Here is a 40,557-nt window from a genome sequence, read left to right as displayed (position 1 = left end):
CGAAGGCGTCCGGTCAGGCGCAACCGATGGCGCCCGATCCACCGCTTTCGCGAGCAAGCTCGCTCCCACAAGGGCACTGCAATGTTGGTGGTGAACCTGCATCAATCGTTGTCTGGCATGTGACGAGCGCAGCTGCGCGCCTTAGTATGGCGCTTTAATTTGCAGACAAGGCCCCTCCATGACGATCGAAATCCGCCCGGCGACCCCCAGCGATGCGCCGCAAATCCTCGCCTTTATCACCGAACTGGCAGATTTCGAAAAGGCCCGTCACGAAGTCATCGCCAGCGTCGCCGACATCGAGCGCAGCCTGTTCGGCGAAGGCGCCACCGCCCACGGCCTGATCTGCCTGCGCGACGGCTCGCCGATCGGCTTCGCGGTGTTCTTCTTCAGTTATTCAACGTGGCTGGGCAGCAATTGCCTGTACCTCGAAGACCTCTATATCACCCCCGAACAACGAGGCGGCGGCGCCGGCAAAACCCTGCTGCGCCACCTGGCGAAAATCGCCTGCGCCAACGACTGCGGCCGCTTCGAATGGAGCGTGCTGGAATGGAACACCCCAGCCATCGAATTCTACAAGTCGCTCGGTGCGCAACCGCAGGAGGAATGGGTGCGGTATCGCATGGATGGCAAGGTGTTGCGCGAATTTGCCGAGGGCTGAGCACAATGATGGCGATCTACTGCTGATTCAGTTGTCGCCACCGCTCTAGTCCGGCATTCTTTGCGCCATTTTTGCGCGCTCACGGACGACACCTGCAATGCATCTGGCAAAATTTCTCCGCGCCTGTGGAGCCCTCGCTGCGTCAATGAGTGACCAGCTATGAGTGGACTGCAGGCGTCCATGCGTCTGTATGGTCTGGTGAAAACCACCGGCTCTTCTGACGACCCGAATCGACAGGCTGTCGAAATTCTCTGCATGGCCCAGCGCACTGGCGGCCTGGCTATACGGGCTTTCGTGTCGCGGCTCGACGCCGAGTTGATGTCGCGCAGCGCCGGCCTCGGCGAATACCGTGTGGTAGCGCTGAGAACCTTTGATCCCACAGCGATTATCGACGCCCATCAAGGCTGGCTGATGCTGCACGTCAGTTGCGGCTTCGTCGCTCTCGCCGGTCATTCTCTGTTGAAAAACGGTGCGTTGATCCCGATGGGCTGGCACGTCTACTCCGAAGTAGGGCGCTGGACCTCCAGGCATCATCTGGACCTTGGCGTGGAAATGGGCGACTTGCTGCAATCGACTTTCGAGCGCAATCACCTGCGTAACTACAACGCCTGGCTCAACGAACTTGATGATGCAACGCCTGCCGAGTTGAGTTGGCAAGCCAACGAAGCCTGGCGTGCCATACAAACCGCGACAGCACCTGAAAGCCGTGAGCATTGTCATGCTCTGTTCGACCCGGTCGACAATCGCTGGCGCTTTGCCGCGACCGACATCGACATCTATCAGCCATCCCCGGCACCCCTTAAGCAAGGAGCTTTGAATTGAGTGGTAAACCCGCAGCTCGCGTCACCGACCCAACCGCCTGCCCACTGCCAGGTCACGGCACCAACCCGATTGTCTCCGGCTCGCCGAACGTATTCTTCGACGGCCTCGCTGCTGCACGCATGACCGATAAATCAGCGTGTGGCAGCCCTATCACCGGAGCGGTCTCCGGCACTGTTTTCATTAACGGCCTGAATGCCGCGATGCTCGATAGCACTGGTGGGCATGGCAATGTCGTGATCGGTGGCTCGGGCACGGTGATCATCGGCCAAAGTGGGGGAGGGGCCGCATTTAGCGGGCTGTTGCCGATGCCGGTGCATTTCAACGACCGGATGCAAGTAATCAATGAGATCACAGGAGAGCCCATGCCGAATCATCCCTACGCGATTCAACGCGGTGATGGACGCGTCGAACACGGCGTTACCGATGGCAAGGGTTTCACTCACACGGTGAGCTCGCACCTGCCTGAATCCATCAAATTGTTCGTAGAGTAAGAAGCTATGGCCGCTGAAAATTCGCAATTGAAAGGCTGTCAAAGACTGGTCGTGACACACGAATTAACATGTAAAACCGACGGGACCGTAAAGCAGGCTACGGTTAGCCCGAAAAAAATTGTTTTATTTTTCGTCGGAGGGGCGGGAGACAAGGAGAGTTATTACGGAACGGGACCGAACAATAATGTGGCTGAGGCACTGAAAATATTCATCAAGAATATGGACGCTGAAGGCCTTTGCCCTGATACCTACGACGCACACCACATCGGTTATAACGCCTTCACCAGTGATGAGGGACTTAATGCAAATGTGTTGGCGAAAATTCCCGATCTGACCACTCCGGTCTACATTATCGGGCATAGCCTGGGAGGCTGGAATGGAGCTCACTTGTCTAAAGTGCTGGCAGACAGAGGCTATCGAATCCCGGTATTGGTTACGCTGGACCCCGTCGGAGAGGGTCAGATCGTATGGGGCATATCAAATATTTATCAAAAAGAGCCTACTCCCAAGGCTGAATATTGGGTGAATGTAAGAGCGGATGCCAAAGACTGGAATTTTTCTGATCTCGTGGCGGATTTTGGAGAGCAGTGGGACATGACAAGCGGCCCGAATATGAACGGCCGGGTAGATGTGAACCATGCCGATGCCTGGGCTATCTACATTGCCGTATTAGGTGGCGGAGTGTCAGCGAGGGATATTCTGATGCAGTCAGTGATACAGCACTTCAAAGGGAGGAAATGTGCGTAAATCTTTACTGATTTCAATGTTTTTGGTATGTGCGTCATGCGCCGTCAGTCATGGGCGGCCGATTGCACATATTGAATATATGAATGTGGAGCGCTATCTCAATCGAAATGTTTACCCAGTCACGTTCTCTTCTGATGTCGACGTGGAGCAATTATTCAAATCGAAAATAAGCCAATCTCTGCTCTGTTCCTTCGACCAGAAAACAGATTTCTCAATGCCGCAAGATCTGAAGGAATATGGCGAGGGCTGGGTTGAGCCGGTTAAGTCAGGGGACGGACTGGTATTCAAAGCGGATCTGATGTTTTACAAGGTTAAGGATTCAACAAGTTATACGCTAATGAGCAGCAATGAATTAAAGGCCTTGCTGGCTCGGCAACAGTCGCTAGCTTGTAAAGTCCGAATCAACTCTTACTCCTACAAGGTCTATTTATCGGAGGTCATGAAGATTCCAGTTAAAGATCTCATGAGAGAAGTCAATAAATACTGAGTCGGGGGCGCTCGATGAGTCACGTGAGAGTTTCGGTTCCCTAGGTCATCGACCGATGCTCTAACGCAACTGAGCCATCCACCCATCAAGTCCAAAGCGGGGCGATTTCTCGTCCCAAAATATGGGATCGATATTTATATATTGAGATTTCCCGTCCCTCGGGTTTATAGTCCATCGCACTCACTGCCAAAAACAAAACAGGTGAAGCGATGCAGGCGCAATTGATCGCGCTCGATTGGGGGACGACCTCATTACGTGCTTACAAACTCGCGGCGGACGGTGTGGTGCTGGAGCAGCGTGCGCTGTCGTCCGGGATCATGCAGTTGCCCAAGACCCCGCGAATCATCCACGGCCGTGAATGCGCCGATGGTTTTGAACTGGCCTTCGACGAAGCCTGTGGTGACTGGCTCGATGCGCAGCCGGATCTGCCGGTAATCGCTTGCGGCATGGTCGGCAGTGCACAGGGCTGGCGCGAGGCGGCTTACTGCGAGACGCCGGCCGACGTCGCCCATCTCGGAAATTCCCTACAAACTGTTCTCAGCCTGCGCGGCACGCCGGTGCATATTGTCCCTGGCGTAATCCAGCGCTCGCGACTTCCCAACGTGATGCGTGGCGAAGAAACCCAAGTCCTCGGCGTGCTGCAAAGTCTACCGGCCGAGGCGGGTAACGATCTGCTGATCGGCCTGCCCGGCAGCCACTCGAAATGGGTGGAAGTGGTCGATGGCCGCATCACTCATTTCGACACCTTCATGACCGGCGAAGTGTTTGCCGTGCTCAGCGAGCACAGCATCCTCGGTCGTACCCAACAACCGAGCGCGACCTTCGATGCGCAGGCGTTTGATCGCGGCGTGCAGATCGCGCTTTCGGCGGATGCCGAGCTCGGTGTGCTGTCGACCTTGTTCAGCGCCCGTACCCTCGGTCTTACCGGCGAACTGAGCCCGACTGCTCAAGCGGATTATCTCTCCGGCCTGATGATCGGCCATGAGCTGGCCGCACTCGCCAATGTGCAGTGGCGCCGGCGCAATCAAGCGAATCTTCCATCGATCGTGCTCATCGGCAACGCGCAATTGTGCACGCGATATCGCCGTGCCCTCAATGCCTGCGGCTTTGCTCAGGTGACGCTGGCCGAGCAGGCCACCGAGCGTGGCCTGTGGCAACTGGCGCGCGCCGCCGGACTCATAGATTTCTCATCCCGTTAACTTTGACTGGAGGCCTGACATGCTCAAGCAAGCACTGGCACAAAACGGTCTGATCGCGATTCTGCGTGGCCTGCAACCGCAGGAAGCGGCGGCTGTCGGTGAAGTCCTGTATTCCGCCGGATTTCGCGTCATCGAAGTACCGCTCAATTCCCCATCGCCGTACGAAAGTATCCGCATCCTGCGTGATGCGCTGCCCGCCGATTGCCTGATCGGTGCCGGCACGGTGCTCAGCCCCGAGCAGGTCGAGCAGGTCAAAGCGGCTGGCGGCCAAGTGATCGTCATGCCGCACAGCGATGCCAAGGTGTTGCGCGCGGCGAAAGCGGCGGGGCTGTTCCTGTCGCCGGGCGTGGCCACGCCGACCGAAGCCTTCGCCGCATTGGCCGAGGGCGCGGACATTCTCAAGCTGTTTCCGGCCGAGCAAATGAGCCCGGCGGTCGTCAAGGCCTGGCTCGCGGTGTTGCCAGCCGGCACGGTGCTGGCGCCGGTCGGCGGCATTACGCCGGACAACATGCAGGCCTTTATCGACGCCGGTGTGAAAGGTTTCGGTCTCGGTTCCGGCCTGTTCAAACCGGGCATGACGCCCGAGCAGGTGGCGGTCAATGCCAAGGCCTACGTGGCTGCCTGGAAAGCCCTGCGTTAAGAATTTTTGGGCGCTGTGTGCGCTGCATCTAATAAAAGCTGCATTTACAAAAGAGAGCAGAGATGAAAATCACCAAACTCACGACCTTCATCGTTCCGCCGCGGTGGTGCTTCCTCAAGGTCGAAACCGACGAGGGCGTGACCGGTTGGGGCGAGCCTGTGGTTGAAGGGCGCGCCCATACCGTAGCTGCTGCGGTGGAAGAATTGTCCGACTACCTGATCGGCAAAGACCCACGCAATATTGAAGACATCTGGACCGTGCTCTATCGCGGCGGCTTCTACCGTGGCGGCGCGATTCACATGAGCGCGCTGGCCGGTATCGACCAAGCGCTGTGGGACATCAAGGGCAAGGCCCTCGGCGTGTCGGTCAGCGATCTGCTCGGTGGCCAGGTGCGCGACAAGATTCGTGTCTATTCGTGGATCGGCGGCGACCGTCCGGCCGACACCGCGCGTGCGGCGAAAGAAGCGGTGAGCCGTGGTTTCACGGCGGTGAAAATGAACGGCACCGAAGAACTGCAGTTCCTCGACACCTTCGAGAAAGTCGACCTCGCCCTGGCCAACGTTGCCGCCGTACGTGATGCGGTGGGGCCGAACGTCGGTATCGGCGTCGACTTCCACGGCCGCGTGCACAAGCCGATGGCCAAGGTGCTGATGAAGGAGCTCGACCCGTACAAACTGATGTTCATCGAAGAACCGGTGCTCAGCGAAAACTACGAAGCGCTGAAAGAACTGGCGCCGCTGACCAGCACGCCGATTGCCCTCGGCGAGCGGCTGTTCTCGCGTTGGGACTTTAAACGGGTGTTGAGCGAAGGCTACGTCGACATTATCCAGCCGGATGCTTCCCACGCTGGCGGCATCACCGAAACCCGCAAGATCGCCAACATGGCCGAAGCCTACGACGTCGCGCTGGCGCTGCATTGCCCGCTGGGACCGATCGCCCTGGCGGCGTGTTTGCAACTCGACGCGGCTTGTTACAACGCGTTTATCCAGGAGCAGAGCCTGGGCATCCATTACAACGAGAGCAACGACTTGCTCGACTATGTGAAGGATCCGCGCGTCTTCGACTACGACCAAGGCTTCGTCAAGATCCCGAACGGCCCGGGGCTGGGCATCGAGATCAACGAGGAATACGTGATCGAGCGTGCCGCCGTCGGCCACCGCTGGCGCAACCCGATCTGGCGTCATGCCGATGGCAGCTTTGCCGAGTGGTGAGTCTCTGACTCGCTAGCATCAGATCGTTCCCACGCTCTGCGTGGGAATGCCTCAATGGACGCTCTGCGTCCGCTGCTGGGACGCGGAGCGTCCCGGGCTGCATTCCCACGCGGAGCGTGGGAACGATCAGTTCTCCGAGGGAGAGGAGATCTGCGTCATGACCTCAACAAACATAAAAAGAGGCATCTCTCATGCAAACGCACACCCTCTCCGGGCAGGCGTCTTTAGTCACGCCTAGCCGCAAGCGATTTTTCATCATGGTGTTGCTGTTCATCACCGTGGTCATCAATTACCTCGACCGCAGCAACCTGTCGATTGCCGCGCCGGCGCTGACCAGTGAGCTGGGCATCGATCCGGTTCACGTCGGTCTGATCTTCTCCGCCTTCGGCTGGACTTACGCTGCCATGCAGATCCCCGGCGGCTGGCTGGTCGATCGCGTGCCGCCGCGCATCCTTTACAGCGTCGCGCTGCTGCTGTGGTCGGTGGCCACGGTGATGCTCGGTTTCGTCAGCAGCTTCATCGCGCTGTTTGTGCTGCGCATGGCCGTCGGTGCGCTGGAGGCGCCCGCCTATCCGATCAACAGCCGCGTGGTCACCACCTGGTTTCCTGAGCGCGAGCGCGCCACGGCGATCGGTTTCTACACCTCCGGACAGTTTGTCGGCCTGGCCTTCCTGACCCCGGTGCTGGCGTGGCTGCAACATGCATTCGGCTGGCACATGGTGTTCGTCGCCACCGGTGCGGTGGGCATTCTCTGGGCAATGATCTGGTACGCGGTGTATCGCGAGCCGCGCGATTTCAAAGGCACCAATCAGGCGGAAATCGACCTGATCCGCGAAGGCGGCGGGCTGGTCGATATCCAGGCCGAGGCGGCCAAGGTCAAAGCCAAATTCAGTTGGACCGATCTGGGCATCGTCCTCAGCAAGCGCAAGTTGTGGGGCATCTACCTCGGCCAGTTCTGCCTGAACTCGACGCTGTGGTTCTTCCTCACCTGGTTTCCGACCTATCTGGTGAAATATCGCGGCATGGACTTCATCAAGTCCGGTCTGCTCGCATCGCTGCCATTTCTTGCCGCGTTCGTCGGCGTGTTGTGCTCGGGATTCTTTTCCGACTTCCTGATCCGGCGCGGCTACACCGTGGGCTTCGCGCGCAAACTGCCGATCATTGGCGGGCTGCTGATTTCGACTTCGATCATCGGCGCCAACTTTGTCGAGTCGACGCCGCTGGTGATTGCCTTCCTCGCCCTGGCATTTTTTGGCAACGGTCTGGCGTCGATCACCTGGTCACTGGTGTCGACGCTGGCACCGGCGCGGTTGCTCGGTCTGACCGGTGGCGTGTTCAACTTCATCGGCAACCTGTCGGCGATTGCTACGCCGATTGTGATCGGCTTCCTCGCCAGCGGCGATTCGTTCGCGCCGGCGATCACCTACATCGCCGTGCTCGCGCTGGTCGGTGCCTTGTCCTACGTGCTGCTGGTGGGCAAGGTCGAGCGTATCGAGTTGTAGTGCTCTGCGTCGGGCGACCATAATGCCGCCCGTTCCTTCGCTCAACGGTAAAAGGCTGGATATGCAGGAAGACGCCCCGGAAAAAACCAAGGACGCCGCGCCCACCGGCACCCAGACGCTGCTGCGCGGCCTCGGTGTAGTGCAGGCGGTGGCCAGTGGCGCGCGTGATCTCAAGGAGATTGCCCGGCTGATCGGCACCACGCGCAGCACTACCCATCGTCTGGCCAGCTGTCTGGTCGACGAGCGTTATCTGCGCGTGGTGCCGCAAATCGGTTATCTGCTCGGGCCGAAACTGATCGAACTGGGCTTTCAGGCCCGCGAAGAGTTGCCGCTGGTGACGTTGGCCGGGCCGTATCTGGATGAGTTGTCGGCGCTGACCGGCGATACCGTGCACCTCGGAATCCGCGAAGGCGACGAAGTGCTGTATCTATTGAAGAACCCCGGACGCAACGGGCCGGAAATGCGCTCGCGGGTCGGCCATCGCATGCCGCTGGTGCGCACCGGGATCGGCAAGGCCTTGATGCTCGATGATTCGCCGCAGGATTGGCGGCGGCTGTACGACATCAGCCTGCCGGCGGGGGGCAAAAGTCAGTTCTGGCCGCAGCATCCCCAGCAGTCGTGGGAACAGCTTGAGCAGCGCATGGGCGAATACGTCGCCGGTGGCTACGCGTTCGATCTGGAAGACAACGAACCGTCGATCCGCTGCGTGGCGGCGCCGATTCGTGATGCGAGCAAGGGCATCGTCGCGGCAATCAGTATCGCCAGCACCGTGCCGTACATGCCGCTGGAAAAAATGGCCGAGTTGATTCCCCTGCTGAAAGGGGTCACAACCCGGCTGTCGGCGGAGCTGGGCTTGAAGGTGTAAGCCGTGAAGGTTTAAGCCTTCAGCGTCGCCATGTCGATGACGAAGCGGTACTTCACATCACCGGCAATCATCCGCGCGTAGGCTTCGTTGATCTGGCGGATGTCGAGCATTTCGATGTCGCAGGTGATGTTGTGCTCGGCGCAGAAATCCAGCACTTCTTGGGTCTCGGCGATACCGCCGATCAAGGAACCGGCCAGCACGCGGCGGCTCATCACCAGTTTGCCGGCGTGAACGGGCGGGTTCACCGGCTCGATCAGGCCGACCAGAATGTGCACGCCGTCGAAACGCAGGGTGTCGAGGTACGGGTTCAAATCGTGTTGCACCGGAATGGTGTCGAGCAGGAAGTCGAAGTAGCCGGCCGCGGCCTTCATCTGCTCGGCATCGGTGGAGACGATGACGTGATCAGCGCCCTGACGGCGACCTTCTTCAGCCTTGCTCGCCGAGCGGGTGAACAGCGTGACTTCGGCGCCCATGGCCTTGGCGAACTTGATGCCCATGTGGCCGAGGCCGCCCATGCCAAGAATCCCGACCTTGTCACCGGCCTTGACGCCGTAGTGCTTCAGCGGCGAGTAAGTGGTGATACCGGCGCAGAGAATCGGTGCGGCGCTGGCCAGAGCGAGTTTCTCGGGGATGCGCACAACGAAGTGTTCGCTGACCACGATGCTGTCGGAATAACCGCCCATGGTATTGCTGCCATCGACCCGGTCCGGGGTGGCGTAAGTCATGGTCGGGCCTTCCAGGCAATATTGCTCGAGGTTCGCCTGGCAGGCTTCACAGCTGCGGCAGGAGTCGACCATGCAGCCGACGCCGACCAGATCGCCTACCTTGTGACGGGTGACATTCGCACCGACAGCGGTGACTTTTCCGACGATCTCATGGCCGGGCATCAGCGGATAAACGGCGATGCCCCATTCGTTGCGTGCCTGATGGATGTCGGAATGGCAGACGCCGCAATAGAGAATTTCGATCGCCACGTCGTCGGCGCGCGGGCTGCGGCGTTCGAATTTCATCGGGGCGAGGGGAGTGGTGGCCGATTGGGCGGCATAGCCGATGGCGGTGTACATGGGGTTACCTCGCAAAAACAGTGACAAGTGAGGCGGTGAATTCTGGCCGTCAGGCGCGGGTACGGCCATGACGATTTCTCCGGGTCTCATGCCTAATCCTCCGGCATGCGGGTTTCGGCGATCGCATTGGCCAGCGGATCTGCGATGATGTTTTCATCCCCTTTTCCGTGAATTTTACGAAGACCTATTCGATGCAGTTGACCCGTCATCTTGATGCCAATGCCCGGCTGGTTTCGCTGATCGAGCCACTGGCGCTGCGCGATGGCTACAGCCAGACCGGCCTGCCCGGTGTGCAGATTTTGCGCGCCAGTTGCGACGTCGCCCGTGGTCCGCATATCTACGAGCCGAGCCTGATGATCATCGCCCAGGGCAGCAAACTGGCGTTCCTCGGCCCACGGACCATGGAATATGGCGCCGGGCATTACCTGATCCAGGCGCTGCCGGTGCCGTTCGAATGCGAAACCTTTGCCTTGCCCGATGCGCCATTGCTCGGTGTGTCGGTGGCGATCGATCGTGTCCTGCTCGGCGAACTGGTGCTGGCCATGGGGCTGGCGCCGGGTCGGCATATTCCGGCGCAGACGCCGGAGTCGATGACCTCGGTGGTACTCGACGATGGCATGCGCGGTTGTGTCGAACGGCTGCTCAGCTGTCTGCACGATCCGCTGGAATGCCAGATTCTCGGCCCGGCGCGGGTTCGCGAATTATTGTTCGTCGCGCTGCGCGGGCCGCAAGCGGATGTGTTGCGAGCGTTGGTCGAGCAACAAGGGCAATTTGCCCGGGTGGCGGCGTCGATCAGCCATCTGCATGCGCATTACACCGAGCCGCTCAATGTCGAGACACTGGCCGGTTGCGCGAACATGAGCGTGTCGACGTTTCATGAGCATTTCAAACGCAGCACATTGTTGTCGCCGGTCCAGTATCTGAAGCGTTTGCGCTTGTTGAAGGCGCAGACGCTGCTGGTGGCGGAGGGGCTGGGTGTCGCGCAGGTGGCGCATCGGGTGGGGTATCAGAGCACGTCGCAATTCAGTCGCGAATACAAGCGCTACTTCGAACGCAGCCCGGGGGATGAGCGCGCTGCCTGATCCGCTGAAGATCCCCTGTAGGAGTGAGCCTGCTCGCTCCCACAGTTGTTTTGTAGTGTCAGAGGAATTTTGGGCAACAAAAAGGCCCCCATTTCGGGAGCCTTGTGTTCAGCGTTTCGACTTACATGTTCGGGTAAGTCGGGCCGCCGGCGCCTTCCGGCGCGACCCAGGTGATGTTCTGCGCAGGGTCCTTGATGTCACAGGTCTTGCAGTGCACGCAGTTCTGGGCGTTGATCTGGAAGCGCTTCTCGCCGTCTTCCTTGGTGATCACTTCGTATACGCCGGCCGGGCAGTAGCGCTGCGCCGGTTCGTCGTACAGCGGCAGGTTTTTGCTGATCGGGATGCTCGGATCGGTCAGCTTCAAGTGGCACGGCTGCTCTTCTTCGTGGTTGGTGCCGGAGATGAACACCGAGCTGAGTTTGTCGAAACTCAGTTTGCCGTCAGGTTTCGGGTAGTCGATCTTCTTGCAGTCGGCCGCGAGCTTGAGGCAGGCGTAATCCGGCTTGGTGTCGCGCAGGGTGAATGGCAGTTTGCCGCCGAAGATGTTCTGGTCCAGCCAGTTGAAACCACCGCCGATGATCGCGCCGTACTTGTGAATCGCCGGGCCGAAGTTACGGCTGGCGAACAGTTCTTCGTGCAGCCAGCTGTTCTTGAATGCGTCGACGTAAGTGGTCAGTTCGACGGTGCAATCCTGCTCGGCGAACAGCGCATCTGCCACCGATTCCGCCGCGAGCATGCCGGACTTCATCGCGGTGTGGCTGCCTTTGATCTTGGCGAAGTTCAGGGTGCCGAGGTCGCAACCGATCAGCGCGCCGCCCTTGAAGACCATTTTCGGCAGCGAGTTCAGGCCGCCCTTGGCGATGGCGCGAGCGCCGTAGCTGACGCGCTTGCCGCCTTCCAGATATTGCTTGAGCACCGGGTGATGCTTGAGGCGCTGGAACTCATCGAACGGCGATAGGTAAGTGTTGCTGTAGGACAGGTCGACGATCAGACCGACTACCACCTGATTGTTTTCCAGGTGATAGAGGAACGAGCCGCCGGTGTTCTCGGTGCCCATGATGTCCAGCGGCCAACCGGCGGTGTGCACCACCAGGCCCGGCTGATGCTTGGCCGGGTCGATTTCCCAGATTTCTTTCAGGCCGATGCCGTAGTGCTGAACGTCCGCATCGCTGTCGAGGTTGTAGCGTTTGATCAGTTGCTTGCCGATGTGGCCACGGCAGCCTTCGGCGAACAGCGTGTATTTGCCACGCAGTTCCATGCCAGGGGTGTACAGGCCTTCTTTCGGATGGCCTTCGCGGTCGACGCCCAGATCACCGGTGATGATCCCGCGCACTACGCCGTTTTCATCGATCAGCGCTTCCTGAGCGGCGAAGCCCGGGTAGATTTCCACACCGAGGTTTTCCGCCTGCTGAGCCAGCCAGCGGCACAGGTTGCCCAGGGAGATGATGTAGTTGCCTTCGTTGTGCATGGTCTTGGGCACAAAGAAGTCAGGAATCTTCTGCGCGCTGTCAGCGTTTTTCAGCACGAAAATGTCATCGCGTGTGACGGGCGTGTTCAGCGGCGCGCCGAGCTCTTTCCAGTCCGGGAACAGTTCGTTCAGGGCGCGGGGTTCGAATACCGCACCGGAAAGGATGTGTGCACCGACTTCGGAGCCTTTTTCGACCACGCAGACGCTGATTTCCTTACCGGCGTCAGCGGCCTTCTGCTTCAAGCGGCAGGCGGCGGACAGACCAGCGGGGCCGGCACCGACGATGACGACGTCGAATTCCATGTATTCGCGTTCCACAGGCTATCTCCTACTCAAGGCTCAACAGTTTTTTTTCTAATATGGAGGTTTGATCTCGCATCCGTATTGCCTTTACGTTAACGTCAAAGGGAATATTGGCGAATCCACCTTTCTCTCTAGGCGGCGCATTATATCTACACCACTCCGAGCGTCCAATACAAACGTTTGTTTGAATCGCCTCCAGCCCTGATAAATCAAAGAAGCGCGGCTTATGACAGGGCATTTTGGCGTATTGACCAGAATGGGCGTTCCGGTCAAGATACGGGCGGTTTTGCGCTCGCCGTAGGCAGACTGGCGGTTTCAAGAGCACCTCTAAAGACAGGGCACAGGCAGTAGACGGTGATGCGCAGCGCAAGTCCGGCGCGCAGTTTACACAGCGTGAGAATGAATGACCTGGCAGTCACCCCTGACGAACGGTCACCTCCCTTCGCGAAGTGAATCACCTCACATTCAAGCCGGCGTTTTTAGAGGTGCCCTTGTCGCCCGATGAGCATCATCCGCCAGGTTCGCCTAGGCGACTTTCTTTTCACCGGAGAGTAACGAGGAATCCATGAAGGTTCTTGTAGCTGTCAAACGCGTTGTGGATTACAACGTCAAGGTCCGCGTCAAGGCGGACAATTCCGGCGTCGACCTCGCCAACGTCAAGATGTCGATGAACCCATTCTGCGAAATCGCCGTGGAAGAAGCCGTACGCCTGAAAGAGAAGGGCGTTGCGACTGAAATCGTTGTCGTCTCCATCGGCCCGACCACCGCTCAGGAGCAGCTGCGTACCGCACTGGCTCTGGGTGCCGATCGCGCCATCCTCGTCGAATCCGCTGAAGACCTGACCTCGCTGGCCGTGGCCAAGCTGCTCAAGGCTGTTGTCGACAAGGAACAGCCGCAGCTGGTGATTCTTGGCAAACAGGCGATCGACAGCGACAACAACCAGACCGGCCAGATGCTCGCGGCACTGAGCGGCTACGGTCAGGGCACCTTCGCTTCGAAAGTCGAAGTCTCCGGCGACAGCGTTGCCGTGACCCGCGAAATCGACGGCGGCGCGCAGACCGTTTCGCTGAAACTGCCAGCCATCGTCACCACCGACCTGCGTTTGAACGAGCCGCGCTACGCGTCCCTGCCAAACATCATGAAAGCCAAGAAGAAGCCTCTCGAAGTGCTGACTCCGGACGCTTTGGGCGTTTCCACCGCCTCCACCAACAAGACACTGAAAGTTGAAGCGCCGGCTGCACGCAGCGCAGGCATCAAGGTCAAGTCGGTGGCTGAACTGGTTGAAAAACTCAAGAACGAAGCGAAGGTAATCTAAATGACTATCTTGGTTATTGCTGAACACGACAACAAAGTGCTGGCCCCGGCCACACTGAACACCGTGGCCGCTGCTGCCAAAATCGGCGGCGACATCCACGTTCTGGTAGCAGGTCAGGGCGCAGGCCCGGTGGCCGAAGCCGCAGCGAAAATCGCTGGCGTGAGCAAAGTCCTCAACGCTGACAATGCCGCCTACGCGCATCAGTTGCCGGAAAACGTTGCTCCGCTGGTTGCAGAGCTGGGCGCTGGCTACAGCCACATCCTCGCTGCCGCCACTTCCAATGGCAAAAACATCCTGCCGCGCGTTGCTGCTGCGCTGGACGTTGACCAGATCTCCGAGATCATCTCGGTCGAAAGCGCTGACACTTTCAAGCGCCCGATCTACGCCGGTAACGCCATCGCTACCGTGCAATCGACTGCTGCGATCAAAGTGATCACCGTGCGTGCCACCGGTTTCGATCCGGTTGCTGCTGAAGGTGGTTCGGCTGCCGTTGAAGCCGTTGGCGCTGCCCACGACGCTGGTACCTCGAGCTTCGTCAGCGAAGAGCTGGCCAAGTCCGACCGTCCTGAGCTGACCGCTGCCAAGATCGTCGTTTCCGGCGGTCGCGGCATGCAGAACGGTGACAACTTCAAACACCTGTACGCGCTGGCCGACAAGCTCGGCGCTGCTGTTGGCGCTTCGCGCGCTGCGGTTGACGCAGGTTTCGTACCGAACGACATGCAGGTCGGTCAGACCGGCAAGATCGTTGCGCCACAGCTGTACATCGCCGTCGGTATCTCCGGCGCGATCCAGCATCTGGCCGGCATGAAAGACTCCAAGGTGATCGTTGCGATCAACAAGGACGAAGAAGCGCCGATCTTCCAGGTGGCCGATTACGGTCTCGTGGCGGATCTGTTCGAAGCAGTACCTGAGCTGGAGAAGCTGGTCTAATCCGGCGGCTTCACTTATAAAGAGCCCGGCCTGTTGGTCGGGCTTTTTTTTGTCTCGAATTTCAAGCGGGAGCGTTTTGCCATGGATCTGCGCTGCGGATGGTTATTGGGATTGTTGCTGTTGCCAGGTTTGGCCATGGCCGCGGGCAAGTGCGAGCGCCTGGTCGTCACCGGCAGCCCTGACGCGCCGCCCTACTTGTGGCAGGACCCGCAAAACCCCAAGCGCCTGATCGGCGCCAGTGCCGATCTGTTGCAGCAAGTGGCCAAGGATCTGGGCATCAAAGTCGACCTGCTCTACGCCGGCAAACGCTCGCAGGCCCTCGATGAAGTGCGCAGCGGGCGCATGGACATGCTGGCCGACGCGCCGCTGACCGTGAATGAGCTGGAGAACTTCGACTTCATTCATCCGCCACTGCTGGAAAACGATTACCTGGTGTGGACGCGCAAAGGCTCGACGCTGACCTATGCCGAGGCCAGCGACCTGAAAGGCCATGCCGGCGCGGTGTCGGAAAAGTCGCGGATGACCCAGGCATTCGGCACTTTCGCCGAACAGAATCTGACGCTGACCCGCACAGTCAACCTTACCGAGGCATTACAGAAACTGCTGTTGGGCGAGGTGGAATATGTCCTCGCCGGACGTTACTCAGGCCTGGCCGCCGCGCAGACATTGGGCATGACCAGCGATCTGTTGGCGTTTGAACAACCCATCGACCGGCCGGGTCTGTTCCTTGCGGTTTCGCATAACTCGGCCTGCAACGATCCGTGGTTGCGCGGACAGCTCGCCAAAAAGATGACAGAATTGCCCGCGTCCGGACTGACGGAAGCCGCGCTGCAACGCAACATCGAGCGCTGGAAGGCGCAACAGCAGCAGCCGCCACAACCTGTCAGTGCCCCAAAACAGTAGGGATTCTTAGTGAGTATTCGACCTCTTTTCGCGGCTGTGGCCGTTCTGGCCCTGGCCGGGTGCGCATCCGATCCGGCACCCAGTGAACAAATGCGTTTGACCGAACAAGCCATCGCGCAGGCCAAGGCAGTCGGCGCCACGGCTGACGAAGTGCCGGAAATGCAGCTGGCCGAAACAAAATACAACCGCGCCAAAGGCAGCATGGCCGACGAGTCCTATCGCAACGCGCGCATGCGTGCCGAGCAGGCGGAACTGGATGCACGTCTGGCCGAGGCCAAGGTGCTGACGAAAAAAAGTGAAGAACAGCTGAATGTGCTCAATACCCGCATTGTCCGCCTGCGCAAGCAGCTGCAACTGGGGGAAGCACAATGAGCCTCAAGTCCAATGCTCTCGGCATTCTGATCCTCGCCGGTTGCGCCAGCCTCTACGGCTGCGCCGGCCAGCACAGCGAGGCGGCACTGCAACAGGCCGGCGCTGATTTCCAGAAGGTCAAGGAAGATTCCAACGTGCTGCGCATCGCGCCGAAAGACGTGATCCGCGCCGGCGAGTCCCTGGCCCGCGCCGATCGACTGTCGACCTATTGGGGCAGCGGTGCCGACGTGGTGCATTACGCCTACCTGAGCCAGCGCTACAGCGAAATCGCCCGCGAGCACACCAACCAGGCGCTCAACGAAGAACGCGCAGCCAAGCTCGAGCTTGAGCGTCAGCGTCTGCAACTGGCCCTGCGCGAATCGAAACTGCTCAGCGTGCAGCAACAAGGCAAGTGGCTGGAGGAACAGATCGTCGCGCTGGCGACCACACAGACCGATCGCGGTCTGGTGATGACCCTCGGCGACGTGTTGTTCGACACCGGCCAGGCGGAACTGAAAAACTCGGCCAACCGCGTCGTGCTGAAGATCGTCCAGTTTCTGCAACTCAACCCCAAGCGCGTGGTGCGCATTGAGGGTTACACCGACAGCACCGGTGGCAGGCAGGAAAACCTCAAACTGTCCCGCGATCGTGCGCAATCGGTGGCTGACGTGCTGGTCGATCTGGGTATCGACGAAAAACGCATTCAGGTCGAAGGTTACGGCGACCAGTTTCCGGTCGACGCCAACGCCTCCGAGCGTGGACGGGCGCAGAACCGCCGCGTAGAAATCGTGTTCTCTGACGAAAAAGGCCAGCTCGGCGCCGCCCGCTGAGGGCTGCGTCTCTGGAAAGCCCGGGCTGTCATGCAGTGCCGGGCTTTTTTGTGCCTGTCGATTGCCGCGCAAAACCGTACAGATGGGGCAGACACCGCACTGTACGGTCGAGTAATCTGGCAACTGTCCCAGTACACTTCTAAACTGTTCCGGTATTGTTTCAGACAAGAATAAAACGCCCGTGAAATCGAGTGCTGCGTCATGACCAATCTCTTGCTCTACCAACGTATTGCTCAGCAACTGGCCGAAGACATCCGCCGTGGTGTTTATCAACCGGGGGAGCGCGTGCCTTCGGTGCGCAAGATGAGTTCGCAGCTCAACGTCAGCCATGCGACGGTGTTGCAGGCGTATGCCAACCTTGAAGATCAGGGCCTGATCCGCGCCCGGCCGCAGTCGGGTTACTACGTGCACCAGACCCCGGCGCTGACCGCGCCGACGCCGGACATTGCCCGGGTCGAACGGCCGGGGCTGGTGACGCGCAGCAGCATCATTCAACAGGTATTGGTCGAATCCCGCCGCGAAGGCGTCTTTCCGCTGGGCGCTGCGGTGCCGAGTGTCGATTATCTGCCGGTGCGCGCGCTGCATCAGCAACTGGCCAAGGTCACTCGGTTTCACAGTCCACGGGCGTTCAGCTATATGTTCAGCCCCGGTTTCGAACCGCTGCGTCGGCAAGTGGCGATCCGCATGCGTGACGCTGGCGTGGTGGTCGATCCGTCGGAAGTGGTGATTACCCACGGCTGTGTCGACGCCTTGCAGATGTCGTTGCGCGTGCTGACCCGGCCGGGCGATCTGATCGCTGCCGAATCGCCGACCTATTACGGCCTGCTGCAACTGGCCGATCTGCTCGGCCTGAAAGTCATCGAAATCCCCAGCGACCCCGCCACCGGCATGAGTCTGGAAGCCTTGCAACTGGCCGCCAACCAATGGTCGATCAAGGCGCTGGTTTTGACCACGCGCCTGAGCAACCCCCTCGGCGGAACCATGCCGGAAGAGCGGCAGAAACAGTTGCTGCGCTTGGCCTCGGATTTCGACATTCAGATCGTCGAAGACGATATCTACGGCGAACTGATGTTCGAGCAGGGCCGTACCAAAGCGCTGAAAGCCTACGACCGCCTGGATCGGGTGATCTACTGCTCGAGCTTCTCCAAAACCCTGTCACCGGGTGTGCGCATCGGCTGGATGATCGCCGGCAAATACCAGCAGGAAATCCAGCGCCTGCAAACTTTCAGCACCCATTCGGCGTGCAGCGTCACGCAGATGGCGATTGCCGCGTATCTGGAAAACGGCGGTTATGACCGGCATTTACGCTACATCCGTCAGGAGTACCGGAAAAACCTCAGCGCGTTCCAGCTGGCGGTGCAGCAGCACTTCCCTGAGGGCACGCAGATGTCCCGGCCCACGGGCGGTTTCATCCTCTGGGTGAGCTTGCCGGGGCGGGTCAACACGCAGGAATTGCATGTCCGCGCACTGCAACAAGGCATCAGCATCGCGCCGGGTCTGATCTTCAGCAACACCGAGCAGTTCAACCACTGTATCCGCCTCAACTGCGGCATTCCGTGGAACCGCGAAGCGGAGCGGGCGCTGATGACGCTGGGTCTGTTGGCCACCCAGCTGTGTCAGGAAACCGCTGGCGGATTCTGAACGGGGAGGGCGCTGAGGCTTGTCATGTGACGCACAACAAGCGAGCATGTGGCCCTCTGCCGTTAGTTCGTTGGGTCCATGAAAGCCATTGTTCCTGCCGCGTGGGTATTGCTGGGTTTGTTGATGATCGGTCAGGCACCGGGTGTCATGGCGGCCGCAGCCCAGGAAAAACCGGCAGCGACCAGTACCACGAAGAAAACCGTTAAAACCACAGCGCCTGCAAAAAAAGCCCAGGCCCAAAAAAACGCCACGGTAAAGAAGCGCCGCCCGGTTGCTTCGAAATCGAAACCTGCCAGCGAAGTGGCCAAAACCAAATTGCCGCCGGCAAAACTCGATCTCAGCCTGCCCAAGGATATGGTTGAAGACCTGAAGCCAAAGGGCACCGTGGAGCTGCCCAAACGCGAGGCGATCCTGCCGCAGATGTTTGGCGAGAAAGATAACGGCTTCCAGCTCAACGGCCGCTTGCTCAGCAATGAAATGGAGTTGCAATTGCGCAACGAAGCGCGACGCGATGTGGAAGGTGCGGCGCTGGATTTCGAATTCAAACAGTAGCGCTGGCCATCCGCGACGCGCAGAGCAGACGCTTCGTCGGAGACTGCCCGGTCACTTTTACTTATCGTTGAAAACCCGCTCGTAGCAATTTGAAACAGTCGTTTTAGCGGTTACTCTGTTTCCCGTCTCTTTACACATCGCCCGTCGCGAGGATCTGTTCGTCATGAAATGCCGTGAAGGCTGTGGCGCTTGCTGCATTGCCCCCTCCATCAGTTCGCCGATTCCCGGCATGCCCGATGGCAAACCCGCCGGCGAACGTTGCGTGCAACTTTCGGTCGATAACCTGTGCAGCATTTTCGGCCGTCCGGAACGTCCGGCTGTCTGCTCGGGTTTCGCTGCGGATGTCGAGGTTTGCGGCAGCAGTTCGCAAGAAGCGATCAGATTGATCGGCTGGTGGGAGCAGATGACGGCGGCATGATGTGTTCACCAACGGAACTTCAACAATAAGGAATAACACTATGGGTTCGCTGCACCGTATCGCTGTGTTGTGTGGTCTGACTGCCGTACTTGCCACTTCGGTCGTCCACGCGGAAGACTGGAAAGTTGCCAAGAACGAAGACGGCATCAAGGTTTCCCTGAGCGAAATACCCGGTTCGGATTACAAGTCCTACCAAGGCGTCGCGCTGATGAAAACCACCGTTGCCAAACTGCGTGCCTTGCAGGAAGACGTCTCCGGCGCCTGCGCGTGGATTCACGAATGCAAGAGCCAGAAACTGCTCAAGCACGAAGGCGATCTGAGCTGGACCTATTCGCAATTCAATACGCCATGGCCGGTGACCCCGCGTGATTCGGTGTTGAAAATCACCACTGTTGAGGGTGCCGATGGCAGCCTGACTCGTAATCTTGAAGGCGTGCCGACCTATCTGCCGGAAGAAAAAGGCTTCGTGCGGGTCCAGCAAGTCAAGGGCTTCTGGAAGTTCGTGCCTAAAGGCGATCAGGTTGAAGTGACTTATCAGGTGCACACCGAGCCGGGCGGTAGCGTGCCGGCCATGGTCGCCAACAAGTTTGTGGTCGATGCACCATTCAATACCCTGAAAGCACTGAAAGAACGCGCCGAGAAATAATCAATTGGCTGTAAGCAAAACGCCCCGACCGGTTCGGGGCGTTTTGTTTTGTCTCTAAATTGTATTTCCAGATATGCGTTGCACGAAATTTTCACAAAGTCTCCAAGACAATTCGCCCGCACTTGTTGCCTGCCGTTGCGCTGCCAGCCCTTTGAATGAAAGTCTCGAAGAGCAGGGCAGTAATCAATGGCAATGGTGTGAACGATCGTGCAACATTTGCGCACCGCGCACGCCCCGGGGTCTGGACTGACCAATAGAGGGCCTGGCGCCGCTGTATTTTTGCAACTTCAACTTCCAATGGGTCCTAAAACGACATGGCAAACCCGGACGCCCTGAATCAGCAGCGATCTTCTGCTCGCCTGCTGCAACCGACCGTCAAATCGCATCTGGCCTACACGCTGCTGTGCGCACTGGTCATGATGGTCATGTTTTCCGCGCTGCGCCTCGCGCTGCTGGTCTACAACCGCGAGATGATCCTCGACACCCCGGCCGCGACCTTCCTTGAAGCGTTCGTCAACGGTCTGCGTTTCGACCTGCGCCTGGTGGTGTACCTGTGCATTCCGCTGGTGCTGGCGCTGTTCAGTGCCCGGGCCATGGCCGCGCGCGGTTTCTTCCGTCTGTGGCTGACCGTCGCCTCGAGCATCGCGCTGTTCCTCGGCCTGATGGAGATGGACTTCTACCGCGAGTTTCACCAGCGCCTCAATGGTCTGGTGTTCCAGTACGTGAAGGAAGACCCGAAAACCGTAATGAGCATGCTCTGGTACGGTTTCCCGGTGGTGCGCTACGTGCTGGCATGGGTAATCGGCACGGTCATTCTGACCCTGGCGTTCAAAGGCGCCGACCGTGCCACCCGCCCGCGCGGACCGTTCAGCGGCGGCAGCGTCAGCTCCCGTCAGGTTGCGCCCTGGTACACCCGCCTGGCGGTGTTCGTGGTCTGCCTGCTGATCTGCGTCGTCGCCGCTCGCGGCACCCTGCGTCAAGGCCCGCCGATGCGTTGGGGTGACGTCTACACCACCGATTCCAACTTCGCCAACCAGCTCGGCCTCAATGGCACGCTGTCGCTGGTCGCCGCAGCCAAGGCGCGCATGGGCGAAGACCGCGACAACATCTGGAAAGCCACGCTGCCGCAGGAACAGGCGCAGCAAGTGGTGCGCGACATGTTGCTGATGCCGGACGACAAACTGGTCGATGCCGACATCGCCGCTGTACGCCGTGATTACATGCCGCCGGCCGACAAGACCCTGCCGATCAAGAACGTCGTGGTGATCCTGATGGAAAGCATGGCCGGTCACTCGGTCGGTGCTTTGGGCGCGCCGGGCAATATCACCCCGTACCTGGACAAGCTGTCGAAGGAAGGTCTGCTGTTCGACCGTTTCTTCTCCAACGGCACCCACACCCACCAGGGCATGTTCGCGACCATGGCCTGCTTCCCCAACCTGCCAGGTTTCGAATACCTGATGCAGACCCCGGAAGGCAGCCACAAACTGTCCGGCCTGCCGCAGTTGCTCAGCGCCCGCGACTATGACGACGTCTATGTCTACAACGGCGATTTCGCCTGGGACAACCAGTCGGGTTTCTTCAGCAACCAGGGCATGACCAACTTCGTTGGCCGTAACGACTTCGTCAACCCGGTGTTCTCCGACCCGACCTGGGGCGTTTCCGACCAGGACATGTTCGATCGTGGCCTGCAGGAACTGAAGGCGCGGGAAAACGGCAAGCCGTTCTACGCGCTGCTGCAAACCCTGTCCAACCACACACCGTACGCCTTGCCGACGCCATTGCCGGTCGAGCGCGTCACTGACCGTGGCAGCCTCAACGAACACCTGACCGCCATGCGCTATTCCGATTGGGCGCTCGGCCAGTTCTTCGAGAAGGCGCGCAAAGAGAAGTACTTCAACGAAACCCTGTTCGTCATCGTCGGCGACCACGGCTTCGGCAACGAGCGCCAGATCACCGAAATGGACCTGGGTCGCTTCAACGTGCCGATGCTGATGATTGCCCCGGGCATCCAGCAGAAGTTCGGTACCCGCGACCACACCGTGGGCACGCAGATCGACATCGTGCCGACCATCATGGGCCGCCTCGGTGGCGAAGTGCGTCACCAGTGCTGGGGCCGTGACCTGCTCAACCTGCCGCAGGGCGACACCGGCTTCGGTGTGATCAAGCCATCTGGCAGCGAGCAGACCACCGCCATCGTCACCGCCGATGAGATTCTGGTGTTGCCGCGTGACAAGGACATGGGCCCGAAAATCTGGAAATATCAGCTGGGCGCCAACCCGCACGCCGAAGTTGTACCGGACGCGCCGCGCACTGCCGAACTCAAACTCAAACTTGAAGCGTTCCTGCAAACCGCGACCAAGAGCCTGCTCGATAACACCGCCGGTGTCATTCACGGCAAGCCGGACTGATGACTCGTTAAAGTTCACGCAATAAAAAAGAGGCCCTTGAACAAGGGCCTCTTTTTTTACAGCTTCAAATCGTCATATCTTGCCGAGTAACAACAGCACCAGCAGCACGACCAACACCACGCCGATAATACCCGACGGGCCATAACCCCAACTTCTGGAGTGCGGGAAGACCGGCAGACCACCGATCAGCAACAGGATCAGGATGATGATTAGAATTGTGCCCATGGGTGATTTCCTTGTTCAGAGTCTGGAGGAGTCTTGATGCTCAGTGGGCAGCTGGAGAGCAACTAAATTCCAGCCGGCTTACATGTTCCGACTTGCGCCGATGAAAAAAAATTCAATGTTTTTTTAATGTATTTGGATTGGCTGGTTATTTCCTTTAAAGCAAAAAAGCAAAAGATCGCAGCCTTCGGCAGCTCCTACAGGAGACCATCCCAAAAACGATGACGGCTGGAATCTTTTGATCCTCCATTCAGCAACTGGATGGAGCGTGGGTGAACGAAGTTCCTTCGCTACACTCGGCGCATCTCTCCCGGAACAACAAGGCTGTCCGCTATGCAAAATCGCATGATGATCACTGGTGCAGGCTCAGGCCTGGGTCGCGAAATCGCGCTGCGCTGGGCCCGTGAAGGCTGGCGGCTGGCCTTGTCCGATGTCAGTGAGCCCGGCCTGCAGGAAACCCTGAAGCTGGTGCGCGAGGCGGGCGGTGACGGCTTCATCCAGCGCTGTGACGTGCGCGATTACAGTCAGCTCACCGCCTTCGCCCAGGCCTGCGAAGAGAAGCTCGGCGGCATCGACATCATCGTCAACAATGCCGGCGTCGCCTCGGGCGGGTTTTTCAGCGAATTGTCTCTGGAAGACTGGGACTGGCAGATCGCGATCAACCTGATGGGCGTGGTCAAGGGCTGCAAAGCGTTCCTGCCGCTGCTGGAACAGAGCAAGGGCAAGATCATCAACATCGCCTCCATGGCCGCGTTGATGCAAGGCCCGGCAATGAGTAACTACAACGTGGCCAAGGCCGGCGTAGTGGCGTTGTCGGAGAGTCTGCTGATCGAACTCGCGCAGCAGGAAGTGGCGGTGCATGTGGTTTGCCCGTCGTTCTTCCAGACCAACTTGCTCGATTCTTTCCGTGGCCCGACCCCGGCCATGAAAGCCCAGGTCGGCAAGTTGCTGGAAAGTTCGCCAATCAGTGCCGCCGACATCGCTGACTACATCTATCAGCAAGTCGCCGCCGGTGAGTTCATGATCCTGCCCCACGAACAAGGGCGCATGGCCTGGGCGCTGAAACAGAAGAATCCGCAACTGCTCTACAACGAGATGACTTCCATGGCCGAGAAAATGCGCGCCAAGGCCAAACAAAACAACGCTTGATCTTGTTCGATTCCCGCCGCGTCGTTAGGGTGGCCGCCACGGTCACCCTGTCGAGACGCCTCCATGCTCAATTACTTGTGGTTCTTCCTTGCGGCGCTGTTTGAAATCGCCGGCTGTTTTGCCTTCTACATGTGGCTGCGCCAGGGCAAGAGTGCGTTGTGGGTGATTCCCGCGTTGCTCAGCCTGACCCTGTTCGCGCTGTTGCTGACCCGTGTTGAAGCGGCCTACGCCGGGCGCGCCTATGCGGCGTACGGCGGGATCTACATCGTTGCTTCGATTGGCTGGCTGGCGGTGGTCGAGCGGATGCGTCCGCTGGGCTCGGACTGGATCGGCATGGCCCTGTGCGTGGTCGGTGCCAGCATCATTCTGTTCGGGCCGCGCTTTTCCGCTGCCTGAGGCTTTTGTGCGAAGCGTCTGACAGCTGCGGGCGTGGGCGCCTGTAGGGCAAGACTGATTTGCTCGTCGTGGATTGTGAAGACGCTGTAAGCCGCGCATCTTCAGGGTTTGCCAGTCCTGAAGGATGAATCCCATGCTTGTACTCAGCCGTGTGGTCGGTGAGTTGATTTCAATCGGAGACGACATCACCCTGCGTGTTCTGTCGGTCAACGGCTCCAGCGTGCGCTTCGGCGTCGAGGCGCCGAAAAAGGTCCATGTACACCGCGCCGAGGTCTATGACCGGATCAAGCGCAAGGAAGCCGCGGCGAAGGCTGGCTGACGGTTTCAGTCGAACAGATGCTTGGGTACGTCGTGCTTGAGCATCAGCTGGCACTGCTCGCTTTCCGGATCGAACACGATCAATGCCTGGCCTTTGGTCAGTGCCTGACGCACGCGCAGGACGCGGGTTTCCAGCGGGGTGTCATCGCCGTTATCGGTACCGTCGCGGGTGACGAAATCCTCGATCAGGCGGGTGAGGGTGTCGACTTCAAGCGCGTCGTGGGGAATGAGCATGGGCACCTCGGTCAAATCAATGTCGGGATGCTACGGGGATTGGGTTTTGTCTGCCAGTTCTGTATCGGTCTTGCCGGCCCATTCGCGAGCAGGCTCGCTCCCACCTTTGAAATGCGATCTCTGTGGGAGCGAGCCTGCTCGCGAAGGCGGTTATCTGTTCACCGAAGGCTCAACTGTCAGAACGCTGCCCCACCAGACTGTCCACCGGCGGCACGCGGGTTTCGCTTTCCATCTGCGTGTCATGCTCAATCTGATGGCTGAAGCGATCCAGTGAAGCATTGGCCGGCGCCGCATCGCTGGCAAAGACCGGCGGGCTGAGAATGTACGCGCCGAGCAAACGGCTGAGCGCCGCCAGACTGTCGATGTGCGTGCGCTCGTAGCCGTGCGTGGCATCGCAGCCGAAAGCGAGCAGGGCAGTACGAATGTCGTGGCCGGCGGTGACCGCCGAGTGCGCATCGCTGAAGTAATAGCGGAACATGTCACGGCGCACCGGCAATTCGTGTTCATCGGCCAGACGCAACAGATGCCGCGACAGGTGATAGTCATACGGCCCGCCGGAGTCCTGCATCGCCACGCTCACCGCGTGTTCGCTGGAGTGCTGGCCGGGGGCGACCGGTGCGATGTCGATGCCGACAAATTCGCTGACGTCCCACGGCAATGCCGCCGCTGCACCGCTGCCGGTTTCCTCGGTGATGGTGAACAGTGGATGGCAATCGATGTTCAGTTCCTGGCCACTGTCGACAATCGCCTTGAGCGCGGCGAGCAGCGCTGCGACGCCGGCCTTGTCGTCGAGGTGGCGGGCGCTGATATGGCCGCTTTCAGTGAACTCCGGCAGCGGATCGAAGGCCACCACGTCGCCGACATGGATGCCCAGCGATTCGCAATCGGCTTTGGTCGTGCAGTAGGCGTCCAGACGCAGTTCGACGTGGTCCCAACTGATCGGCATTTCATCGACCTGGGTATTGAACGCATGCCCGGACGCCATCAGCGGCAACACGCTGCCGCGAATCACCCCGGTGTCGGTAAACAGGCTGACTCGGCTACCCTCGGCAAAGCGGCTCGACCAGCAACCGACCGGGGCGAGGGTCAGGCGACCGTTGTCTTTCACCGCACGCACGGCGGCGCCGATGGTGTCCAGGTGCGCAGACACCGCGCGGTCAGGGCTGCTCTTTTTACCCTTCAACGTCGCGCGGATGGTGCCGCGCCGGGTCATTTCAAACGGAATGCCCAGCTCTTCGAGACGCTCGGCGACATAGCGCACGATGGTGTCGGTGAAACCGGTAGGGCTGGGAATCGCGAGCATTTCCAGCAGGACTTTTTGCAGGTAAGCCAGATCCGGTTCAGGGATTTGTGTGGTCATGGTCATGGAAACTCCTGATGGGTTGAGCACACCGATGGTTTCGATGAGAGAAAGATTTGTGGCGCCTGATCGGTCCTCATCGCTGGCAAGCCAGCTCCCACAGTGTTGTGTATACCGCGGGAACTGTGGGAGCTGGCTTGCCAGCGATGGCGTCAGTGCAGCCGCTGGGTAATCAAGAGATCGCCGGCTGACTATGCGGAAACAACAGATCGACAAAGCGCTCCGCCGTCGGCTGCGGTTCGTGGTTGGCCAGGCCGGCGCGTTCGTTGGCTTCGATGAACACGTACTCGGGCTGATCCGCCGCCGGCACCATCAGATCGAGCCCGACCATTGGAATGTCCAGCGCTCGCGCCGCGCGCACTGCCGCGTCGATCAGGGTTGGATGAAGAATGTCGGTCACGTCTTCCAGCGTCCCGCCGGTGTGCAGGTTGGCCGTGCGCCGCACGAACAGATGCTCGCCGGCCGGCAGGATGCTGCTGTAGTCGTAACCGGCGGCATGCAGCGTGCGTTGGGTTTCGTGGTCCAGCGGAATCTTGCTTTCGCCACTGGTGGCCGCTTGCCGGCGGCGGCTCTGCGCTTCGATCAGCGCACCGATCGAATGCTGACCATCGCCGACCACTTCGGCGGGCTTGCGAATCGCCGCCGCCACCACTTCAAAGCCGATCACCACGATGCGCAGATCAAGGCCTTCGTGGAAACTTTCCAGCAGCACGCGGCTGTCGAACTGCTTCGCCGTTTCGATGGCCTTCTGCACTTCTTCGATGGTGCGCAGATCCACGGCGACGCCGTGGCCCTGTTCGCCATCGAGAGGTTTGACCACCACCCGTTGGTGTTCATCGAGGAAGGCCAGATTGTCGTCGGCATTGCCCGCCAGTTGCTGCGCGGGCAGTTTCAGACCTGCGCCTTTCAGCACCTTGTGGGTCAGGCTTTTGTCCTGGCACAGGGTCATGCTGATCGCACTGGTCAGATCGCTCAACGACTCGCGGCAGCGCACGCGACGGCCGCCATGGCTGAGGGTGAACAGCCCGGCGTCGGCGTCATCCACTTGCACGTCGATACCGCGCCGATGGGCTTCTTCGACGATGATCCGCGCGTAAGGATTGAAATTCGCCTCCGGACCCGGGCCGAGAAACAGCGGCTGGTTGATGCCGTTCTTGCGCTTGATGGCGAAGGTCGGCAGGTTGCGGAAACCCAGTTTGGCGTAAAGGTTTTTCGCCTGACGATTGTCGTGCAGCACCGACAGATCCAGATAAGCCAGGCCGCGACTCATGAAGTGCTCGACCAGATGTCGCACCAGCACTTCGCCGACGCCCGGGCGTGAGCAATGCGGGTCGACCGCCAGGCACCACAGGCTGCTGCCGTGTTCCGGATCGTTGAAGGCTTTTTCATGATTGAGGCCCATGACACTGCCGATCACCGCGCCGCTGTCTTCGTCTTCCGCCAGCCAGTACACCGGGCCGCCCTGATGATGTGGGGTGAGCAGCTCCTGATCGATCGGCAACATGCCGCGCGCCTGGTACAAACGGTTGATGCCCTGCCAGTCGGTTTCGCTTTGCGCACGACGAATGCGGAAGCCGCGAAACACCCGCGTGGCCTGCCGGTAATCGCTGAACCATAAACGCAGGGTGTCGGATGGATCGAGAAACAGCTGCGTCGGCTCGAGGCCGAGAATCTGCTGCGGTGCGGCAACATACAGGGCGATATCGCGTTCGCCGGGCTGCTCGTTGAGCAGCTCCTGCGCGAGCGACGCCGGGTCGGGAAAGGTATGGCCGATCAGCAGCCGGCCCCAGCCGCAATGCACGGCAATCGGGGCGGTGGCAGGCTCGCTGCCGTCTTCGGCCAGGCGCGCCTGCAAACGTTCATACGAGGGAGCCTGACCACGTAACAGGCGTTGGTTGATGGACGTGGCATGGGGTTTCATCAATCAGATTCCTTGTTCACTGAGCCACAGGTTCAGGGCCGCCAGTTGCCACAGTTTCGAACCGCGCAACGGGGTCAGTTGGCCTTGCGGATCAGTCAGAAGCTTGTCGAGCATGCTCGGGTTGAACAGGCCGCGATCCTGGCTCGGATCCAGCAGCAGCTCGCGCACCCAATTGAGCGTGTCGCCCTGCAAGTGCTTGAGACCCGGCACCGGGAAGTAGCCTTTCTTGCGGTCGATCACTTCGCTTGGAATGACCCGGCGCGCAGCTTCTTTCAGCACTTGCTTGCCGCCGTCGGGCAGCTTGAATTGGCCCGGAACGCGAGCCGACAGTTCGACCAGTCGATAGTCGAGAAACGGCGTACGCGCTTCCAGGCCCCAGGCCATGGTCATGTTGTCGACGCGTTTGACCGGGTCATCGACCAGCATCACCGTGCTGTCCAGGCGCAGCGCCTTGTCCACGGCAGCCTCGGCGCCGGGCTGGGCAAAGTGCTGTTTGACGAAATCGCCCGCCGCATCGTGGTCGACCAGCCATTTCGGCTGGACCGTCGACGCGTAGTCGTCGTAGCTGCGATCGAAGAATGCATCGCGATAGGCCGCATAAGGATCTGCCGCGCCGTCGACCTGCGGATACCAGTGGTAACCGGCAAACAGTTCGTCCGCGCCTTGGCCGCTCTGCACCACTTTGCAGTGCTTGGCCACTTCGCGGGACAACAGATAGAAAGCGATGCAGTCGTGGCTGACCATCGGCTCGCTCATCGCCCGGAACGCGGCGGGCAGTTGCTCGATGATTTCTTTCTCGTCGATGCGCAACTGATGGTGGCGGGTGCCGTAGTGCTTGGCGATCAGGTCGGAATACTGGAATTCGTCGCCGCGCTCGCCGCCGGCATCCTGGAAACCGATGGAGAAGGTCGACAGATTTTCTACGCCGACTTCGCGCAACAGGCCGACGAGCATGCTCGAATCGACACCGCCCGAAAGCAACACACCGACATCCACTGCCGCGCGCTGACGAATCGCCACCGCTTCGCGGGTGCTGTCGAGGACGCGATCGACCCAGTCTTCCAGATTGAGGTTTTTCTCGTCTTCATTCGGGCCGTAGGGCAGGGTCCACCAGGTTTTCTGCTCAGTGCGGCCATCGGCCTCAACGCGCATCCAGGTGGCGGGCGGCAGTTTTTCGATACCGGCCAGCAAGGTGCGCGGCGCAGGCACCACGGCATGGAAATTCAGATAGTGATTGAGCGCCACCGGATCGAGGATCGGGTTGATGTCGCCGCCCTTGAGCAGCGCCGGCAGTGCTGAGGCAAAGCGCAGGCGTTGGCCAGTGCGCGACAGGTACAGCGGCTTCACGCCGAGACGGTCACGGGCGATGAACAGGCGCTTTGCATCGCGCTCCCAAATGGCGAAGGCGAACATGCCGTTGAGCTTCGGCAGCAGTGCCTCGCCCCAGGCGTGATAACCCTTGAGCAGCACTTCGGTGTCGCCACCCGAATAGAAGGCATAACCCAGTGCTTCAAGCTCTGCGCGCAATTCCGGGAAGTTGTAGATCGCACCGTTGAACGCCAGGGACAGGCCCAGCTGGCTGTCGATCATCGGCTGCGCCGAGCCGTCCGACAGGTCCATGATTTTCAGGCGTCGATGGCCCAGGGCAATTGGCCCTTGGGCATGGAAGCCCCACGCGTCAGGGCCGCGAGGGGCCAGGTGATGGGTGATTCTCTCGATCGCTGCAAGGTCTGCAGGTTGTTGATCAAAACGTAACTCGCCAGCTAATCCGCACATAAAGTCCTTACCGGTTTTTCCGTTGGGGAAGGTCAAGCCGTACCGCGCGAAAAGTGCGGGTACTCAAAAACTGACCTGTCTCGGTAGGTGGAGTTTTAGATCGATAAGTTATAAGCGCGGCGCTACGGCCTCTGCAGGTCGGTGCTAGAGGGCGCCCTGGCAGCGTTAGCCGGTTTTTTTTGCGGGGCGGTAGCGGGCTGTTTTATAGGCCGAAAAACTGCGTGTGTTTGCGGCATTTGCCAGCAGTTTTTTCCATTATCAATTCATTCACACCATCGCTAAGGTCAGAAGCCCCAACAGCAATAAAGGACTATTGCCATGTCAGTGCAGCAACAGAAACAAAACCTTGCTCCATCTTCAGTGCTCGGCACGCTGCTGGAAGCCACCGCAGACCTCGACACGGCCGAGGCCCTGGAGAAAAGTCTGCCGCCTTATTTGCTCAAGGCTTCGCCCGACACGCTGGCCACGCTGGATCAGACCGCTCGCGAGCTGCATCGCCTGCAGCTCAAAGTGGCCAAGGATCTGGCCGGATTGCAATCGTTGCGCGGTTTCTGCAAAAAAGAACTCACCGCTGCGTTGAACGCCAAGTGGCCGGCGGTCTATGACGTCGAACAGGATGTGCTCAGTCTGCCGGGTGACGATTGCGGCTGCGACGCGACGGCGACCAACCAGGCGGGTATCGATGTTGTAAAACACGCCGCGCAAACCCTGCTGCAGGCGGCGATGCAGAACTTCACTGAAGACGAGGAGCAAGCCGATGGTTTCCCGTCCGGCAGTGTCGTGCGCATTGCCAGTGCGCCTGCGGGAGTGCAGGGCCTGACACCGCAGGCGTTCGCCGCGTTGTGCCGCACGCTCGACCTGGGCAAGAAATATCAGCAACATTTCCAGCAAGTCTTCGGCCTGCGCGATGCCGACGGCAAAGTCGTGACCAGCAGTGTCCTGACCCGCGACATTGGCGCGATAAAAAAAAGCCTGTTGCAGCTCGACGCCCATCTGGCCGCGCTCAAGGCTGATATCACTCCGCAGGGGTTGCGCATGCTGCAGGACCTGATTGATGCCCAGGGCGTGGCGTCGGCAACCCTGCGCCACGGCAACGACCCGATGATCATGCAGGGCATCGAGATACTGGACAGCTGCGTGTGGGGCGTCGTGGTGTTCTGCGCGCGCTCGGTGCAGGAACATCCCGAGGATGGTTGCCTGGTCTACATGGCGGGCGAGCCCGAGAGGGCGTTGTACGAATATCCGAGCTTCAATGCCTTCAAAAACTATCTCACGCAACAACTGCGCAAACCGGACTACAAGGATTATTTCGGTCGATGCCTTGATGAGGATGACAAGGCCGATTTCTTCAAAACGTTCGAGGAAAAGGGCGAGTTGGGCCTCATCAGGCAACTGTCGATGAGTGTCCCGCTTTTTGATTTCATGGTGCAGAGTCACGTCGGCAAATTACAGATCGATGCGCGCAAACTGGCAGTGCCGACGGCAGATATCGATGAGGACGCACGCCAGAAACGTCTGCTGGATTTTCTCCAGCTGGGTGTGACCATCGCGTCAGTGGCAGGCATGTTTGTGCCGGTCCTTGGCCAACTGATGATGGGCGTTGCGGTCGGGCAGTTGCTCGGCGAAGTGTATGAAGGGGTCGAAGACTGGCAGCGTGGCGATCATCAGCAAGCGCTTTCGCACCTGCTCAGCGTGGTGGAGAACATCGCGCTGATGGCGGCGTTTGCCGGCGGGCAGAAGGCGTTGGGCACGCTGGGCGGCAAACTGCTGCGCTCGCACCCGGAGTTCTTCGGGCAATTTCGGGCCATCCTCAATCACGCAGGCAAGGCACGTCTGTGGAAGCCCGATCTCGTTGCCTATGAGCATTCACTTCCGGCGGGATTCACCATTGATGCCAGCTCCAAGGAGTTTTATCAGGTGGGCCGCAAAACCCTCGGGCGTGTCGATCATCGATTCTTTGCCGGCAGTTACGATGCCGATGCCAGCCTGTGGCGTCTGGAGCATGCCAGTCGCGCTGACGCCTATGCCCCGGAGTTGGCCCGACACGTTGAGGGGGGCTGGCGCATCCCTGGCGAAGAGCCCGAGGAGTGGGGCAGTTCTGCGTACACACTCAAACGCATCGACCCGCACCTGAGCGAATTCACCGACAGCGACCTGGATAACATGCGTCGGCTCAGTGGCACCAGTCATGACCAATTGCTCCAGGCGTTCAACGATAACCTGGCGTTGCCGGAGCGTCTGCGCGACACGGTGGAACGCGTGCGTCTCTCCCGTCAACTGCGCCAGCTGACCCGCGAACTGCAGGCCGGCGAAGTACATTCCGGTCAGCCCGCCGAGGAGCAATTGCATGCATTGCCCAAGCTCAAGGGCTGGCCAACCGACCGCTACATCAAGGTTACCGACGCCGATGGCAGCGTCGAGGCAACTTATCCATTGACCCGCGAGCCCGACGAAGCTCTGAGCGTGGCAGTCAGCCGTGAACAACTGGCGGCGGGGCAGTTGCTGCGAACGGTCATTGATGGCCTGTACCAGAACGAAGTCGATGCTCTGCTCGGCAGTAAAACCGCCGCCAGCCTGGAAGAGTCGGCGCTGGCGAAGAAGCTCGGCGCGGCGCTGAAGACGGATCATCGTGAGGTGCTTGAGCGTATGTATCAGCGTTATGACCGGAGCGAGGCGGACGATGTGCTGAAGTTGCGCAAGGTCTTTGCCGCCATTACGACGCGCCATGGGCAGCAGCTGATCGAGCGCGCGCCGAGTATCGAACGATTGCATCTGCGCGAGACCGGGCAGGTGCCGTTGCGGATGGGGCAACGCGTCAGGCAAAACATCAACGCAGTGCGACTCGATCGTGCCCTGACGGGTTTGCATTGGCCACGACTGGCCAATGCCGATACCGACAAACTGGCCATTCAGTTGCTGCCACGACTGAGCGGCTGGGATGCACAATTGCGCTTGCAAGTGCGTGACAAGACACTCGCCGGGCCAATTCTGGAAGCCATCGGCGATGCCTCTGCGAAACCCGAAAATACCTGCTCGCTGGTGAAGTCTGCTGCCGGTTACGAGGCGTTCAGTGGCGACGGCAAGTCACTTGGCAAAGTGGCAGCAGCGCCGGGGGATCTGTACAGCGCGATTCTCAAAGCGCTGCCGTTGCGTCAGCGGACGGCCGCCGGGTTGGGCGAGTCTGCGCAGGCCGACACGGTGCGCTTGCGCAGCAAATTGCTCGATGCGGCGCTGGACGAACGCGAGGAGACGGCGCAGACATTGGTTCGCGGCACGTTTGAGCCTCGGCTTGTCGAGCCGGCCTGCATGCAGAGCGATCAGGCTGCCGGGACGGAGCATTCACGGGCGCTGCTGCGCAAGGCGCGCAAACTGTATCCACGCTTGAATCAGCAGCAGCTCAGCCAATTGCTCGATGAGCTGGGTGATGATCCGTTGAGCCGTGCGACCCGCATCAAAGCCCTGCGTCAGGATCTGCAGACCCTGCGTGACGTTCTGTTTGTCTGGAGCGAAGATGCCGCGGCCCTGAAAGCCATGGGTGGCGATCTGGCCGAAGCGCGGCACAGCCGGAAAATCGCCGCCGAGTTGATCGAAGAAGGATTTCGACGCTTTCATTGGGCCACCAACGAAGAGGGAAAAAGCCTCTGTACCCTCAACCTTGACGGCATGCGCATCGGTAAGGTGCCAACATTGCCGCCGTCGGTGAGCTTCGACCACATAGAGCAATTGTCGATGCGCAACATGGCGCTGGGTGATGATGTCGCGCACTTCCTCAAGTCCTTCAAACAGCTCGAGCTACTGGAACTGGGCAGCAACACGATCACCCGGTTGCCTGAAGTGTTGTCGCACATGCCGCGTCTGCAACGGCTGAGTCTGGCAGGCAATCAGCTCAAACTGACCGAACAGACCCTGGCGAAGCTGAACAGTCTGAGCACGTTGCGCTACCTGAATCTGGACAAGAATCCGTTGGGCGCCACCCCGGATTTCAGTCAAATGACGCAACTGCGCCGCTTGTCCCTGCAAGACACCGGCATCACGGAACTGCCAGAAGGCCTGTCCAATTCCGTCCACATTGAATTGATGAACCTGACCGGGAATAAAATCAAAGAGCTGCCCGACTGGTTATTCCAGAAAACACGCCATTTCACCAGCGCACTCAAGCTGGGACTGAATCCTTTTTCCGAACGCAGCAAAACGCATCTGGAAAACTATCGCGATAATTTCGGCATCGGTATGGACTACCTCCCCAATGACATCGCCAGGATGAACGAGCAACACGCCCGCTCGCTCTGGTTGACCAAGAACAGTGGCGAGGAGTGGGCAGAACAGACGCGCATCTGGACGGCATTGCGAAACGAGCCGAAGGCCGATGGGTTGTTCACCGTGCTGGCGCAACTGGGCGATACCGCGGACGGGAAAAAGGCCAGCGCCGACTTGCAGCGACGCGTCTGGACGGTACTGAAGGCGGCCGAAGCTGACGGGCCGCTGTGTGAACAAGTGCTCGACACGGCTGCCGATCCGCTTCATTGCACCGACAACGCAACGCTGGTGTTCAGTCGCCTGGAAGTCGAGGTGGAAGTCGAGCGGGTAACCAGCGCGGCAAGCGGCCGCAAGGTCACTGCCAAAGCTCTGCTGGAACTGGGCCGCAGTCTGTTCAGGCTGGACAAGCTGGAAGAAATTGCCCTGGAGCATTCGCTCCGGGCGCCGAAGGTCGATGCACTGGAAATGAACCTTGCTTATCGCATCGGTCTGACCGATGAGCTGGGGCTGCGCGGTCAACCGAAAGGTATGCTGTTCGATGCCCAGAGTGGCGTGACAGCCGCTGATCTTGAGGTCGCCAGAAATCGCGTGATGACTGCCGAACTTTCCCCGCAATGGCTGAAATACATGCAGGAGCGAACGTTCTGGCGTGATTATCTGAAGCGTACGTTTACGCGCAAATTTTCAATGATCGATGAATCGTTCGCGCCGCGCATGAGTGCCCTCGATGAGCAGGCGGACACCCTCCTCAGTGCCGACTATGTGAGTCAGGCGAATGCCCTCCAGCTTGAAAAGGAGCAGGCACAAGAGGCAGTGATCAAGCGCCTGACCGAAGAGTCCATACGCCTGATGGATCTCGGCCTCTGTGTGATGCCGGACATCTGATATTCACTTGCCGCGAATCAGTTTGCGCAAGGCAAACCGGTTGGGATGGCACGCTTCGGCCACGCTGCGCGGCAACGGCAGCGGCTCGTTGTCCAGCCACGCGGCGAGCAGTTCGCCGGACAGCGGCGCGGTGATCAGCCCGCGAGAACCGTGGCCGCTGTTGACGTACAGACCATCGAGCCATGGGCAGGCGATGTCCGACACCTGTCGGGCGTCTTTGCTCAACGCAGCGTAGGTTTGATTGAAGGTTTGCAGATCAGCGAGCGGGCCGACAATCGGCAGGTAATCGGGGCTGGTGCAGCGATAGGCTGCGCGGCCCTCAAGGTTCTCAATTGGCTGCTCGCTGATGTTCAGACGGCTCAGCAGATCGCTGGAAATTTCTTCGAGCATCGCCAGATTGCCTTGGTGCTCGGCAGTCGTGGGCGTCAGGTCGTCGCTGTTGAAGTCGAAACTCGCGCCCAGGGTGTGCTCGCCCAGACGCGCCGGGGCGACGTAGCCTTCGGCGCACACCACGGTGGCCAGCGCACGACTTTCTGCGGTTTCAGGCAGACGCGTGATCTGCCCGCGAATGCGCTTGAGCGGCAATTCGGCACTCTGGGCAAAACGTTTGATTTCGGCAGCACCGGCCAGGATCACCACCGGCGCACTGGCGAGCAAACGCTCGCCGTCGAAGGCTTGCCACTGGTCAGCGACTTTGCGCAGTTCCAAAGCTTCGTGATGGCTGAGCAATTCAATGTTGGCGTGCATCGCCTGGGCCTGACACAGTGCCGGCGGATGCACCCAGCCACCTTCGGGGTAATACAAGCCGCCGTGGGCCACGCCGACACCGGCGCGAGCCTGCGCTTCGGGTTGTTCCAGCCACTGCAAGAGATCTTCAGGAAACGCCGCCGCCAGTTGCGCGTGGCGCTCGGCTTCCTTGGCATTGAACGCCAATTGCAGCACGCCGCAGTCATCCCAGTCGCTGCCGCGTTGCAGGCTTTCCAGCAGGCGCCGGGTGTAACCGAAGCCGCTGACGATCAACTGCGACAACGCCGTGCCATGGGCGGACAGCTTGAGATAGAGCACGCCTTGCGGGTTGCCAGACGCTTCCTGCGCCACCGCCGCGTGACGCTCGAGCAGACTCACCTGCCAGCCGCGCGCCGCCAGACTCGACGCCGTCGCGCAGCCGGCCAGACCGGCGCCGATCACCAGCGCCCGGCGCTCACCGCGCAACGGAGCAGGGCGGGCGAACCAGGGTTTAACCGGCATTGGCGCCGTCACCTCGGCGGGCCAGCCGAGAAATTCGCCACGCAGGATTTCCCACTTGTGGCCGATGCCCGGTGTGCGCTTCATCTTGAACCCGGCAGCGTTGAGCAGACGCCTTACCCAACCGGTGCTGGTGAAGGTGCTGATGGTCGAGCCCGGTGCGGCCAGACGCGCCAGTTCGACGAACAGCTCAGCGGTCCACATGTCCGGATTTTTCGCCGGTGCGAAACCATCGAGAAACCACGCGTCGATCTGCGCATCGAGTTGCGGCAGTTGCTCCAGCGCATCGCCGATCAGCAAGGTCAGCGTCACTCGACCTTCGGCCAAAGTAATGCGCTGAAAGCCTTGATGAATCGCCACGTAATGCCTCAGCAACTGATCCGCCAACGGCTTGAGTTCCGGCCACAGTGCCAAGGCCCGGCGCAGATCCGCAGGCGCCAGCGGGTACTTCTCGACGCTGACAAAATGCAAACGCGCGCCGGCCACCGCGTGCTGTTCGAACAACTGCCAGGCGCAGAGAAAATTCAGCCCGGTGCCGAAGCCGGTTTCGCCAATGACCAGCCGACCATCCGCCGGCAGCGCAGCAAAGCGCTCGGCCAGACGGTTCTGCTCAAGAAACACGTAACGGGTTTCCTCCAGCCCCGACTGATCGGAAAAATACACGTCATCAAACACCCGCGAACGTGGGCGTCCCTGGTCGTCCCAGTCGAGTTGGGCGTGGGGCATTTCGGCTTTCATGGCAGGCTCGGCAAACACAAGGCGGCCATTCTAGCCGATCACGCCGGTACTACCTGATCCAGCACAAGACTCGCAGTGAAAAGAACCCTGTGGCGAGGGGATTCATCCCCGCTGGACTGCGCAGCAGTCCCAAAACCACAAGACTCGCGGTGAAAAGAACCCTGTGGCGAGGGGATTCATCCCCGTTGGACTGCGCAGCAGTCCCAAAACCACAAGACTCGCGGTGAAAAGATCCCTGTGGCGAGGGGATTCATCCCCGCTGGACTGCGAAGCAGTCCCAAAACCACAAGACTCGCGGTGAAAAGAACCCTGTGGCGAGGGGATTTATCCCCGCTGGACTGCGCAGCAGTCCCAAAACCACAAGACTCGCAGTGAAAAGAACCCTGTGGCGAGGGGATTTATCCCCGCTGGACTGCGCAGCAGTCCCAAAACCATCCACCCCGTTTTCCCGATCCAAACCGCACTTCCCGGATCTACGAATACTGCACAGCCAGTCAACGATAAATCCCCTCACCACAAAGTTCTCATCCCGTCCTGAGTTCATGGGAATTTCTGTCCTGCGCCCGTGCCCAATCCGCTAGTCTTGTTGAACCCTGGAAGGAGCCGTCCAATGTTTGAATCCGCTGAAATCGGTCACGCCATCGACAAAGACACTTATGAGGCGGCGGTCCCTGCGCTGCGTGAAGCCTTGCTGGAAGCGCAGTTCGAGTTGCAGCAGCAGAAGCGCTTTCCGGTGATCATCCTGATCAACGGCATCGAAGGGGCGGGCAAGGGCGAGACGGTCAAGCTGCTCAATGAATGGATGGATCCGCGCCTGATCGAAGTGCGCACCTTCGACCAACAAACCGATGAAGAACTGGCGCGGCCACCGGCGTGGCGCTACTGGCGCATGCTGCCGGCCAAAGGGCGAATGGGCGTGTTCTTCGGCAACTGGTACAGCCAGATGCTCCAGGGCCGGGTGCACGGACTGTTCAAGGATCCGCGTCTGGACCAGGCCATCGCCGGCGCCGAGCGTCTGGAAAAAATGCTCTGCGATGAAGGCGCGTTGATCTTCAAGTTCTGGTTTCACCTGTCCAAGAAGCAGATGAAAGCGCGGCTCAAATCGCTGGCCGACGACCCGCTGCACAGCTGGCGCATCAGTCCGCTGGACTGGCAGCAGTCGCAGACCTACGACAAGTTCGTCAAATACGGCGAGCGGGTGCTGCGCCGTACCAGCCGCGATTACGCGCCGTGGCATGTCATCGAAGGCGTCGATGCCAATTACCGCAGCCTGGCGGTGGGCAAGATTCTCCTCGAAGGCCTGCAAAGTGCGCTCAAGCGCGCCGACGTCAATCCCCACGAAGTCAGTGCCGCACCGCTGGGCACGCCGGTCGATCAGTTGAACCTGCTCGACAGCCTCGACCTGACGCAGCGTCTGGACAAGAAAGACTATGAAGAACAACTGATCACCGAACAGGCGCGTCTGTCCGGGCTGATGCGCGACAAACGCATGCGCCGCCATGCGCTGGTGGCGGTGTTCGAGGGTAACGACGCGGCCGGCAAGGGCGGGGCGATTCGCCGCGTAGCAGCCGCGCTCGATCCGCGTCAGTACAGCATCGTCCCGATCGCCGCGCCGACCGAAGAAGAGCGCGCACAACCGTATCTGTGGCGGTTCTGGCGACACCTTCCGGCGCGGGGCAAATTTACCGTGTTCGACCGCTCCTGGTACGGACGGGTGCTGGTCGAGCGGATCGAGGGCTTCTGCACCCCGGCCGACTGGCTGCGCGCCTACGGCGAAATCAATGACTTCGAAGAGCAACTGGCCGATGCCGGCGTCATCGTGGTCAAGTTCTGGCTGGCCATCGACAAGGACACGCAGATGGAGCGCTTTCAGGAGCGCGAAGAGATTTCCTTCAAACGCTTCAAGATTACCGAGGACGACTGGCGCAACCGGGAAAAGTGGGACGACTATCGCCGGGCGGTCGGCGACATGGTCGATCGCACCAGCACCGAGATCGCGCCGTGGACGCTGGTCGAGGCCAACGACAAACGCTGGGCGCGGGTGAAAGTATTGCGCACCATCAACCGCGCGCTGGAAGACGCGTTCGAGAAATCCGACAAGAAGGCCAAAAAGCACAAGGACTGAAGCGATGGCCGCGCATACGCCGGGTGAATGATCCTCGCGGTCGGCAAGAAGGTGGACTTATGCTCAGGTCCACTCTCAACCGACAACAACAATGAGGTATGCCATGCGTGAAGTGGTGATCGTCGACAGCGTGCGGACCGGCCTGGCCAAATCCTTTCGCGGCAAGTTCAACCAGACCCGCCCCGATGACATGGCGGCCCACTGCGTCAATGCGCTGCTGACCCGCAACGATATCGACCCGGCCAGCGTCGAGGACTGCATCGTCGGCGCCGGCTCCAACGAGGGCGCGCAGGGCTACAACATCGGCCGCAACGTCGCGGTGCTGTCGCGCCTGGGCACCGGCACCGCCGGCATGACCCTCAACCGTTTCTGCTCGTCGGGCTTGCAGGCGATTGCAATTGCCGCCAACCAGATCGCCTCCGGTTGCAGCGACATCATCGTTGCCGGCGGCGTCGAGTCGATCAGCCTGACCCTGAAAAGCGTCAACACCGATCACCTGATCAACCCGCTGCTCAAGCAACAGACCCCCGGCATCTACTACACCATGGGCCAGACCGCCGAAGTGGTGGCGCGCCGTTACGGTGTCAGCCGCGAGGCCCAGGATCGCTATGCGCTGCAAAGCCAGATGCGTACGGCCCAGGCTCAGGCTGCGGGTTTGTTCGATGATGAAATCGTGCCGATGGCGGTGAAATACCGCGTCGAGGACAAGAACAGCGGTGAAGTGCAGATTGTCGACGGCGTCGTCGAGCGCGACGACTGCAACCGCCCGGACACCACCTACGAAAGCCTTGCCGGTTTGAAACCGGTGTTCGCCGACGACGGTTCGGTGACGGCGGGCAATTCCTCGCAGCTGTCCGACGGTGCCTCGATGACACTGGTGATGAGTCTGGACAAAGCGCTGGAGCTGGGGCTCAAACCGAAAGCGTTTTTCCGTGGTTTCACCGTCGCCGGCTGCGAGCCGGACGAAATGGGCATCGGCCCGGTGTTCTCGGTGCCGAAACTGCTCAAGGCCAAGGGTTTGCAAGTGGCGGATATCGATCTGTGGGAGTTGAACGAGGCATTCGCTTCGCAGTGCCTCTACAGCCGCGACCGACTGGAGATCGACAACGACAAGTACAACGTCAATGGCGGCTCGATTTCCATCGGCCACCCGTTCGGCATGACCGGCTCGCGTCAGGTCGGGCATTTGATCCGGGAATTGCAGCGGCGCAATCTGCGCTACGGCATCGTCACCATGTGCGTGGGTGGCGGGATGGGGGCGAGTGGGTTGTTTGAGGCGGTGCGCTAAAGGATTGGTTGCCCGTTCAGGCCCCTTCGCGAGCAGGCTCGCTCCCACAGGTGATCGCATTCCCCTTTGGGAGCGCGCCTGCTCGCGAAGGCAGCGCCACGGTTCAGCGG

Annotated in this window: 35 protein-coding genes; 27 read left to right on the top strand and 8 right to left on the bottom strand. The window is 60.0% G+C overall.

The genetic code is table 11. From position 1 onward, the window contains the following. The first annotated feature begins 178 nt into the window (after window positions 1-178). The 10 genes from QMX86_RS14485 (at window position 179) to QMX86_RS14440 (ending at window position 8,622) form a co-directional block, all read left to right on the top strand. Window positions 179-658 (top strand): GNAT family N-acetyltransferase, encoded by a 480-nt coding sequence (locus QMX86_RS14485; RefSeq protein ID WP_071173199.1) that lies wholly within the window; start codon window positions 179-181, stop codon window positions 656-658. Between the two features lie 159 nt (window positions 659-817). After that, window positions 818-1,480: a hypothetical protein gene (locus QMX86_RS14480; protein ID WP_282384845.1), complete on the top strand. Its 663-nt coding sequence runs from the start codon at window positions 818-820 to the stop codon at window positions 1,478-1,480. Beyond that, window positions 1,477-1,971 carry a PAAR domain-containing protein gene (locus QMX86_RS14475; RefSeq protein ID WP_122602280.1) on the top strand — a complete coding sequence of 165 codons (495 nt, stop codon included), beginning with the start codon at window positions 1,477-1,479 and terminating at the stop codon, window positions 1,969-1,971. Before QMX86_RS14480 ends, QMX86_RS14475 begins: the two co-directional genes overlap by 4 nt. 6 nt (window positions 1,972-1,977) lie before the next feature. Next, complete coding sequence (locus QMX86_RS14470) at window positions 1,978-2,718, top strand: alpha/beta hydrolase (protein WP_122507577.1); 741 nt, start codon at window positions 1,978-1,980, stop codon at window positions 2,716-2,718. Continuing rightward, window positions 2,711-3,205, top strand: coding sequence for a hypothetical protein (locus QMX86_RS14465; protein WP_157115958.1), 495 nt, complete (start codon window positions 2,711-2,713; stop codon window positions 3,203-3,205). The genes QMX86_RS14470 and QMX86_RS14465 overlap by 8 nt, the downstream gene beginning before the upstream one ends. Before the next feature lie 209 nt (window positions 3,206-3,414). After that, complete coding sequence (locus QMX86_RS14460; RefSeq protein ID WP_282384848.1) at window positions 3,415-4,404, top strand: 2-dehydro-3-deoxygalactonokinase; 990 nt, start codon at window positions 3,415-3,417, stop codon at window positions 4,402-4,404. A 19-nt stretch (window positions 4,405-4,423) separates the two neighbouring features. Further along, window positions 4,424-5,044: a 2-dehydro-3-deoxy-6-phosphogalactonate aldolase gene (locus tag QMX86_RS14455; protein ID WP_282384849.1), complete on the top strand. Its 621-nt coding sequence runs from the start codon at window positions 4,424-4,426 to the stop codon at window positions 5,042-5,044. Between the two features lie 62 nt (window positions 5,045-5,106). Beyond that, window positions 5,107-6,255, top strand: coding sequence for a galactonate dehydratase (dgoD, locus tag QMX86_RS14450; protein ID WP_016770960.1), 1,149 nt, complete (start codon window positions 5,107-5,109; stop codon window positions 6,253-6,255). Between the two features lie 191 nt (window positions 6,256-6,446). Beyond that, on the top strand, window positions 6,447-7,757 hold the full coding sequence (locus QMX86_RS14445) for an MFS transporter (protein WP_130928895.1): 1,311 nt from the start codon (window positions 6,447-6,449) through the stop codon (window positions 7,755-7,757). A 61-nt stretch (window positions 7,758-7,818) separates the two neighbouring features. Then, window positions 7,819-8,622: an IclR family transcriptional regulator gene (locus QMX86_RS14440; protein WP_016770958.1), complete on the top strand. Its 804-nt coding sequence runs from the start codon at window positions 7,819-7,821 to the stop codon at window positions 8,620-8,622. An 11-nt stretch (window positions 8,623-8,633) separates the two neighbouring features. Here QMX86_RS14440 and QMX86_RS14435 read toward each other — a convergent pair whose 3' ends face one another. Further along, window positions 8,634-9,686 (bottom strand): alcohol dehydrogenase catalytic domain-containing protein, encoded by a 1,053-nt coding sequence (locus tag QMX86_RS14435; RefSeq protein WP_016770957.1) that lies wholly within the window; start codon window positions 9,684-9,686, stop codon window positions 8,634-8,636. A 191-nt stretch (window positions 9,687-9,877) separates the two neighbouring features. Between QMX86_RS14435 and QMX86_RS14430 the strand changes: the two genes are divergently transcribed. Then, window positions 9,878-10,768, top strand: a complete 891-nt coding sequence (locus tag QMX86_RS14430) for an AraC family transcriptional regulator (RefSeq protein WP_016770956.1) — start codon at window positions 9,878-9,880, stop codon at window positions 10,766-10,768. 121 nt (window positions 10,769-10,889) lie between these two features. On the opposite strand, the gene QMX86_RS14425 is transcribed toward QMX86_RS14430, so the two are convergent. Beyond that, window positions 10,890-12,554: an electron transfer flavoprotein-ubiquinone oxidoreductase gene (locus QMX86_RS14425; protein WP_024013896.1), complete on the bottom strand. Its 1,665-nt coding sequence runs from the start codon at window positions 12,552-12,554 to the stop codon at window positions 10,890-10,892. Between the two features lie 550 nt (window positions 12,555-13,104). Between QMX86_RS14425 and QMX86_RS14420 the strand changes: the two genes are divergently transcribed. From QMX86_RS14420 to QMX86_RS14375, 10 genes are all read left to right on the top strand, one after another. After that, a complete protein-coding gene (locus QMX86_RS14420; RefSeq protein ID WP_007908338.1) occupies window positions 13,105-13,854 on the top strand; it encodes an electron transfer flavoprotein subunit beta/FixA family protein in 750 nt (249 codons plus the stop codon). After that, window positions 13,855-14,784 carry an FAD-binding protein gene (locus QMX86_RS14415; RefSeq protein WP_016770954.1) on the top strand — a complete coding sequence of 310 codons (930 nt, stop codon included), beginning with the start codon at window positions 13,855-13,857 and terminating at the stop codon, window positions 14,782-14,784. An 81-nt stretch (window positions 14,785-14,865) separates the two neighbouring features. Further along, window positions 14,866-15,687, top strand: coding sequence for a transporter substrate-binding domain-containing protein (locus QMX86_RS14410; RefSeq protein WP_282384854.1), 822 nt, complete (start codon window positions 14,866-14,868; stop codon window positions 15,685-15,687). A gap of 9 nt (window positions 15,688-15,696) precedes the next feature. After that, on the top strand, window positions 15,697-16,059 hold the full coding sequence (locus tag QMX86_RS14405) for a DUF4398 domain-containing protein (protein ID WP_073472314.1): 363 nt from the start codon (window positions 15,697-15,699) through the stop codon (window positions 16,057-16,059). Next, window positions 16,056-16,868, top strand: coding sequence for an OmpA family protein (locus QMX86_RS14400; RefSeq protein WP_073472316.1), 813 nt, complete (start codon window positions 16,056-16,058; stop codon window positions 16,866-16,868). The genes QMX86_RS14405 and QMX86_RS14400 overlap by 4 nt, the downstream gene beginning before the upstream one ends. Before the next feature lie 201 nt (window positions 16,869-17,069). After that, window positions 17,070-18,509, top strand: a complete 1,440-nt coding sequence (locus tag QMX86_RS14395) for a PLP-dependent aminotransferase family protein (protein ID WP_024013893.1) — start codon at window positions 17,070-17,072, stop codon at window positions 18,507-18,509. A 78-nt stretch (window positions 18,510-18,587) separates the two neighbouring features. After that, complete coding sequence (locus tag QMX86_RS14390) at window positions 18,588-19,061, top strand: translation initiation factor 2 (RefSeq protein WP_110601639.1); 474 nt, start codon at window positions 18,588-18,590, stop codon at window positions 19,059-19,061. Between the two features lie 163 nt (window positions 19,062-19,224). Then, entirely contained in the window at window positions 19,225-19,479 is a 255-nt protein-coding gene (locus tag QMX86_RS14385) for a YkgJ family cysteine cluster protein (protein ID WP_071173185.1), read from the top strand. Between the two features lie 40 nt (window positions 19,480-19,519). Beyond that, on the top strand, window positions 19,520-20,125 hold the full coding sequence (locus tag QMX86_RS14380) for an START domain-containing protein (RefSeq protein WP_071173184.1): 606 nt from the start codon (window positions 19,520-19,522) through the stop codon (window positions 20,123-20,125). Between the two features lie 314 nt (window positions 20,126-20,439). After that, entirely contained in the window at window positions 20,440-22,533 is a 2,094-nt protein-coding gene (locus QMX86_RS14375; protein WP_056788312.1) for an LTA synthase family protein, read from the top strand. A gap of 72 nt (window positions 22,534-22,605) precedes the next feature. On the opposite strand, the gene QMX86_RS14370 is transcribed toward QMX86_RS14375, so the two are convergent. After that, entirely contained in the window at window positions 22,606-22,758 is a 153-nt protein-coding gene (locus tag QMX86_RS14370; RefSeq protein ID WP_003183939.1) for a DUF3309 family protein, read from the bottom strand. A gap of 330 nt (window positions 22,759-23,088) precedes the next feature. On the opposite strand from QMX86_RS14370, the gene QMX86_RS14365 reads away from it, so the two are divergent. The 3 genes from QMX86_RS14365 to csrA all read left to right on the top strand — a co-directional run bounded on the left by QMX86_RS14365 (window position 23,089) and on the right by csrA (window position 24,619). Continuing rightward, complete coding sequence (locus QMX86_RS14365; protein WP_101156344.1) at window positions 23,089-23,904, top strand: SDR family oxidoreductase; 816 nt, start codon at window positions 23,089-23,091, stop codon at window positions 23,902-23,904. 63 nt (window positions 23,905-23,967) lie between these two features. Further along, window positions 23,968-24,300 carry a YnfA family protein gene (locus QMX86_RS14360; protein ID WP_282384860.1) on the top strand — a complete coding sequence of 111 codons (333 nt, stop codon included), beginning with the start codon at window positions 23,968-23,970 and terminating at the stop codon, window positions 24,298-24,300. Between the two features lie 133 nt (window positions 24,301-24,433). Beyond that, window positions 24,434-24,619, top strand: a complete 186-nt coding sequence (gene csrA / locus QMX86_RS14355; RefSeq protein WP_024013891.1) for a carbon storage regulator CsrA — start codon at window positions 24,434-24,436, stop codon at window positions 24,617-24,619. Window positions 24,620-24,624: 5 nt separating this feature from the next. Here csrA and QMX86_RS14350 read toward each other — a convergent pair whose 3' ends face one another. From QMX86_RS14350 to QMX86_RS14335, 4 genes are all read right to left on the bottom strand, one after another. Next, window positions 24,625-24,852, bottom strand: a complete 228-nt coding sequence (locus tag QMX86_RS14350; RefSeq protein ID WP_003172962.1) for a YheU family protein — start codon at window positions 24,850-24,852, stop codon at window positions 24,625-24,627. Between the two features lie 169 nt (window positions 24,853-25,021). Continuing rightward, a complete protein-coding gene (locus QMX86_RS14345) occupies window positions 25,022-26,212 on the bottom strand; it encodes an osmoprotectant NAGGN system M42 family peptidase (protein ID WP_024013890.1) in 1,191 nt (396 codons plus the stop codon). A 172-nt stretch (window positions 26,213-26,384) separates the two neighbouring features. Then, entirely contained in the window at window positions 26,385-28,133 is a 1,749-nt protein-coding gene (gene ngg / locus QMX86_RS14340) for an N-acetylglutaminylglutamine synthetase (RefSeq protein WP_122707373.1), read from the bottom strand. Window positions 28,134-28,136: 3 nt separating this feature from the next. Beyond that, entirely contained in the window at window positions 28,137-29,909 is a 1,773-nt protein-coding gene (locus QMX86_RS14335; RefSeq protein WP_122707371.1) for an N-acetylglutaminylglutamine amidotransferase, read from the bottom strand. Window positions 29,910-30,227: 318 nt separating this feature from the next. Here QMX86_RS14335 and QMX86_RS14330 point away from each other — a divergent pair, with 318 nt between their 5' ends. Beyond that, window positions 30,228-35,051: an NEL-type E3 ubiquitin ligase domain-containing protein gene (locus QMX86_RS14330; protein WP_282386291.1), complete on the top strand. Its 4,824-nt coding sequence runs from the start codon at window positions 30,228-30,230 to the stop codon at window positions 35,049-35,051. A gap of 3 nt (window positions 35,052-35,054) precedes the next feature. Here the strand turns inward: QMX86_RS14330 and mnmC are convergent, their stop codons facing one another. After that, window positions 35,055-37,034: a bifunctional tRNA (5-methylaminomethyl-2-thiouridine)(34)-methyltransferase MnmD/FAD-dependent 5-carboxymethylaminomethyl-2-thiouridine(34) oxidoreductase MnmC gene (gene mnmC, locus QMX86_RS14325; protein ID WP_282386292.1), complete on the bottom strand. Its 1,980-nt coding sequence runs from the start codon at window positions 37,032-37,034 to the stop codon at window positions 35,055-35,057. Between the two features lie 610 nt (window positions 37,035-37,644). Between mnmC and pap the strand changes: the two genes are divergently transcribed. Together pap and QMX86_RS14315 are read left to right on the top strand one after the other, a co-directional pair. Continuing rightward, window positions 37,645-39,159 carry a polyphosphate:AMP phosphotransferase gene (gene pap / locus QMX86_RS14320; protein ID WP_016770941.1) on the top strand — a complete coding sequence of 505 codons (1,515 nt, stop codon included), beginning with the start codon at window positions 37,645-37,647 and terminating at the stop codon, window positions 39,157-39,159. Window positions 39,160-39,262: 103 nt separating this feature from the next. Then, on the top strand, window positions 39,263-40,447 hold the full coding sequence (locus QMX86_RS14315; protein ID WP_122707365.1) for a thiolase family protein: 1,185 nt from the start codon (window positions 39,263-39,265) through the stop codon (window positions 40,445-40,447). The last annotated feature ends 110 nt before the right edge of the window (window positions 40,448-40,557 follow it).

This window comes from Pseudomonas sp. PS01270, from assembly GCF_029959775.1.
GTDB lineage: Bacteria > Pseudomonadota > Gammaproteobacteria > Pseudomonadales > Pseudomonadaceae > Aquipseudomonas > Aquipseudomonas atacamensis.
This window is presented reverse-complemented; position numbering and strand designations above follow the sequence as displayed.

Coding starts and splice junctions, on each gene's coding strand:
- QMX86_RS14485 (WP_071173199.1), top strand. CDS start 179: ATGACGATCGAAATCCGCCCGGCGACCCCCAGCGATGCGCCGCAAATC.
- QMX86_RS14480 (WP_282384845.1), top strand. CDS start 818: ATGAGTGGACTGCAGGCGTCCATGCGTCTGTATGGTCTGGTGAAAACC.
- QMX86_RS14470 (WP_122507577.1), top strand. CDS start 1,978: ATGGCCGCTGAAAATTCGCAATTGAAAGGCTGTCAAAGACTGGTCGTG.
- QMX86_RS14460 (WP_282384848.1), top strand. CDS start 3,415: ATGCAGGCGCAATTGATCGCGCTCGATTGGGGGACGACCTCATTACGT.
- QMX86_RS14455 (WP_282384849.1), top strand. CDS start 4,424: ATGCTCAAGCAAGCACTGGCACAAAACGGTCTGATCGCGATTCTGCGT.
- dgoD (WP_016770960.1), top strand. CDS start 5,107: ATGAAAATCACCAAACTCACGACCTTCATCGTTCCGCCGCGGTGGTGC.
- QMX86_RS14445 (WP_130928895.1), top strand. CDS start 6,447: ATGCAAACGCACACCCTCTCCGGGCAGGCGTCTTTAGTCACGCCTAGC.
- QMX86_RS14440 (WP_016770958.1), top strand. CDS start 7,819: ATGCAGGAAGACGCCCCGGAAAAAACCAAGGACGCCGCGCCCACCGGC.
- QMX86_RS14435 (WP_016770957.1), bottom strand. CDS start 9,686: ATGTACACCGCCATCGGCTATGCCGCCCAATCGGCCACCACTCCCCTC.
- QMX86_RS14430 (WP_016770956.1), top strand. CDS start 9,878: ATGCAGTTGACCCGTCATCTTGATGCCAATGCCCGGCTGGTTTCGCTG.
- QMX86_RS14420 (WP_007908338.1), top strand. CDS start 13,105: ATGAAGGTTCTTGTAGCTGTCAAACGCGTTGTGGATTACAACGTCAAG.
- QMX86_RS14415 (WP_016770954.1), top strand. CDS start 13,855: ATGACTATCTTGGTTATTGCTGAACACGACAACAAAGTGCTGGCCCCG.
- QMX86_RS14410 (WP_282384854.1), top strand. CDS start 14,866: ATGGATCTGCGCTGCGGATGGTTATTGGGATTGTTGCTGTTGCCAGGT.
- QMX86_RS14400 (WP_073472316.1), top strand. CDS start 16,056: ATGAGCCTCAAGTCCAATGCTCTCGGCATTCTGATCCTCGCCGGTTGC.
- QMX86_RS14395 (WP_024013893.1), top strand. CDS start 17,070: ATGACCAATCTCTTGCTCTACCAACGTATTGCTCAGCAACTGGCCGAA.
- QMX86_RS14390 (WP_110601639.1), top strand. CDS start 18,588: ATGAAAGCCATTGTTCCTGCCGCGTGGGTATTGCTGGGTTTGTTGATG.
- QMX86_RS14385 (WP_071173185.1), top strand. CDS start 19,225: ATGAAATGCCGTGAAGGCTGTGGCGCTTGCTGCATTGCCCCCTCCATC.
- QMX86_RS14380 (WP_071173184.1), top strand. CDS start 19,520: ATGGGTTCGCTGCACCGTATCGCTGTGTTGTGTGGTCTGACTGCCGTA.
- QMX86_RS14375 (WP_056788312.1), top strand. CDS start 20,440: ATGGCAAACCCGGACGCCCTGAATCAGCAGCGATCTTCTGCTCGCCTG.
- QMX86_RS14370 (WP_003183939.1), bottom strand. CDS start 22,758: ATGGGCACAATTCTAATCATCATCCTGATCCTGTTGCTGATCGGTGGT.
- QMX86_RS14365 (WP_101156344.1), top strand. CDS start 23,089: ATGCAAAATCGCATGATGATCACTGGTGCAGGCTCAGGCCTGGGTCGC.
- QMX86_RS14360 (WP_282384860.1), top strand. CDS start 23,968: ATGCTCAATTACTTGTGGTTCTTCCTTGCGGCGCTGTTTGAAATCGCC.
- csrA (WP_024013891.1), top strand. CDS start 24,434: ATGCTTGTACTCAGCCGTGTGGTCGGTGAGTTGATTTCAATCGGAGAC.
- QMX86_RS14350 (WP_003172962.1), bottom strand. CDS start 24,852: ATGCTCATTCCCCACGACGCGCTTGAAGTCGACACCCTCACCCGCCTG.
- QMX86_RS14345 (WP_024013890.1), bottom strand. CDS start 26,212: ATGACCACACAAATCCCTGAACCGGATCTGGCTTACCTGCAAAAAGTC.
- ngg (WP_122707373.1), bottom strand. CDS start 28,133: ATGAAACCCCATGCCACGTCCATCAACCAACGCCTGTTACGTGGTCAG.
- QMX86_RS14335 (WP_122707371.1), bottom strand. CDS start 29,909: ATGTGCGGATTAGCTGGCGAGTTACGTTTTGATCAACAACCTGCAGAC.
- QMX86_RS14330 (WP_282386291.1), top strand. CDS start 30,228: ATGTCAGTGCAGCAACAGAAACAAAACCTTGCTCCATCTTCAGTGCTC.
- mnmC (WP_282386292.1), bottom strand. CDS start 37,034: ATGAAAGCCGAAATGCCCCACGCCCAACTCGACTGGGACGACCAGGGA.
- pap (WP_016770941.1), top strand. CDS start 37,645: ATGTTTGAATCCGCTGAAATCGGTCACGCCATCGACAAAGACACTTAT.
- QMX86_RS14315 (WP_122707365.1), top strand. CDS start 39,263: ATGCGTGAAGTGGTGATCGTCGACAGCGTGCGGACCGGCCTGGCCAAA.